The organism is Streptomyces sp. NPDC111606, from assembly GCF_055656945.1.
Genome location: NZ_JBVKBY010000001.1, coordinates 1,069,576 through 1,127,246, shown reverse-complemented (window position 1 = coordinate 1,127,246; position 57,671 = coordinate 1,069,576). Strand labels below are relative to the sequence as shown.

The 57,671-nt window shown below is 70.4% G+C and carries 43 protein-coding genes and 2 tRNA genes (2 of these 45 only partly in view); 36 read left to right on the top strand and 9 right to left on the bottom strand.

Features of this window, described 5'->3' with window-relative positions; translation table 11 throughout:
• The 11 genes from ACZ7M7_RS05160 to ACZ7M7_RS05110 all read left to right on the top strand — a co-directional run.
• On the top strand, positions 1–382 hold the end of the coding sequence (locus ACZ7M7_RS05160) for a TIGR03936 family radical SAM-associated protein (protein WP_383613100.1). 383 nt of this gene lie to the left of the window's left edge; the window shows 382 of its 765 coding nt (coding positions 384–765); its start codon lies off the left edge, out of view; the stop codon is at positions 380–382.
• Positions 383–644: 262 nt separating this feature from the next.
• Positions 645–4,754 (top strand): Rne/Rng family ribonuclease, encoded by a 4,110-nt coding sequence (locus tag ACZ7M7_RS05155; RefSeq protein ID WP_472112885.1) that lies wholly within the window; start codon positions 645–647, stop codon positions 4,752–4,754.
• A gap of 258 nt (positions 4,755–5,012) precedes the next feature.
• Positions 5,013–5,333 (top strand): 50S ribosomal protein L21, encoded by a 321-nt coding sequence (rplU, locus tag ACZ7M7_RS05150; RefSeq protein ID WP_007381993.1) that lies wholly within the window; start codon positions 5,013–5,015, stop codon positions 5,331–5,333.
• 14 nt (positions 5,334–5,347) lie between these two features.
• A complete protein-coding gene (gene rpmA / locus ACZ7M7_RS05145) occupies positions 5,348–5,602 on the top strand; it encodes a 50S ribosomal protein L27 (RefSeq protein ID WP_003990207.1) in 255 nt (84 codons plus the stop codon).
• Between the two features lie 108 nt (positions 5,603–5,710).
• Positions 5,711–7,156 carry a GTPase ObgE gene (gene obgE / locus ACZ7M7_RS05140; protein ID WP_383617409.1) on the top strand — a complete coding sequence of 482 codons (1,446 nt, stop codon included), beginning with the start codon at positions 5,711–5,713 and terminating at the stop codon, positions 7,154–7,156.
• Between the two features lie 376 nt (positions 7,157–7,532).
• Positions 7,533–9,050 carry a VCBS repeat-containing protein gene (locus ACZ7M7_RS05135; protein WP_472112881.1) on the top strand — a complete coding sequence of 506 codons (1,518 nt, stop codon included), beginning with the start codon at positions 7,533–7,535 and terminating at the stop codon, positions 9,048–9,050.
• A 189-nt stretch (positions 9,051–9,239) separates the two neighbouring features.
• Positions 9,240–10,799 carry an alkaline phosphatase D family protein gene (locus ACZ7M7_RS05130; protein ID WP_383611147.1) on the top strand — a complete coding sequence of 520 codons (1,560 nt, stop codon included), beginning with the start codon at positions 9,240–9,242 and terminating at the stop codon, positions 10,797–10,799.
• A gap of 111 nt (positions 10,800–10,910) precedes the next feature.
• Positions 10,911–12,119, top strand: coding sequence for a hypothetical protein (locus tag ACZ7M7_RS05125; RefSeq protein WP_472112879.1), 1,209 nt, complete (start codon positions 10,911–10,913; stop codon positions 12,117–12,119).
• Positions 12,120–12,300: 181 nt separating this feature from the next.
• On the top strand, positions 12,301–13,800 hold the full coding sequence (locus tag ACZ7M7_RS05120; RefSeq protein ID WP_383611141.1) for a D-ribitol-5-phosphate cytidylyltransferase: 1,500 nt from the start codon (positions 12,301–12,303) through the stop codon (positions 13,798–13,800).
• A gap of 147 nt (positions 13,801–13,947) precedes the next feature.
• Positions 13,948–16,047, top strand: coding sequence for a hypothetical protein (locus tag ACZ7M7_RS05115; protein WP_472113940.1), 2,100 nt, complete (start codon positions 13,948–13,950; stop codon positions 16,045–16,047).
• A gap of 225 nt (positions 16,048–16,272) precedes the next feature.
• On the top strand, positions 16,273–17,499 hold the full coding sequence (locus ACZ7M7_RS05110; RefSeq protein ID WP_383611138.1) for a glycosyltransferase family 2 protein: 1,227 nt from the start codon (positions 16,273–16,275) through the stop codon (positions 17,497–17,499).
• Here the strand turns inward: ACZ7M7_RS05110 and ACZ7M7_RS05105 are convergent.
• Positions 17,468–19,513: a hypothetical protein gene (locus tag ACZ7M7_RS05105; RefSeq protein WP_472112876.1), complete on the bottom strand. Its 2,046-nt coding sequence runs from the start codon at positions 19,511–19,513 to the stop codon at positions 17,468–17,470. The genes ACZ7M7_RS05110 and ACZ7M7_RS05105 overlap by 32 nt on opposite strands.
• 172 nt (positions 19,514–19,685) lie before the next feature.
• Positions 19,686–21,107, bottom strand: coding sequence for a polysaccharide pyruvyl transferase family protein (locus ACZ7M7_RS05100; protein ID WP_472112874.1), 1,422 nt, complete (start codon positions 21,105–21,107; stop codon positions 19,686–19,688).
• A gap of 179 nt (positions 21,108–21,286) precedes the next feature.
• Here ACZ7M7_RS05100 and proB point away from each other — a divergent pair, with 179 nt between their 5' ends.
• The 5 genes from proB (at position 21,287) to ACZ7M7_RS05075 (ending at position 26,514) form a co-directional block, all read left to right on the top strand.
• On the top strand, positions 21,287–22,414 hold the full coding sequence (gene proB / locus ACZ7M7_RS05095) for a glutamate 5-kinase (protein WP_472112872.1): 1,128 nt from the start codon (positions 21,287–21,289) through the stop codon (positions 22,412–22,414).
• A gap of 297 nt (positions 22,415–22,711) precedes the next feature.
• A complete protein-coding gene (locus tag ACZ7M7_RS05090) occupies positions 22,712–23,167 on the top strand; it encodes a hypothetical protein (protein ID WP_383611177.1) in 456 nt (151 codons plus the stop codon).
• Positions 23,168–23,280: 113 nt separating this feature from the next.
• Positions 23,281–24,567: a glutamate-5-semialdehyde dehydrogenase gene (locus ACZ7M7_RS05085; protein ID WP_383611128.1), complete on the top strand. Its 1,287-nt coding sequence runs from the start codon at positions 23,281–23,283 to the stop codon at positions 24,565–24,567.
• Between the two features lie 148 nt (positions 24,568–24,715).
• Positions 24,716–25,291, top strand: a complete 576-nt coding sequence (locus ACZ7M7_RS05080) for an SCO2584 family spore wall biosynthesis protein (RefSeq protein ID WP_451166767.1) — start codon at positions 24,716–24,718, stop codon at positions 25,289–25,291.
• A 134-nt stretch (positions 25,292–25,425) separates the two neighbouring features.
• On the top strand, positions 25,426–26,514 hold the full coding sequence (locus ACZ7M7_RS05075; RefSeq protein ID WP_383611123.1) for an SCO2583 family membrane protein: 1,089 nt from the start codon (positions 25,426–25,428) through the stop codon (positions 26,512–26,514).
• Between the two features lie 222 nt (positions 26,515–26,736).
• On the opposite strand, the gene ACZ7M7_RS05070 is transcribed toward ACZ7M7_RS05075, so the two are convergent.
• The gene (locus tag ACZ7M7_RS05070; protein ID WP_383611120.1) at positions 26,737–27,849 is read right to left on the bottom strand and encodes a M48 family metallopeptidase; all 1,113 of its coding nucleotides are present in this window, start codon (positions 27,847–27,849) and stop codon (positions 26,737–26,739) included.
• A 124-nt stretch (positions 27,850–27,973) separates the two neighbouring features.
• Between ACZ7M7_RS05070 and ACZ7M7_RS05065 the strand changes: the two genes are divergently transcribed.
• From ACZ7M7_RS05065 to ACZ7M7_RS05030, 8 genes are all read left to right on the top strand, one after another.
• A complete protein-coding gene (locus ACZ7M7_RS05065; protein WP_328427687.1) occupies positions 27,974–28,135 on the top strand; it encodes a hypothetical protein in 162 nt (53 codons plus the stop codon).
• A 131-nt stretch (positions 28,136–28,266) separates the two neighbouring features.
• On the top strand, positions 28,267–28,431 hold the full coding sequence (locus ACZ7M7_RS05060) for a hypothetical protein (protein WP_107119861.1): 165 nt from the start codon (positions 28,267–28,269) through the stop codon (positions 28,429–28,431).
• Between the two features lie 79 nt (positions 28,432–28,510).
• Positions 28,511–29,149, top strand: a complete 639-nt coding sequence (gene nadD, locus ACZ7M7_RS05055; protein WP_383611116.1) for a nicotinate-nucleotide adenylyltransferase — start codon at positions 28,511–28,513, stop codon at positions 29,147–29,149.
• Between the two features lie 25 nt (positions 29,150–29,174).
• Complete coding sequence (locus ACZ7M7_RS05050) at positions 29,175–30,884, top strand: LCP family protein (RefSeq protein WP_472112868.1); 1,710 nt, start codon at positions 29,175–29,177, stop codon at positions 30,882–30,884.
• 107 nt (positions 30,885–30,991) lie between these two features.
• On the top strand, positions 30,992–31,438 hold the full coding sequence (rsfS, locus tag ACZ7M7_RS05045; protein WP_383611110.1) for a ribosome silencing factor: 447 nt from the start codon (positions 30,992–30,994) through the stop codon (positions 31,436–31,438).
• Positions 31,435–32,106, top strand: a complete 672-nt coding sequence (locus ACZ7M7_RS05040; protein WP_383611107.1) for a histidine phosphatase family protein — start codon at positions 31,435–31,437, stop codon at positions 32,104–32,106. The genes rsfS and ACZ7M7_RS05040 overlap by 4 nt, the downstream gene beginning before the upstream one ends.
• A gap of 146 nt (positions 32,107–32,252) precedes the next feature.
• Positions 32,253–32,325, top strand: a tRNA-Ala gene (locus ACZ7M7_RS05035).
• Between the two features lie 439 nt (positions 32,326–32,764).
• Positions 32,765–32,998 (top strand): hypothetical protein, encoded by a 234-nt coding sequence (locus tag ACZ7M7_RS05030; protein WP_003976229.1) that lies wholly within the window; start codon positions 32,765–32,767, stop codon positions 32,996–32,998.
• Here ACZ7M7_RS05030 and ACZ7M7_RS05025 read toward each other — a convergent pair.
• Entirely contained in the window at positions 32,977–34,218 is a 1,242-nt protein-coding gene (locus ACZ7M7_RS05025; RefSeq protein ID WP_472112865.1) for a glycosyltransferase 87 family protein, read from the bottom strand. The two genes, ACZ7M7_RS05030 and ACZ7M7_RS05025, sit on opposite strands and share 22 nt — an antisense overlap.
• Before the next feature lie 124 nt (positions 34,219–34,342).
• Here ACZ7M7_RS05025 and ACZ7M7_RS05020 point away from each other — a divergent pair.
• Positions 34,343–34,415: transfer RNA gene (locus tag ACZ7M7_RS05020), tRNA-Ala, on the top strand.
• Positions 34,416–34,529: 114 nt separating this feature from the next.
• Here the strand turns inward: ACZ7M7_RS05020 and ACZ7M7_RS05015 are convergent.
• Together ACZ7M7_RS05015 and ACZ7M7_RS05010 are read right to left on the bottom strand one after the other, a co-directional pair.
• Positions 34,530–36,140 (bottom strand): NADH-ubiquinone oxidoreductase-F iron-sulfur binding region domain-containing protein, encoded by a 1,611-nt coding sequence (locus ACZ7M7_RS05015; protein ID WP_383611102.1) that lies wholly within the window; start codon positions 36,138–36,140, stop codon positions 34,530–34,532.
• Positions 36,137–37,369 carry a cytochrome b/b6 domain-containing protein gene (locus tag ACZ7M7_RS05010; protein ID WP_472113937.1) on the bottom strand — a complete coding sequence of 411 codons (1,233 nt, stop codon included), beginning with the start codon at positions 37,367–37,369 and terminating at the stop codon, positions 36,137–36,139. The genes ACZ7M7_RS05015 and ACZ7M7_RS05010 overlap by 4 nt, the downstream gene beginning before the upstream one ends.
• A 612-nt stretch (positions 37,370–37,981) precedes the next feature.
• Between ACZ7M7_RS05010 and leuS the strand changes: the two genes are divergently transcribed.
• From leuS to ACZ7M7_RS04965, 9 genes are all read left to right on the top strand, one after another.
• Complete coding sequence (gene leuS / locus ACZ7M7_RS05005) at positions 37,982–40,864, top strand: leucine--tRNA ligase (protein ID WP_472112862.1); 2,883 nt, start codon at positions 37,982–37,984, stop codon at positions 40,862–40,864.
• 186 nt (positions 40,865–41,050) lie between these two features.
• A complete protein-coding gene (locus ACZ7M7_RS05000) occupies positions 41,051–41,839 on the top strand; it encodes a hypothetical protein (protein WP_383624670.1) in 789 nt (262 codons plus the stop codon).
• Between the two features lie 92 nt (positions 41,840–41,931).
• Positions 41,932–42,777 carry a DegV family protein gene (locus tag ACZ7M7_RS04995; protein WP_383624667.1) on the top strand — a complete coding sequence of 282 codons (846 nt, stop codon included), beginning with the start codon at positions 41,932–41,934 and terminating at the stop codon, positions 42,775–42,777.
• A 737-nt stretch (positions 42,778–43,514) separates the two neighbouring features.
• Positions 43,515–44,306 carry a ComEA family DNA-binding protein gene (locus ACZ7M7_RS04990; RefSeq protein ID WP_472113934.1) on the top strand — a complete coding sequence of 264 codons (792 nt, stop codon included), beginning with the start codon at positions 43,515–43,517 and terminating at the stop codon, positions 44,304–44,306.
• Positions 44,303–47,143 carry a ComEC/Rec2 family competence protein gene (locus tag ACZ7M7_RS04985; protein WP_472112859.1) on the top strand — a complete coding sequence of 947 codons (2,841 nt, stop codon included), beginning with the start codon at positions 44,303–44,305 and terminating at the stop codon, positions 47,141–47,143. The genes ACZ7M7_RS04990 and ACZ7M7_RS04985 overlap by 4 nt, the downstream gene beginning before the upstream one ends.
• Positions 47,144–47,147: 4 nt before the next feature.
• Complete coding sequence (locus ACZ7M7_RS04980; protein ID WP_472112857.1) at positions 47,148–47,987, top strand: arylamine N-acetyltransferase family protein; 840 nt, start codon at positions 47,148–47,150, stop codon at positions 47,985–47,987.
• Between the two features lie 81 nt (positions 47,988–48,068).
• Positions 48,069–48,314 carry a hypothetical protein gene (locus ACZ7M7_RS04975; protein WP_383611079.1) on the top strand — a complete coding sequence of 82 codons (246 nt, stop codon included), beginning with the start codon at positions 48,069–48,071 and terminating at the stop codon, positions 48,312–48,314.
• Positions 48,315–48,843: 529 nt separating this feature from the next.
• Positions 48,844–49,833, top strand: coding sequence for a DNA polymerase III subunit delta (gene holA, locus ACZ7M7_RS04970; protein ID WP_383624658.1), 990 nt, complete (start codon positions 48,844–48,846; stop codon positions 49,831–49,833).
• A gap of 378 nt (positions 49,834–50,211) precedes the next feature.
• Positions 50,212–50,607 (top strand): nuclear transport factor 2 family protein, encoded by a 396-nt coding sequence (locus ACZ7M7_RS04965; protein ID WP_383624657.1) that lies wholly within the window; start codon positions 50,212–50,214, stop codon positions 50,605–50,607.
• A gap of 182 nt (positions 50,608–50,789) precedes the next feature.
• Here ACZ7M7_RS04965 and rpsT read toward each other — a convergent pair whose 3' ends face one another.
• Complete coding sequence (gene rpsT / locus ACZ7M7_RS04960) at positions 50,790–51,056, bottom strand: 30S ribosomal protein S20 (protein ID WP_383611074.1); 267 nt, start codon at positions 51,054–51,056, stop codon at positions 50,790–50,792.
• A 220-nt stretch (positions 51,057–51,276) separates the two neighbouring features.
• Here rpsT and lepA point away from each other — a divergent pair, with 220 nt between their 5' ends.
• Both lepA and ACZ7M7_RS04950 read left to right on the top strand, forming a co-directional pair.
• Positions 51,277–53,145: a translation elongation factor 4 gene (lepA, locus tag ACZ7M7_RS04955; protein WP_383611071.1), complete on the top strand. Its 1,869-nt coding sequence runs from the start codon at positions 51,277–51,279 to the stop codon at positions 53,143–53,145.
• A gap of 241 nt (positions 53,146–53,386) precedes the next feature.
• A complete protein-coding gene (locus ACZ7M7_RS04950; RefSeq protein WP_383611068.1) occupies positions 53,387–55,258 on the top strand; it encodes an AMP-dependent synthetase/ligase in 1,872 nt (623 codons plus the stop codon).
• A gap of 123 nt (positions 55,259–55,381) precedes the next feature.
• On the opposite strand, the gene ACZ7M7_RS04945 is transcribed toward ACZ7M7_RS04950, so the two are convergent.
• Positions 55,382–55,942 (bottom strand): response regulator, encoded by a 561-nt coding sequence (locus ACZ7M7_RS04945; protein ID WP_472112854.1) that lies wholly within the window; start codon positions 55,940–55,942, stop codon positions 55,382–55,384.
• 12 nt (positions 55,943–55,954) lie between these two features.
• Positions 55,955–57,671 carry the 3' end of a HAMP domain-containing protein gene (locus tag ACZ7M7_RS04940; protein WP_472112852.1) on the bottom strand. Its footprint extends 2,426 nt past the window's final position, so only the last 1,717 of its 4,143 coding nucleotides appear in the window; the start codon falls outside the window, past its right edge; it ends in the stop codon at positions 55,955–55,957.

Genomic DNA, 57,671 nt, shown 5'->3' with positions numbered 1-57,671 from the left:
CGTGGCGGCCTTCAACGCCGCCGAGGCGGTCGAGGTCCAGCGGATGACCAAGAACGGCGTCCGCACCTTCGACGCCCGCCCCGCGGTCGTACAACTTGAAACACAGAGTGAAACGGCTGATAGGCCGACCGACCAGCCCTGTGCGATACTGCGGCTGGTTGTTCGGCACGTGACGCCTGCCGTACGACCCGACGACGTCCTGTCCGGTCTCCGCGCCGTGGCCGACCTGGCGCCGCCGGTCCCCGCAGCGGTGACCAGGCTGGCGCAGGGGCTGTTCGATGAAGAGACCAGCACGGTGACCGACCCGCTCGCGCCCGACCGCGAGGCAGCGACGGCCCCAACCGAGGCCGAGACCGCTGCCGCCGCGACGGCGCCGGCGTAAGGAAGGTTCCGCGTAGGGACGGTCGTCGAAGCGTCGCCCTCGTACTCGGGAGCCACCTGGGTCGGGCAGCGCACCGACCAGAAGACTTTCGCCAGGCCGTACGCATTCGGCGTACGGAACCGGCGAGACAGGACACAGAGAGCTCCCGTGCGGCGCCCGCGCCCCGGACGGCGGTAGTCGCGCAATGCGCGAGCCGCGGACGTCACCGGCATACCGCCGGACCAGGCGCGGCGCCCGGGAGCCTGACGGGAGAAACGCCCGCATGCTCGAACCGACCGAACCCACTGAGGGTTCCGAACTGAACACTCCTAGCGACACCCTGCCGCCGCGCAGGCGGCGCCGTGCCGCGTCCCGCCCGGCGGGCCCGCCGACGGCTGCCGCCGAGGCGCAGCCCACAGAGGTGGTCGAGCCGGCCATACCGGTCGCCGATGCCTCCGATGTGGCGGCCCTGACCGAAGACGCCGAGACGGCCGAGAAGCGCCAGGAGAGCATCGACGCCGTTGTGGCCGCCGTTGCCGAGGCGACTTCCGAGGACGTGGACGCCGAAGAGACCCAGGACGCCGAAGAGGCGGAGGGGACGGCGGAGGCCGCCCCTGCCGGTCGTACGCGTCGGCGCGCGGTGCGTCGCGCGTCCGCGCCGGCCGGATCGCCGACGGCTGCCGAGGCATCCGAGACCGTGGTGCCGGTGGCTGCCGCCGCACCCGCCGCCGACCAGGCGAGCCCCGCCGAAGAACCTGCGGCCGGGAGCGCTGTGGCCGAGGAGTCGGCGCCGCCCCGTTCGCGTCGCCGTGCCGTGCGTCGGGCGTCCGCGCCCGCCGGTGCTCCCGTGCCGACGGAGGCCGCCGAGACCGTGGTCTCCGATGCGTCCGGTACGCCCGCTGAAGTGCCTGCCGCCGCCCCGGCCGAGGACGCCGAGGCTGCCGAGGACGCTGCCCCGCGTCGTACGCGCCGGCGTGCCACGCGTCGGGTGTCCGTTCCCGCTGGTGCTCCCGACGAGGCAGCTGCCTCCGCGGTGGCCGAGGAGAGCGCCGAGGCACCCGTGAGCGACGAGGCCTCCGCCGAGACCTCCACCGACGCCGAGGAGGCCGCCGAGGCCGCCCCGCGTCGTACCCGCCGGCGCGCCACGCGGCGTGCGGCCGCTGCTGCCGACGAGACCTCCGAGGCCGTTGTCGCCGAGACCCCCGCCGAGACGCCGGTGACGGCGGTGACGCCCGTGACCTCCGGCATCGACACCGTGACCGCCGCGGTGGCCGGTGTCGGCGAGCCCGCCGAGGAACCCGCCGCCGAAGCCGAGGAGAAGGGCGGCCCCCGCCGCCGTCGCCGTGTCGTCCAGCGGGCCGCCACCGGCTTCGCGGCGCCGGCTCAGTCCGCCGCCTCCGAGGGCGACGAGGCGCCGCGCCCCGCGCGGCCCAGCGTGGCCGTGTTCCAGGCGCCCGTGTTCACCGAGCCGCAGTTCCAGACGCCTCAGCGCGCCGCCGCAGAGGCCGCCGCGGAGGCGGAGACCGAGGACGTCGAGGACGTCGAGGAGTTCGCGGAGGAGCAGCCCGCCGCGTCGAGGCGTCGTCGCCGGCGCCGGGGCGCCGGGTACGGCGACGAGGCCGAGGCCACCCAGAGCGTCGAGGCCGCCGCCGAGGACGAGACCGAGGAAGCCGAGGACGCGGAGACCGAGGACGCCGCAGACGGTGACGACTCCGAGGAGACCGGGTCGCGTCGGCGCCGCAGGCGTGGTGGCCGGCGTCGTCGTCGGGGTGAGTCCGCCGACTCCGAGTCCGAGGGCGGGGACGCCGAGGGCGACGAGGTCGCCGCGGCGCAGGCCGCGCAGGATGCCGAGGACACCGCCGAGCAGGACGAAGAGGACGCCGAGGACGCCCGAGGCGAGGACGGCGGTTCCAGCTCCAGCAGCCGTCGTCGTCGGCGCCGTCGTCGTCGGGCCGGTGACTCCTCCTCGGACAGTGAGCCCGGCGAGGGTGACCCCGAGCGAACCGTCGTCAAGGTCCGTGAGCCCCGCCCGAAGGCCGAGCCGTCCGATGAGGTGCAGTCCATCAAGGGCTCCACGCGCCTGGAGGCCAAGAAGCAGCGCCGCCGGGAAGGCCGTGAGCAGGGCCGTCGCCGTGTGCCGATCATCACCGAGGCCGAGTTCCTGGCCCGCCGTGAGGCCGTCGAGCGCGTGATGGTCGTCCGCCAGCACGGCGACCGTACGCAGATCGGCGTTCTCGAGGACAACGTGCTCGTCGAGCACTACGTCAACAAGGAGCAGTCGACCTCGTACGTCGGCAACGTCTACCTGGGCAAGGTCCAGAACGTGCTGCCGTCGATGGAGGCCGCCTTCATCGACATCGGCAAGGGCCGCAACGCCGTCCTGTACGCCGGTGAGGTCAACTTCGAGGCGCTCGGCATGGCCAACGGGCCGCGCCGCATCGAGTCCGCCCTCAAGTCCGGCCAGTCCGTGCTCGTCCAGGTCACCAAGGACCCGATCGGGCACAAGGGCGCGCGTCTGACCAGCCAGGTCTCCCTGCCGGGCCGTTACCTCGTGTACGTGCCCGAGGGCTCCATGACCGGCATCAGCCGCAAGCTGCCCGACACCGAGCGGGCGCGGCTGAAGACCATCCTCAAGAAGATCGTCCCCGAGGACGCGGGCGTCATCGTGCGCACCGCCGCCGAGGGCGCGAGCGAGGACGAGCTGCGCCGCGATGTCGAGCGGCTCCAGGCGCAGTGGGAAGACATCCAGAAGAAGTCCAAGAACGGCAACGCGCCGACGCTGCTGTACGGCGAGCCGGACATGACCGTCCGGGTCGTCCGGGACATCTTCAACGAGGACTTCTCCAAGGTCGTCGTCAGCGGCGACGAGGCCTGGGAGACCATCCACGGATACGTCTCGCACGTCGCGCCCGATCTGGCCGACCGGCTGTCGAAGTGGACCTCCGAGGTCGACGTCTTCGCCACTTACCGGATCGACGAGCAGCTCGCCAAGGCACTGGACCGCAAGGTCTGGCTGCCGAGCGGCGGTTCGCTGGTGATCGACCGGACCGAGGCGATGGTCGTCGTCGACGTCAACACCGGCAAGTTCACCGGCCAGGGCGGCAACCTCGAGGAGACCGTCACCAGGAACAACCTGGAGGCGGCCGAGGAGATCGTCCGTCAGCTGCGGCTGCGCGACCTCGGCGGCATCATCGTCATCGACTTCATCGACATGGTGCTGGAGTCCAACCGGGACCTGGTGCTGCGGCGCCTGCTGGAGTGCCTGGGCCGGGACCGTACGAAGCACCAGGTCGCCGAGGTGACCTCGCTGGGGCTCGTGCAGATGACCCGCAAGCGGGTCGGCCAGGGTCTGCTGGAGTCCTTCTCCGAGACCTGCGTCCACTGCAACGGCCGCGGTGTCATCGTGCACATGGAGCAGCCGACCTCCGCCGGAGGCGGCGGCAAGCGCAAGAAGCGTGCGCGGGCCGGTGCCGGTCCGGACCATGTCCACGAGGCCGCTGTCGCCGTCGAGCCGGCCGAGACGGCCGAGGAAGAGGCGGAGTCCGAGGCCGAGGTCGCTGCCGAGGCCGCGCAGCCCGCCGCACTTCCGGAGCCTGCCTTCGCGCCCGACGAGGAGCTGTACAGCAGCGTCGCCGAGGCTGAGGCCGCGGCCGGGCGCGGCGGTCGTTCGCGGCGCCGCGGCGGTCGGCGGGCGTCCGCTCCGGCGGGTGCGCCGAGGAAGTCCGAGGCGGTTCCCACCGCTCAGGACGTGACCGTCGAGCAGGAGGTCGAGCGTCCGGTGCAGCCGGAGTCGGCCGCCGCGGCGAAGGCCGAGCCGATGGCCGTGGAGGACGCGGTCGTCGAGGCTCCGGCCACCGAGGAGGCCGCGCCCAAGGGACGTACGCGCCGTCGTGCGACCCGCAAGGTGTCCGCGCCCGCCGGGTCGCCGGCCGGGTCCGAGGCGACCGTCGTGACGGTCGGCGAGGCCGTGTCCACCGCGTCCGAGCAGGTCTCGGCCGAGGCTCCCTCGGAGCAGGCCGAGCCGGCTGCGGTCGAGGCGGCCGAGAGTGCCGCTCCGGCCCGGGCCCGGCGCCGTGCCGTGCGCAAGGCCACCGCGCCGACCGCGTCCGAGGAGACGGCCGTCGTGGTCGTCCCGGCCGCTGAGGCGGAGTCCGGCATCGCCGCGGAGGCCCCGGCCGCCGAGGAGGACGTCGAGGAGGCGGCTCCGGCCAAGAAGACGGCCCGTAAGACGGCCAAGAAGGCCACGGCGAAGAAGGCCGCCACCAAGAAGACCGCGGCCAAGAAGACGGCCGCGAAGAAGGTGACGGCCAAGAAGGCGGCGAAGACCACCAAGACGGCCGCGGCCAAGTCGACGGCGAAGAAGACCACGGTCTCGGCCGCCACCGACGAGTGATGCGCCACTGATGGGCAACAACTGATGCGTGGTGCGGCCGGTCCATGTGACCGGCCGCACTGCGTTGGAACCCGGCCCGGTTTGACCCCCTTGGCCGCGGCCCCGTAACCTTGACCGTCGGCGTGTCCGTGGATATAGGCACGCCACATCCCCGTAAACCTCATCCCTCCGGAGCGCAGCGTGTTCCGGAGAGGCTGCCCGCACGCCGGGCGGCTGGACTGCGGGGGTGCCGTTCCCGAGCGAGAGAGTGAGATCCGCGTGTACGCCATCGTGCGCAGCGGTGGTCGCCAGCACAAGGTTGCTGTCGGCGACATCGTTGAGGTTGACAAGATTTCCACTGCCAAGGTTGGCGACACGGTCGAGCTCTCGACCCTGCTCGTTGTCGACGGCGACGCTGTGACCAGTGACCCGTGGGTGCTGGCAGGCATCAAGGTTCAGGCCGAGGTCGTGGACCACCACAAGGGCGTCAAGATCGACATCCTTCGCTACAAGAACAAGACCGGCTACCGCCGTCGTCAGGGCCACCGCCAGCAGTACACGGCGATCAAGGTCACTGAGATCCCCGCGGCTGCGAAGTAAGGGACTGAGGAGAGATGGCACACAAGAAGGGCGCATCGTCCACCCGTAACGGTCGTGACTCCAACGCTCAGCGCCTCGGCGTGAAGCGCTTCGGTGGTCAGGTCGTCAACGCGGGCGAGATCCTGGTCCGTCAGCGCGGCACCCACTTCCACCCGGGCGCGGGCGTCGGCCGTGGCGGCGACGACACGCTGTTCGCCCTGGAGGCCGGTTCGGTGCAGTTCGGCACCCACCGTGGCCGCAAGGTCGTGAACATCGTTCCGGTCGCCTGATCGGAAACTTTCGCGAGGCGGACCTCACTTCCCTCACGGGAAGCGGGTCCGCCTTTCGCGTGTTAGTTCTCAGAGAACAACACCTGTACGTAACTGGAGGCACATCCCATGACCACCTTCGTGGACCGCGTCGAGCTGCATGTCGCCGCGGGTAGCGGAGGCCACGGCTGTGCCTCCGTCCACCGTGAGAAGTTCAAGCCGCTCGGCGGGCCCGACGGCGGCAACGGCGGGCGCGGCGGGGACGTGATCCTCACCGTCGACCAGTCGATCACCACGCTGCTCGACTACCACCACTCCCCGCACCGCAAGGCCACCAGCGGCAAGCCCGGTGAGGGCGGCAACCGCTCCGGCAAGGACGGGCAGGACCTGGTCCTCACCGTGCCGGACGGCACCGTCGTGCTCGACAAGGCGGGCAACGTTCTCGCCGACCTGGTCGGGCAGGGCACGTCGTACGTCGCCGCGCAGGGCGGCCGGGGCGGGCTCGGCAATGCCGCGCTGGCGTCGGCACGGCGCAAGGCGCCCGGGTTCGCGCTGCTCGGTGAGCCGGGGGACCTGCAGGACATCGTCCTGGAGCTGAAGACCGTCGCCGACGTGGCGCTGGTCGGGTATCCGAGTGCCGGCAAGTCCTCGCTGATCTCGGTGCTGAGCGCCGCGAAGCCGAAGATCGCGGACTACCCGTTCACGACGCTGGTGCCGAACCTGGGCGTGGTGACGGCGGGCTCGACCGTCTACACCATCGCCGACGTCCCGGGTCTGATCCCGGGCGCCAGTCAGGGCAAGGGCCTCGGTCTGGAGTTCCTGCGGCACGTCGAGCGGTGCAGTGTGCTCGTGCACGTCCTGGACACCGCGACGCTGGAGTCCGACCGGGACCCAGTCTCCGACCTGGACATCATCGAGGCGGAACTGCAGGAGTACGGCGGGCTCGACAACCGGCCGCGGATCGTCGTCCTGAACAAGATCGACGTACCGGACGGCAAGGACCTCGCCGAGATGGTGCGGCCGGATCTGGAAGCCCGTGGCTACCGGGTCTTCGAGGTGTCCGCGGTGGCACATCTCGGGCTCAAGGAGCTGTCGTTCGCGCTGGCCGATCTGGTGGGCAGGGCGCGGGCCGCGAAGCCGACGGAAGAGGCGACCCGGATCGTGATCCGGCCGAAGGCAGTCGATGACGCCGGCTTCACCGTGACGCGCGATGACTCCAGCGGCGAGCCGCTGTTCCGGGTGCGTGGTGAGAAGCCCGAGCGCTGGGTGCGGCAGACCGACTTCAACAACGACGAGGCCGTGGGCTATCTCGCCGACCGGCTCAACCGGCTCGGCGTCGAGGACGAGTTGATGAAGGCGGGCGCCCGGTCCGGTGACGGTGTGGCCATCGGGCCCGAGGAGAACGCCGTCGTCTTCGACTGGGAGCCGACGCTCATGTCCGGCGCGGAGATGCTCGGCCGGCGTGGCGAGGACCACCGCTTCGAGGCGCCGCGGCCCGCTGCGCAGCGGCGGCGCGACAAGGAGGCCGAACGGGACGACGCCCTCCGGGAGTTCGACGACTTCGAGCCGTTCTGAGGCTGAGGGTGCAGGCGGCGCTGTCGGTGCCGTCGCCTGGGGGCTGCCGCCCCCAGGCCCCCGCTTCGGCCTGAACAGCCTCGTGCTCAAGCGCCGGACGGGCTGAAATGCCTGGGCCGGCGTCTGGAGGCCCGCGGGTGCCGCGGATGGTTTGCTCCCGCGTCCTCAAACAGCCGAACGGGCTGAAATGCCCAGCCCGGCAGCCAGCGCACGTCGGCACGCGGCTGGCCAAATTGGTTAACTCCGGGGAAATTCACGGCGTATCCCAGGGCAACCCCCTCTCCCTCCGGTGAGTCCTACTGGGCGGCGTGGACGAGATCTTGAAGCTTGAAGGCCTCTCCACTCCTCAACTGCCCGCAAAATTCACGGAGATGACGTGCCTTCACCTTCCCAGCGCCGCACCTTCCTCTCCCGTCGGAGCCGCCTCGGTCTCGCCACCGGCGTTGCTCTCGCCGCCGGTCTGCTGACCGTCCCCGGCGCCGACGCGGCCACCGGGGCCGCTCCCGCCGCGCCCGGCGCGAACGGGCTGCACGACGACTTCAACGGTGACGGCTACTCCGACCTCGTGGTCGCGGCGCCCGAGGCGACCGTCGACGGGAAGGCGAAGGCCGGGTACGTCGCCGTGGTGTACGGGTCGGCGAGTGGGCTGAGGACCGCCTCCAAGCAGGTCGTCAGCCAGAACACGGCCGGCGTCACCGACTCCGCCGAGACGGAGGACCTGTTCGGCAGCGCGGTGAGCACCGCCGACCTCGACCGGGACGGGTACGCGGACCTGATCGTCGGCGTGAGCGGTGAGGACTCCGTCGAGGGCGGTGCCGAGACCGGGCTCGTCCAGGTCGTCTGGGGCGGGGCGAACGGGTTGTCCGGCGGGGTGGCGCTGGCGTACGGGCGCGAGACCTACGACCGGCTCAGCGCCAAGGGGAAGCTGACCGTCGGCGATGTGAACGGGGACGGTGCGGCCGACCTGGTCGTCGTCGCCAGGAGGGCCGAACTGCGCATCATCAAGGGGCCGTTCGGCCGCGACGGCGCCGCCGGGGGCGGCGAGGAGATCGTCCCGGACGACTTCGACCGCCGGGTCCTGGACCTCGCGGCGGGCGACGTGAACGGTGACGGCATCGGCGACGTCGTCGCCACCATGAACGACGGCGACGAGTACGACGCCCGCCGGATCACGTACTGGCAGGGCACGCGGGACGGGCTCGCCGAGGAGGTCGTGCTCGAAGACAGCAGGGACTGGTGGCTGCAGGGCGGCGAGTCCCTCGACCTCGGTGACGTGAACGGTGACGGGTACGAGGACATCGTGGTGGGCCGTTCCGTCGACGGCTACGACAGCGACCTCGACACCCCGATCCCCACGGGCGGCCGCGTCGCCTTCATACCGGGCTCGGCGAACGGGCCCGTCGGCACGAAGGCGATGTACGTCAACCAGGACAGCGCCGGAGTCCCCGGCGCCGCCGAGCGCGGCGACGGCTTCGGCTCCGACGTCTCGGTCGCCGACGTCAACGGCGACGGGTACGCCGACGTCTCCACGGGCGTACCCGGCGAGGACTTCGACGGGCTGAGCAACGCCGGCGGTGCCGTCGTGCTGCGCGGTGGCGCGAACGGTCTGACCGGCGCCGGTGCCACCGGGGTCAACCAGGCCACCGTGGATGTGCCGGGCGCGGCGGAGACCAACGACGCCTTCGGCGGTGCCACCCACCTGGTGGACGCCGACCACGACGGCCGCGCGGAACTCGTCGTCGGCGCACCGGGGGAGAACGCGAACGCCGGGTCGGTGTGGGTGTTCAGGTCCACCTCGTCCGGCATCACCCCGACCGGCTCGTTCACCTTCGGGGCGGGGACCCTCGGCACGGTCGCGACGAACGCGAGGCTGGGCTCCGGGTTCAACTACTGATCCAGCCGGATTCACTCACTGATCGACCGGCAGACCCGTTGTGGCAAGGGCACGTTGCCGTGCCGCAGCGGGTCTTCCGTTGTCTCCCTAGTTGTCATGCACGCGAAGCTCGCAGTTCAGCAGCCGGACCGCCCTCGGGCGTGAGCATCCGAAGTGTCCAAGAGGCCAGCGAGGCAGGGGAGTTCGCCGATGACCGGTGTTTCCGGATCCGTATCGCCCGACCGACGCCGCTTTCTGACGGCGGGTGCCGCGGTGCTCGGCGCCGCGGCCTCCGCCCAGCTGTGGCTGCCGACCGCCGCCCGGGCCGCCGAAACCCCGTTGCCCGACGGCGTGTTCAGCCTCGGCGTCGCCTCCGGTGACCCGCTGCCCGACGGCATCGTGCTGTGGACGCGCCTCGCCCCGGACCCGCTGAACGGCGGCGGCATGCCCGATCGCCTGGTGTCCGTCGAGTGGGAGATCGCCGAGGACGAGCGGTTCCGCAAACCGGTGCGCCGCGGGGTCGCCCAGGCCCGGCCTGAGCTGGGGCACAGCGTTCACGTCGACGTACGACGGCTGCGCCCGGGCCGTACGTACTGGTACCGCTTCCGCACCGGCGGCCAGCTCTCGCCCACCGGCCGCACCCGCACCGCGCCCCATCCGACGAGCTCGGGCGGCCGGCTGCGCATGGCGCTGGCCTCCTGCCAGAACTGGCAGCACGGCTACTTCACGCCGTACGCCGACATGCTCGACCAGGACCCCGACTTCGTCCTGTTCGTCGGGGACTACATCTACGAGTCCACGCCTTCGGCGACGGGAGTGCGCCGCCACGAGGGCACGGGTGAGCCGTACAGCCTGGTCCAGTACCGCAACCGGTACGCCCAGTACCGCACCGACCCGGGCCTCGCCGCGATGCACGCGAACGCGCCCTGGGTGGTCACCTTCGACGACCACGAGATCGACAACGACTTCGCCGGTGAGATCCCGCAGGACCCGGACAAGCAGCCGCACGACGCGTTCGTGGCGCGGCTGACCGCGGGCTACCAGGCGTTCTACGAGCACATGCCGGTCCGTGCGAGCGCCATCCCGAACGGCCCGCACATCCAGATGTACCGCCGCCTCGAGTTCGGCCGTCTGGCCCGGCTCAGCGTGCTGGACACCCGGCAGTACCGCAGCGACCAGGCCAAGAGCCAGGAAGGCGCCCAGGACCCCACGCTCACCATGCTCGGCGCCGAGCAGAAGCAGTGGCTGGTCGACGGGCTGCGCCACTCGCCGGCCCGCTGGAACATGATCGGCTCGCAGATCATGATGGCCGAGACCGACCTCAAGGTCGGCGAGGGCAAGCTCTGGTACTACGACGCCTGGGACGGCTACCAGGTCGAACGCAACGCCCTGATGCAGGAGTTGAAGCAGGTCCGCAACCCGGTCGTGTTCACCGGCGACCGCCATCTGACGATGATCAGCGACCTCAAGGAGGACTACGCCGACCCGGGTTCGGACGTCGTGGGCGCGGAGTTCGTCGGTACGTCCATCTCCAGCAACGGCGACCAGGACCAGGACGCCTTCCACAGGGAGTGGGACCCGCGCGTGCCGGACAACCCGCACTGGAAGCTCCTCGACGCCCATCGCGGCTACCACCTCTTCGACATCCGCCGCGACGGCATCGACGCGCAGGTGCGGATCGTGGACACGGTGCGTGCGCAGACGGCCACGCCGAGCACGCTGGCCCGGCTGCGGGTCGACGCGGGCCGGCCGGGCGTCGAGGTCGTGTAACTCCCGCAACCTCTGTCACTTCCGTAGCGGCTGCTGAAGGGCCTGGGACTCATCCGTGTCCCAGGTCACTCTCAGCGCTCTCTCAGCAAGCCCTCTTACCGTCCTCTGACCATGGAGACGGACTGTACGAGAGATGAACTCCCGGCCGACGGCGACGTGATCACCCCGCTCGCGACCGGGACCCGCCTGCTGCACATCGGCCCGCACAAGACGGGCACCACCTCGATCCAGGGCGCCCTGTTCGAGGCGAGGGCCGAGATGGCCCGGCACGGCGTCGAGTGGCCGGCCGCCACCCGGCACCCCATGGAGGCGGTCCTGGCCGCCTGCGCCCGCACCGGCATGATGGGCGACCCCGCGCCCACCGAGCGGCACTGGGAGCGGCTGCTGGAGCAGGTGCGCGGCACCGGGCGGCGTACGTCGGTGATCAGCAGCGAGTTCTTCGCCGACGCCCCCGACGACGACACCGTCGCGCGGATCGTCGAGCAGCTCGGCGGCGAGCGCGTGCACGTCCTGGTCACGCTGCGCCCGCTCGCACGGATCATGCCCTCGCAGTGGCAGCAGTACGTGCAGAACGGCCTGCGCATGGGCTACGAGGACTGGCTGGAGCACCTGCTCAGGAAGCCGCCGTACGACGGGCCCACCCCCAGTTTCTGGCGCCGGCACCGGCATGACCGGCTCGTCGAGCGCTGGGCGCGGGTGGTCGGCGCGGACCGGGTCACCGTCGTCGTGGTCGACGACCGGGACCGAGAGGGCCTGATGCGCACCTTCGAGGCGCTGCTCGGGCTGCGCGCGCACCTTCTGCGGCCGATTCCGGACGCGGCCAATCGCTCGCTCACCCTCGCCGAGACCGAAATGCTGCGGAATCTTAATAAGGAATTCCGCGCCAATGAACTGCCCGCGGAGCTCTATTCACAGCTCGTCCGGAACGGCGCCGTGATGCATATGAAGAACACGTGCGCTCCCGGTCCCGGTGACGTGAAGATCTGCACCCCGCAGTGGGCCGTCGAGGCCGCCGCCGGGATCGGTGCCGAAATGGCGGACCGGATCGAGTCGGCAGGAGTGCGGATTATCGGCGACATGAGCCTTTTGTCCGCCGTGCAGCCGGCCGCCGTACAGCAGCCGGCGGCCAGGGCCGATGCCGCGGCGCGCATCGCTCCCGAGGCGGCGGCGCATGCGCTGTACGGGGCTCTTGCCGCGGCGGCGGGCGCTCCCGTGCGGCATGCCGCGCCCGCCAAGTCGCGCACCGTTCACCAGACGTCGTCCCGGCAGCTGGTGCGGGTACTCGGTCACCGTTGCCTCAAGCGGCTGAGGCTTCGGTGAACCTGTGTCGTTACTCACGGCAACTGCCGGGAACTTCCGGCGGGCTTCATCGCAATGACCATGCGTACAAGGTGAATGACAGGTTGCGCGCACATATGCAGACGGGGACGGTCACCTTGCACTGCGGTAACCCCAAGTGGGACCATTTCCAAGTTCCCAGTCGCCACAAGGTAGGTCACCTGTGTCCCAGCACATAGCCAAGCCCCGTACCACCGCAGTGATCCTTGCGGGTGGTACCGGCCAGCGCGTGGGTCTGTCGATCCCCAAGCAGCTGCTGAAGATCGCCGGCAAGGCAGTCATCGAGCACACGTTGACCACCTTCGAGAAGGCCGACTCGATCGACGACATCATCGTTCTGATGGCGCCCGGTTATGTGCCGGACATCGAGAAGATCGTCGCCAAGGCCGGGTTCAAGAAGGTCAAGAAGATCATCGAGGGTGGTTCCACCCGGAATGAGACGACCGAGCGCGCCATCGACGCCCTCGGCGAGGGCCTGGCCGAGGGCGAGGACCTGAACGTCCTCTTCCACGACGCCGTGCGCCCCCTGCTGTCGCAGCGTGTCATCGACGACTGTGTCGTGGCGTTGGAGCGTTTCCAGGCCGTCGACGTCGCCATCCCGTCCGCGGACACCATCATCGTGACCCGCACGCACGGCGAGGACGGCGAGTTCATCACCGAGATCCCGGACCGCTCCCGGCTGCGCCGCGGCCAGACGCCGCAGGCGTTCAAGCTGTCCACGATCAAGCGGGCCTACGAGGTCGCCGCCGGTGACCCCAACTTCCAGGCCACGGACGACTGCTCCGTCGTGCTCAAGTACCTGCCGGACGTGCCGATCCACGTCGTCGCGGGTGACGAGTACAACATGAAGGTCACCCAGCCCGTCGACGTCTTCATCGCCGACAAGCTCTTCCAGCTGGCCTCCACCGCCACGCCCGAGCAGGTCAGCGAAGAGGCCTACCGCGAGCTGCTGACGGGCAAGACCGTCGTCGTCTTCGGTGGTTCCTACGGCATCGGCAAGGACATCGCCGAACTCGCCGAGTCCTACGGAGCCCAGGTGTACGCGCTGGGCCGCTCCACCACCGGCACCCACGTGGAGAACCCGGAGGAGGTCGACGACGCGCTGTCCAAGGCGTACGCCGAGACCGGGCGCATCGACTACGTCGTCAACACCGCCGGCGTCCTGCGCATCGGCAAGCTCGCCGAGACCGACAACGCCACCATCGAAGAGGCGCTGAAGGTCAACTACCTCGCCCCGGTGCAGATCGCGCGGTCCTCGTACAAGTACCTGGCCGAGACCAAGGGCCAGCTGCTGCTGTACACCTCCAGCAGCTACACCCGCGGTCGCGCCGAGTACAGCCTGTACTCCTCGACCAAGGCCGCCATGGTGAACCTCACCCAGGCGCTGTCCGACGAGTGGGCCGGCGACGGCATCCGCGTCAACTGCATCAACCCGGAGCGCACCGCCACCCCGATGCGCACCAAGGCCTTCGGCCAGGAGCCCTCGGGCAGCCTGCTCTCCTCCGAGGCCGTCGCCCGCACGTCCCTCGACGTGCTGCTCTCCGAGCTGACCGGCCATGTGATCGACGTCCGCCAGCAGGACCCGACGGCGGCCGCCGGCAAGGCGTCCGGCTTCGAGCAGGCGCTGGCCAGTGTCCTGGACCGCCAGGACGGCATGGCATAATCATCAGTTAATAGCCTTATGGAATTCAGGCCTCTGCGATTCTTCGTTCGCGAAGAATTCACAGGGGCCTGAGTCCTTCCCCCGTCAGACCGGCCCCTCTCCCTGAGCAGGTTCTCCGTGATATCCACCGCTATTCGCGTCGCCCGGGTGGGCAGCGCGGCCGAGCTGGCCGCGGCGGCCCTCATGATGCTGGGCTTCCCGGCACTCATGCTGGCCGCGCTCGTACCGAGCGTTCCCGCCTTCGCGGCCGCGGCCGCCGTGACGTACCTGGCGGACCACTATCTGCACCGCAAGGGCAGCTATCTGGTCAACCGCCTGAGCAAGGTGCGGGCAGGTCTGTCGATCCGCTTCCTGATCAGGCAGCTGCTGCTGATCCTGCTGCTGGCCCGGCTCGGCCTCGCGGACGACCTGATCTACTACGGTGCGATCGCCTGCTTCATCGCCTTCTACGGCCTTCAGGCCCCGCACGGCGCGCTGGTCACCCTGATCCGCAACCGCCGCCGTATGCCGGTCGCCACCCGCAACGTCGATCTCGCCTCGCGCATCCGCATCCCGGACGCCCCGCCGCGCAGGCTGCTGCACCGCTCCGCCGAGAAGATGCTGCACCTCGACCTCGCGGCCGTCGCCGGCATCCTCGTCTCCGCGTCCCTGGAGTCGGCCGTCGTCGGCTTCATCGGCATCGGCGTCACGGTGGGCGTGGGCTGCCTTTACGTGCTGGCGCTCGTGCCGTACGTCCGCGGCGCCAAGATCCCGCCGAACGCCGACACCGTGCTGGCCGCCGTCGACGACTGGCTGGGCGAGTACCGGCCCGAGACGGTGCTGTACTTCTCCGGCTCCAAGGACTCCGCGTACCAGGTCAACATGTGGCTGGAGACCATGGAGCAGCTGGACTCCCAGCCGCTGATCATCCTGCGTGAGCGCGTCATCCTGAACAACCTCGCGCCCACCACGGTCCCCGTCATCTGCGTGCCCGGCGGCGTGCACCTGATGAACCTGGACCTGTCGAACGTGCGCGTCGCGTTGTACGCGGCGAACGTCGGCAAGAACATCCACCTGCTGCGTGTGCCGACCATGAAGCACGTCTTCATCGGCCACGGCGACAGCGACAAGCTGGCCAGCGTCAACCCGTACAGCAAGGTCTACGACGAGGTGTGGACCGCCGGGCGCGCGGGCCGCGACCGCTATGCCATCGCCGACGTCGGTGTCCGCGACGCCGACATCGTCGAGGTCGGCCGCCCGCAGCTGGCGCCGATCCAGGGCTGGAGCGGTGTCCCCGCGGGGCGGATCCCGACGGTTCTCTACGCCCCGACCTGGGAGGGCTGGGACGGCAACCCCGGCAACACCTCGATCGTGCTGGCCGGCGAGAGCATCGTGAAGAAGCTGGTGTCGGCCGACCCGCCGGTCCGCGTCCTGTACAAGCCGCACCCCTTCACCGGCACCGTCAGCAAGGAGGCCGGCGCCGCGCACCGGCGGATCATCGCCCTGGTCGAGCAGGCCGCCGCCGAGCGGGTCACCGACGCGCGCTTCACGGCCGACACCGCCACGCTGACCGCCGCCAAGGCCGAGCTGGCCCGCATCGAGGCCCGCCTCGCCGAGCTGTCCGGCAAGGGCAACGGAAAGGGCAACGGCAAGGGCGACGAGGCCGAGGCCACCCGCGACGGGCTCGTCGACATCGCCAAGCACGAGGAGGTCGCCCGGCTGCGCGCCGAATGGAACGCCGCGTACTGGCGCTCCTTCCCCGGCCACGAGCACCGTGTCATCACGGGCGCCGAACCGCGCCTGTACGACTGCTTCAACGTCTCCGACGCGATGGTCTCCGACATCTCCAGCGTGGTCTCCGACTTCATCGCCAGCGGCAAGCCGTACGCCGTCACGGACTCCGCCGAGCTGGGCGTGGAGGAGTTCAAGCGGGCGAACACCGCGGTGCGTGCCGCGACGATCCTGTCCACCAGCGCGGCCGAGCTGGGCGAACTGCTGGACGCCGTACGGGATCCGGCCGCCGATGCGCTGGCCGAGGACCGCGGGGAGCTCAAGCGGTACCTGCTCGGCCCGGACGAGCCCACGTCCATCGACCAGTTCAACACCGCGGTGGCGAACCTCGCGATCAAGGCAGAGACGCGCAACGTCGGCCAGGACTCGAGGTCGGCGACCGGAGCCGACATGGACCCCGAGCCCGAGCCCGACCCTGTGCCGGCGACCGTGCCGGTGCCGCGGGTGTCGGCGGCCGAGGACGACTTGACCGCCTGACCCACGGACCCGACGAAGCGGCCCCCGAGGAGCGATCCTCGGGGGCCGCTTCGTCGTTTCTGAGGGATCCCTTCCACTTCCCGAATCATGTGAGCCCATGTCAGTTCGCGATGTGATCTGGACCACCAAATCGTCGGCCTGAGGCAACCGCTTGCAACACCCAGCCGTCTATCAAGTAGCGAATGAGGCGATACGGGGGAAATATCCCGTTGACAAGGGGGAAACGTGACCGTCACGCAGCCTGATGTGACTGTGATCATCGGGGCGTACGAAGCGATGCCGTACCTGGTCGAGTGCCTGGCTTCCGTCGAGGCGCAGACCATCGGCCCGGGGCGCATCGAGGTCATCGCCGTCGACGACGGTTCGACGGACGGCACGGGGGAGTGCCTGGAGGAGTTCGCCGCCCGCGCGGCGATGCCGGTCACCGTGATCCGGCAGGAGAACTCGGGTGGCCCCAGCGGCCCGCGCAACGTCGGTCTGGGGAAGGCCGCCGGGCGTTTCGTCTTCTTCCTGGACGCCGACGACCGGCTGGGCCCCGAGGCCCTGGAGCGCATGGTCGCGATGGCCGACAGGAACGGCACGGACGTGGTGCTCGGCCGCATCGAGGGGGTCAACCGCACCGCGCCCAAGTCGATGTGGGGCAAGACGCTGGACCGTACCGACGTCTTCTCCTCGAACATCAAGTTCACGCTGAGCGCGCAGAAGCTGTTCCGCCGCGACCTGCTGACCCGGCACAACATGCGGTTCGACGAGTCCCTGTGGACCGGCGAGGACGCGCTGTTCACGATGGAGGCCTACCTGCGGGCGGACGGCGTCTCCGTGGTCGCCGACCACACCTGCTACTACCTGGTCGGCCGCGACGACGGCAAGCACGTGACCAAGAGCGGCGGCTACGCCCTGCGCTTCGACTCCGCGCGCGCCCTGATGAACCTGATCGCCGAGCACGTCCCGGCGGGCCCGCGGCGCGACCAGCTGATGCTCCGTCCCTTCCTCATCACGCTGCTGCCGCAGTTCGGACCCCAGTACGCCAAGGACAGCGAGAAGGTCCGGAAGCGCAAGCTCGAACTCGCGGGGCCCCTCATGGACGCCTACTGGACCCCCGGCATCGCCGGCCGGCTCAAGGTCCACGAGCGGCTGCGGCTGCACCTGGTCGCCGAGCGGCGCCCCGAACTCCTGCTGGACGTGGTGGAGTTCGTGAAGGCCAAGAAGCAGGCGGCGGCCCTCCTGGAGAAGAAGGGCCGCCGGGTCTACCTCGCCTACCCGCACTTCCGGGACGCCGCGGCCGGGATACCGGAGTCCGTGTACCTCGCCGAACCGCGCGAGGCCCGTGCCTTCCCCGGATACCGGGAGGGCGGCGTGGACTCGTTCCTGCGGCGGGCGGTGCGCAAGGCGCGCCGGACGCTGAGGTCCTCGGGCGGGGCTACGCCGGGTGGGCGGGCCGCTGCGGCGTGAAGGACCGTCGCTGATCGGGGATCTCGGGGGTCTCCGCCGCCAGCCGCTCCGCCATCCGGGCGCGGTGCTCCCCGGCCTGTGAACACAGCGACTGCACGGCCTCGTTGAAGCGCACCTGTGACGACGGCTCGTCCGGCCCCAGCAGGTGCCGCTTCAACTCCAGGCGTGCCTCGCCCAGTTGATCCTTCTCGGGGTGCCGCACCGCGTCCAGCAGCTCCGGCACCCCGGCCGCGTCCGGCGTCAGCACCGTCCCCGCGCGCACGGTCGGGAACGCCTTGCGGAACACGTCCTCCGCGAGGCCGCTGGTGTTCGCCACGGCGTACGGCTTCCCGCTCGCCAGGAAGTCGCTGATCACGCTGGACACATCGCTGATGAGCAGGTCCGCCTCGTTGAAGCAGGCGTACAGCGTCGGCCGGGCGGCCGTGACGACCTGGTGCTCCCACGCCGGCAGCGAGGCCCAGTACGCCTCCTCCCAGGCCGCTGTCGCCCGTGTCACCGCCTCCGCCCGCCCCGGTTCCGGCGCCGACTGCAGCAGCATCCGCTCGAGCTGATCGGCGGACGCCCGCACGTCGGTCGTGGTGAGCCGGTCCAACTCCTCGGTACGAAGGGCGAGCTCACCGGTGTCACGCGGGCGCTCGCCGGTCCGTTCCCGGTTCGCCGCCGTGATCAGCTCGCGGATGCGCAGATCGGCAGCCCCCGCCCGCGGATCCACCGACCCCGTCAGCGGATGCGGCTTGTACAGCAGTCGTACGCCCGCATCCGCGAGCAGCGCCCGTACGAGGTTCTCGCCGGCCTCGATCACCGAGGTGTTGCCGGGGTTGCCGTCCCAGCCCTCCCAGGTCGGCGCGTACAGCACCGTCGTGAACGCCCCGCCGGGCGGGCCCGCGTACGGCCGGACGTCGTCCAGCTGCGGGCGGCCGATCTCCACGACGTCCTTGTCCTCGACGCCGACCTCGGCGTACGCGTACCGCTCGCGCGCCGCCGGACCGGCCACCCACACCTCGTCGTAGGCCTTCGCGTACGGGTTGCAGGACGACAGCTTGTCGCTCTCCCCGTGGTTGACGAAGGTGTGCTTGAGGGTGGGGATGCGCAGGACCTGGGAGGTCTTGCCGGAGTTCGAGGGGTGGATGAGGACCTGGAGCGAGGACTCCTCCAGGCGCATCAGCGTGGAGACCTTCGGCAGGCAGAGGACCGGCACGTCGGTCGGCCCGATCTTCTGCACCATGAACCGCTCGCGCAGCACGATCAGCGGCCGTCCCTCCAGCTTCGCGAGCGGCTCCAGCCACATGTTCGCCTGGTACGCCGAGGACGCGCCGCCGGAGAAGTAGAGCCCGACGGTCGGCCGGTACTCCGCCAGCCAGGCGTCGAGCCACTCCAGAGTCTCCCGCTCACCCGCCGGGCGACGGCTCGGCAGCAGCCGTACGAGAAGGTCGCACAGACCCACCAGGGACAGGCCCAGGGAGAGTGCGATGCCCACAGCCGCGCAGCGGGGGTCGTCGGTGGCCGCCGTGGCCAGCAGGCCGGCCGTGGCCGGGAGGCCGAAGATCAGCAGGCGGGGCCCCGGGCGGCGCGACAGGATCGGCGGGGCGGGGGACAGGCGCAGGGCGGCGGCGTCGATGTTGCGGGTGACCACCGGCAGCGTGCGGGTGCGGCGGACCAGCACCGACACCGCCTGGATCGCGCAGTGCAGGACGTAGAAGGCGAGCAGACCCGCGATCAGCGGGGTGTACACCGGCTCCTGGTGCTGCTCGCCCAGCCGCAGCAGGCCCACCACGAGCAGCAGGTCCCGCAGCACGTGCCGCACGGTGATGTCCGCGTGCGACTTGGCGAACACCGACAGCATGCCGCGCTGCCAGCGCAGCAGCACGCCCTCGACGGCCAGGGACAGGGCCGTCGCGGCGAGCAGCAGCGGGACGTCGGGGCGCAGCGCCCCCACGGCCTGGGCGCAGAAGGCGGCGGCCAGGAGAGCAGTGACGAGCGCTCTCACCGGGATGCGGGACAGGGGTGCGGGCAACTGCGGTCACTCCAAGATCGGCGCGGGACGCGGGCGTAGGGTTACGGGTCGTGGTACGCCCGGGTTAACGCGCGGCGGCCTGCGGACGACACGCATGTGTCCTGGGGGCCTGGAGTGACCGGGGCTGCCGGGCGCCCCGGCCCTCGCCGTGGCGGCCGGGGACCCCGGCGCCCTACCGTCCCGATTGCAGTGCCCTGCGGATGGGGCCGCCGACCACGCGGCGGGCCCGGCGGTAGACGGACGGCGTCGCCACCGCCGCGCCGCCCTTGGCGGAGCGGGCCAGGTCGCGCCGCAACCGGTCGTTGTCCGTGGCGAGTTCGGTGATACGGCTCTGCAGCCAGCCGAACCTGCTGGTGAGCGAGGTCAGATCGGCGTCGTTCCAGGGGCGGATGCCCGCCGGGAAGGACAGCGACCTCATGCGTGCGTCGAAGGCGGCGCCGCCGTCGCCGTGCGTGAACGTGTTCTCCAGGCCGTTTCTGTCCAGGAACGCCGTGAACCGCTCGAACCGCTCCTGGTGGCCGCTCATCAGGGAGCCGAAGTCCGCCTCCTCGTACAGCGCCGCTGGGTCCACGTCCTCGGTCAGCTTGTCGATCCGGCGGTGCGGGATGTCGAAGTAGCGGCACAGTTCGAGCGTGCGCGAGTCGCCGCACAGCACGGTCGCCGGGGTGCCCGCCAGCAGCGCGGCGATGTTGCCGTGGATGCGGGAGCCGAAGGAGAAGTCGAACGCGCGCAGATCGTCGATCCAGGTGACCGGGTCGACGTAGACGCGGACCTTGTCCTCCCGGTACATCGGGTGGTCGGGGTGCGTCGGCATCGCGGTCACCGTGCCGTTCGGGTCGGACAGGTCCCGCCAGTGCAGCTGCCGAGCGTCACTGAGGTTCTGGCCGATGAAGCGCAGGTACGGGTAGCGGGCGTGGGCGCGGGTGATGACCCGGTCCAGGCCCTGCGACTTCACCGCGCTGTGCGAGCCGTTGACCGCGATCCGGGAGCCGGCGCCGAGGACGGGCTCCCGCTTGGTGACGGTGAGCTCCTTGCCGTACAGGAACAGCGACGGGCAGCCGATGACCTCGACGTCCCGGAACCCCAGGTCCTTGAGGTACTTCTCGGTGAACTCGCCGCGCACCCCGATCGAGGCGCTGCGGTCGAGCACGGCGGAGACGAACTCGCGCACCGCGGGCTCGATGCCCTTCAGCCGTGCCGCGTTGTAGCCGAGCCCGGCCTGCGCGCCGACCCCCACCACGACCACCGGAATCCGCAGCTTGGTGATCAGCCGCGTCAGCCGCTTCAGCTGCCCCTCGAACGAAGGCCGGAACGCGTTCGCGAGCGGGACGACGAAGGCGTCGTACTCCTCGTTGATCCGGCCCGCCGCCGAGACATCGGTGCGGATGCCGTTCGAGACGACCTCGGTGTGCGGGGTCTCAAGGATCTTGTGGGTGGCGTCGCTGAAGATCAGGTTGCCGGCGTTGGTGGCAATGACGTCCCGATGGAGCGCCTCCTCGACGGAGACGACGTCGTAGGGGCTCTTGCCCGAACGGAGGAGAAGCCGCTTCGCGCGGTGAACGTGGAGAGCATCGTGTGGCACAGCGTTCAACATAAGTTTGCGCCGCCTTTTACTTCTATAGGCAACCAGTGCAACCTTTTTGCCGTATGCAAAGCGTGAGCAGGCCGTTACCACCCGGCTGTCCGGGGGCTGGAATCGCCGAGCGCCGCACGATCCTCTTCGCGTAGATTGCCGGTCAGGGAACCGGACGTACGCGAGGGGAAAGAACACAGGTGGCAGGGGCAAGGCAGGGTGTTCGCGAGGCCCGCAGGATCGTCGTCAAGGTGGGGTCCTCGTCGCTGACCACCGCGTCCGGCGGCCTGGACGCCGACCGCGTCGACGCGCTCGTCGACGTCCTCGCGAAGAGCCGCAGCGGTGGGGAGAGAGAGGTCGTCCTCGTCTCCTCCGGTGCCATCGCCGCCGGTCTCGCCCCACTGGGCCTGCGTCGCCGCCCCAAGGACCTGGCCCGCCAGCAGGCCGCCGCCAGCGTCGGCCAGGGCCTTCTCGTCGCCCGCTACACCGCCTCCTTCGCCCGCCACGGCGTCCGCGTCGGCCAGGTCCTGCTGACCAGCGACGACATGAGCCGCCGCGCTCACCACCGCAACGCCTCCCGCACCCTCGACAAGCTCCTCGCGATGGGCGCGTTCCCGATCGTCAACGAGAACGACACCGTTGCCACGGACGAGATCCGCTTCGGCGACAACGACCGGCTCGCGGCGCTCGTGGCCCATCTGGTGCGGGCCGACCTGCTGGTGCTGCTGTCCGACGTGGACGGCGTGTACGACGGCGACCCCAGCAAGCCGGGCACCTCGCGGATAGCGGAGGTGCACGGTCCGGAGGATCTGGCGGAGGTGGAGATCGGCCACACGGGCCGGGCCGGGGTCGGCACCGGTGGCATGGTCACCAAGGTCGAGGCCGCCCGGATCGCGGCCGCCGCGGGCATCCCGGTCGTCCTCACCAGCGCGGTCCACGCCGCCGAGGCGCTGCACGGCGGCGACACCGGCACCTACTTCCACGCCACCGGCAAGCGCTCCGCCGACCGCCTGCTGTGGCTCCAGCACGCCTCCACCCCGCAGGGCTCGCTGACCCTGGACGACGGCGCGGTACGGGCGGTCGTCGAACGCCGGATGTCCCTGCTGCCGGCCGGGATCGCCGCCGTCGAGGGCGAGTTCAGCGCGGGCGACCCGGTCGAGCTGCGCGACAGCGCGGGGCACGCGGTCGCACGCGGGCTCGTCAACTTCGATGCCAAGGAGATGCCGCAACTGCTCGGGCGCTCGACGCGGGAGCTGGCACGGGAGCTGGGGGCGGAGTACGAGCGGGAGGTCGTGCATCGGGACGACCTGGTGATCCTGGCGCCGTAGAGGCGGGTGATCCCGGAGTTCTGAACGCGCTCCGTTGCTGAGGTGTGGCGAAAACAGGGGGACGCCCCGCTGTCGACGTCGCCCTGAAGTGGACGTTCCGCGCTGTATCGCCCCGGGGGCCAACCCCGGACCCCCGGCCGAAAACAGGGGGAACGCCCCGTTGCCCACGTCGCCCTGAGGTGGACGTTCCGCAAAACCGCCCCGCGAGCCCTTGCGGCCTGCTCAACTTTGTCTACGGGACACATTCCGCACGACCACCGAGTCGGTCACTGCGTAAAGGAGGCCGTCGTGAGACGAGTGCGCCCTGGAACGGCGTCCCGCAGTGCCGGTGGGGCCTCGTCCCGTGCGGCCGGTGAGGAGCGCGCCTTGACGAGCGTCGCGGCCGGCGACCGCTATGAGGAGCCCAAGGACCTGCCCCGCCTGTGGCACGTCACCCTCAGCGTTTCCGGTCAGGAGGCCCCGCTGAAGGAGGTCCGGCGCGCCCTCGAACAGCTCGCCCACGACCACCCCTTTCTGCTGACCAGCCGGTACGCGGGCGACCACGCCGAGATCCGCTACTGGGAAGAGGCCCGCGACCTGCACGACGCCGCCGCGGTCGCCCTGCGTCTGTGGGGCGAGCACCGGCAGAGCGCGGGGCTGCCGCCCTGGGAGATCGTCGGCCTGGAGGTGATCGACCGCGAGACCTACCACCTGAGGCTCGCGGAAGGCTTCGGACCACCGCCGGCGACTCCGGTGGGTGTCCACCCGTTCTAGGGCGTGGCAGCGGGGGAGGGCGGGCAAAAGAGGGCGAGGGCCCGCGTTTCGGTTCCGTCTCGCGGTTCGGAACATACGATGGACCGCCCTCGCGGGCGCACTACCCTTCTTTCATGACCACGCTTTCGCCGTACGACTCCATGTCCCCGGTCAACAGGGCCGCCTACCGCGCCAAGGCCGCCGCCGCCGACCTCGCTCCGCTACCGCGGGCCGAGAAGGACGACGCGCTGCTCGCCATCGCGGACGCCCTGGAGGTCCGGACGAGCGAAATCGTCGAGGCCAACGCCAAGGACATCGCCAAGGCCCGCGAGGCCGGCACCAGCGAGGCGATCATCGACCGGCTGACGCTGACGCCGGAGCGCGTGCGGGCCATCGCCTCCGACGTGCGGGACGTCGTCGCGCTGCCCGACCCGGTCGGTGAGGTCGTGCGCGGCTCGACCCTCCCCAACGGCATCGACCTGCGCCAGGTCCGCGTCCCGCTGGGTGTCGTCGGGATCATCTACGAGGCCCGCCCGAACGTCACCGTCGACGCCGCCGCCCTCTGCCTGAAGTCCGGCAACGCCGTGCTGCTGCGCGGCTCGGCCTCGGCGTACGAGTCGAACAGCGCACTCGTCCGGGTGATCCGCGACGCCGTGGGCGGGGCCGGGCTGCCCGCCGACGCCGTGCAGCTGGTGCCCGGGGAGAGCCGCGAGAGCGTACGCGAGCTGATGCGGGCCCGCGGGCTAGTCGACGTGCTGATCCCGCGCGGCGGCGCCTCGCTGATCCAGACGGTGGTCACCGAGTCCATCGTCCCGGTGATCGAGACCGGCACGGGCAACTGCCACGTCTACGTCGACGCCCACGCCGACCTCGACATGGCGATCGAGATCCTGATCAACTCCAAGGCCCAGCGCGTCAGCGTCTGCAACTCCGCCGAGACCCTCCTGGTCCACCAGGACATCGCCCCCGAGTTCCTGCCGCGTGCCCTGGACGCCCTCGCGGAGGCCGGGGTGACCGTGCACGCCGACGAGAGGATCATGGCGTACGGCAAGGACTCCAAGGCGACCGTCGTCGAGGCGACCGCCGAGGACTGGGAGACCGAGTACCTGTCGTACGACATCGCCGCCGCGGTCGTCGACTCGCTGGACAAGGCCGTCGAGCACATCCGCCTGTGGACCTCCGGCCACACCGAGGCCATCGTCACCACCTCGCAGCAGGCCGCCCGCCGCTTCACCCAGCTGGTCGATTCCACGACGGTCGCGGTGAACGCGTCCACCCGCTTCACGGACGGCGGCCAGTTCGGCTTCGGCGCCGAGATCGGCATCTCCACGCAGAAGCTGCACGCCCGCGGGCCGATGGGGCTGCCCGAGCTGACCAGCACGAAGTACATCGTCACCGGCGACGGGCACGTACGGCGCTGACCCGTACGGCGTAGGGGCGCGCGGCCAGGGCATATGCGTCAGACACGCGCCCCCGGACAGCCTCCGTGCCGCACGACAGGTGTCTCACCAGGCAGATGAATTTCCATACCGTCTGCCCAAATTGACCCCCCAGGTCTACTCTGGAGCCGTGCCGGAGGACGTGGGGGGCACGCCGTTCCCTGACGGCTGGGAGCCCGACGACGACCACGACCGCGGGGTGTCGGACGAAGAGTTCGCCTCCGTGGTCTTCGACGAGGCCTTCGTACGGGCGGCCGCGGTGCACGAGCCGACCGCCGTCGAGCGCCTCCTGGCCGCCGCCCAGGCGAGAGCGGAGGCCTCCGAGGCGGAGGCCCGCCGGGCACACGGCCGGGGCGAGCGGTACGACGACGGGTACGGCCCCGACGACCGCCCCTCTTTCGGCCATGATCCCGAGCTGGACGATCTGGACGACACGGACATCCTGGAAGGCCGCTACGGCGCCCCCGGGACGTACGGCAAACAGGTCCGCTGGCACCGTCCCGTGGCCTGGATGCTCGCCCTGGTGATGGGCATCGGCATGGTCGCGCTGGCCTTCACGGCGGTCTACCGCGGCGCCTCCTCCAGCGGCCGGGAGCAGGTCCCGGCGCCCGCGTCGACCGGACTGGAGCAGGGCACCGGAGCGGCTCCCTCCGCCTCCGCCGACCACTCCCAACCGGCCATATCGGCGACCCCGCGCACACCCTGATCGGACCCGATCGAGGGACCCGATCGATGGCCTGAACGCCACTGAGAGCCGTCTGACGATCCTGGTGAGAACCTGTCAGAACTTGTCGTGCGGCAGGGCGTTTACCTGAGCTCCCGGCGACCTACCCTGAAGATATGGGAGGGCCAGCAGACCCACCCGAGGGGGCACCCGAGGGCGGCCCCGGAGGTGGCGAGGACGAGTACCGATCCGTCGTCTTCGACGAGTCGTTCGTCCGTGCTGCCCGCCTCCAGGAATTCTCCGCGCAGGAGCGCATCACCGACCACGCCCCCGCCGTGCGCCGCCGTGCCCCACTGCGGCGCGGCCTGTCCCGGCAGGCGCTGATCCTGGTTCTGCTGATCGCCGTGGCCTTCGGTACGGCGATCTACATGGGTGTACGGCACCCCTACCAGACCCCGGCTAACTCCGGGCCGCCCGCCGAGCCGCTGCGCATGACCGTCATCCCGCTCGCTCCGGAGGGCAAGGTGCCCGGGGCGAGCGACACGGAGAACCTGTACGCGCGCAGTCCCGCCGCTCAGTTCCGGCTCGGTGCGGAGGGCATACCGCTGCCGGCCGCCCGCCGCACCGCGCACTTCTCGGACAGCCAGGTGACGAATGCGCTGAGCATCGCCAAGGACTACATCGTGCGCTCCTCGCTGTATCCCGAGGTGCTCACCGGTGAGCAGGTCCGTCCGGTGCGGGTGCTGCTCGATCCCGACCAGCTGGACCAATTCGACCAGAGCTTCCGCCGGCCTGCCGCGGACGGGCGGCATGCGCCGACCGGGTGGCTGGTGCGCTTCGACCCCTCCCAGGCGGAGCTGGCGGACCGCAAGATCCGGGTGCAGGGGACGCTGCAGGCGGCGGAGACGGACTCGTCCACGCTCGAGGTCACGGCCGATCACACGTTTGTGTACGCGCTGCGGGCGGTGCGGGCGGGGGCCGGGGCCGGGGAGAAGGCGGCCGAGGCCTCGCTGTTCACCGTGCGGCGGGAGCTGCACTTCCGGTTCGACCGGGAGGACCTGCGGCTGCATCAGGCCCAGCTGGTCGTGTCCTATGTGCAGGCGGGGCCGCTGTCGTGCGCCGAGGACTCCACGAACCGGCTGCATCCGCTGCTGGCCGGGCAGACGGCGAAGGAGGGGGGTCCTGCGGGGACCGACCCCTACGCCACGGGTGGGGCGACGGCGCTGTGCGGGTCGCTGGCTACGGGGTCCCAGCCGAAGGTTTGAGCGCCGGGGGTTTTCTCGCCCCCGCCGCCCCTACCCTTCCCGTCCTCCAGGGGCTCTGCCCCTTCGACCCCGGTCCCTGGGGGCTGCCGCCCCCAGACCCCCGCTGTCGGCCTGAACGGCCTCGTCCTCAAAACGCCGGACGGGCTGGATTGCCCGGGCCTGCCCTCTGACGCCGAACCGGATGGAATGCCTGGACCGGCGTCGAGAAGCGGACGCAGGCCGTCAGCTCGTGGGCGTGCCGTCCCCGCCCGTGTCGTCGCGCCTCGGCTCGTCGCTCGGGGGTGCGCTTGTGAAGCCGCCGAAGCCTCGGCGTACGCGGCCGCCGAGGTCGCCGGCGCCACCCGCTATGTCCGTGACCAGCTTCATCAGGGGGTCCTTGGAGGACTTCACGTGGGTGGCGTAGTGGGAGGCGGACTCGCGGAAGGAGTCGGTGACCGAGGCGTCCTTGTCCTCGTCGCGGCGCGGGTAGTGGCCGTCCATGATGCGCTGGTAGTCGCGGGACTCGGCCCACTTCTTCAGCTCGGCCGCGCGGACCGTGGTGAAGGGGTGGGAGCGGGGCAGGACGTTCAGGATCTTGAGGACCGAGTCGCGCAGGTCGCCGCCCGCCTCGTACTCCTCGGCCTGCTTCAGGAACGCGTCCACGTTCATCTCGTGCAGATGGTGGCCGCCCGCGAGCTTCATCAGGCCGCGCATGGAGGACTGGAGGTCCTGGCCGACCAGCAGGCCGGCGCGGTCGGCGGAGAGCTCCGACTTGCGGAACCACTCGCGCAGCGCCGTCACGATGGCCATGATCGCGATGTTGCCCAGCGGGATCCAGGCGACCCGGACCGCCAGGCTGGTGAGGAACAGGAGGATCGTGCGGTAGACCGAGTGGCCCGAGAGGGCGTGGCCCACCTCGTGGCCGACGACCGCCCGCATCTCCTCTTCGTCGAGCAGCTCGACCAGGCCTGTCGTGACCACGATGATCGGCTCGTCCAGGCCGATGCACATCGCGTTCGGTACCGGGTCCTGGTTGACGTACATCGGCGGGACCTTCTCCAGGTCCAGGATGTAACAGGCGTCGCGCAGCATGTCGTTGAGGTGCGCGAACTGCTGGTCCGACACCCGCACCGAGTCGGACAGGAAGAGCAGCCGCAGACTGCGCTCCGGGAGCAGGCCGCTCAGGGCCTTGAAGACCGTGTCGAAGCCGCTGAGCTTGCGCAGCGCCACCAGGGCCGAGCGGTCCGCCGGGTGTTCGTACGCACGCGAGGAGATCCCCGGGAAACGCCTGCGCTGCCTGCTCGGTACGTTCTCGTGCCCGGTGTGCTCGTGGCCTTCGGACATGTCTTCCCCCATGTGCGTCTGGATGGCTCTGTGCGGCTCTTTGCGGAGCCTTGTTCCGCCCTTTGCGCCCCCGAAGCAGAGCCCAGCCTAGGCGGAGTTACCGTGGACGGGCACTACAGCGAAGGAGTTCCGCGTCATGGAGCACAATCCTCCGGCCACCTGGCTCACCGAGGCCGCGAGCGCGGCCGAGCAGCAGGGGGCGGGAAATCTGCTCCGGGTCGTACTGATCGTGATGGTCGTGGGCTGTGTGCTGACCGCGTGGTTCCTGTTGCGGGGCTACAGGCGGAATGACGACTGAGCCGCCGGGAAGGTTCCCCGCGGACCGTCGAAGGCGCCCCAACGGTGGAGTCGGCGTGATCGCCGTCATGGCGCCCGCTTACGATGGGCCGACATCTTTATCCCGCCCACACGCGATAGGTCACGCCGAAGATGAGCTTCCACAGCGCCGCTGCCCAGTTGGTCACCCTCGCCGCCGAGGGCGAGGAGCACGGTGGCAACCACAACAGCATCAGCCCGTGGCTCACCGGGGGTGGCGCCTTCGTCATCCTGCTGCTCCTGCTGTGGATCACCACCCGCTTCAACCGCGACCGCTGAGTCCCGGCCAGGTCCTTCCCGGTCCGGTCGACAGCTGCCCGGCCGGAGCCCTCAGGCGGGGCCGGTAGGGTCTGCACGCATGGGAGAGCAGGACATGCCTACCGGCCCCGGAAACGGCCCGTCGAACCGCGCCAAGCGCCGCCTCGGCGTCATGGGTGGAACGTTTGACCCGATCCACCACGGCCACCTCGTCGCGGCCAGTGAGGTCGCCGCGCAGTTCCACCTCGACGAGGTCGTGTTCGTGCCCACCGGCCAGCCGTGGCAGAAGAGCCACCGGCACGTCTCCCCGGCCGAGGACCGCTATCTGATGACGGTCATCGCCACGGCCGAGAACCCGCAGTTCTCCGTCAGCCGCATCGACATCGACCGCGGCGGCCCGACGTACACCGTGGACACCCTGCGCGACCTGCGTGCGCTCAACCCCGACACGGACCTGTTCTTCATCACCGGCGCCGACGCCCTCGACCGGATTCTGACGTGGCGGGACTCGGAGGAGCTGTTCTCCCTCTCGCACTTCATCGGGGTCACCCGGCCCGGCCATCACCTCAACGATCCGGGGCTCCCGGAAGGCGGTGTCTCGTTGGTCGAGGTTCCCGCGCTGGCCATCTCGTCCACCGATTGCCGCGCGAGAGTCGCAAAGGGAGACCCCATCTGGTATCTGGTGCCGGACGGAGTTGTGCGCTACATCGACAAGCGCGAGCTGTACCGCGGCGAGTGAGGCAGTGAGCCGAGAGGGGCTACCGGTGAACGACCGATACGACGCGGGGGCCGCGGGATACGAGGCCGACCAGTACGAACTGGTCGGCTACGACGAGTACGGGCAGCCGGTGTACCGACAGCTCCCGCCGCAGCAACAGCAGCCGCAGCAGTACGACCCTTACGCACAGCAGGGATACGGCTACGACCCGTACGCGACCGGCCGGCAGCAGCCGGCGCCGCCGTACGACCCCTACGGGTCCGGCGACACCGGTCAGCAGCCGCCCACGGCCGGCTACGACCCGTACGGCACCGGCACGCACCAGCAGCAGCACCACGGCGGCGCGCAGTCGGCGCCGTACGACCCGTACGGCCGTACCGCGACCAGCGGTCAGCAGCAGCGGGTCGCCGAGCAGACCGCCTACATCCCGCAGCAGGCCGGGCCGGTCGAGGAACCGGTGGCCCAGGGCCGCGGTGACGCGGACTACCACACCGAACAGTTCGCTTTCGTCGAGGAGCCCGACCAGGACTCCGAGGACGTCATCGACTGGCTGAAGTTCACCGAGAACCGCACCGAGCGCCGCGAGGAGGCCCGGCGACGGGCACGCGCGCGTGTCATCGCCCTCGTGGTCGTGCTCGCCATCGCCGCGGCCGGCGGCGTCGGCTACCTCTGGTACGCCGGGAAGCTGCCCGGCCTCACGGCGTCGGACGACAAGACGGACACCGCGACGCCCGTGGGCGCCCAGAAGCGTGACGTGATCGTCGTCCATCTGCACAACACCAAGAGCGGCGGCACCTCCACGGCGCTGCTCGTCGACAACGCCACCACCCAGCAGGGCACCACCGTCCTGATGCCCAACTCGCTCGCCCTGACCGGCGACGACGGCAGCACGACCACCCTGGCGAAGTCGGTTGACGACGACGGCTCCTCCGGGACGCGCGACGCCATCGACACCGTCCTCGGCACCGAGATCCAGGGCACCTGGCGGCTGGACACCCCGTATCTGCAGAACCTCGTCGACCTGGTCGGCAACATCGAGGTCGACACCAACGCCGACGTGCCCGACCCGGACGCCAAGTCCAAGGGCGCCGCACCCCTCGTCCGCAAGGGCAAGGGGCAGACCCTCAGCGGCAAGACGGCCGTCGCCTACGCCACCTACCAGGGCTCCGGCGAGGCGCAGAACGCCCAGCTGGAGCGGTTCGGGCAGGTCATGCAGGCCGTGCTGCGCAAGCTGACCTCGGACACGCAGGGCGCGACCACCACCGTGCAGACGCTCGGGATGATCATCGAGCCGCCGCTGACCGACAAGGACCTCGGCGCCTTCCTCGCCAAGCTCGCCGACCTCGCCAAGGGCGGCGACTACAAGACGGCCATGCTGCCCGTCCAGACCAACGGCACGCTGAGCGCACAGGCGAGCGCGAGCGTCGTCAAGGACGTCCTCGGCGGCACCGCCAAGAGCCCCGGCAAGGACGCCGCGGTCCGCGTGTCCGTCCGCAACGCCAGCGGCGTCAAGGACAACACCAACGCGGCCCGCGTGGTGCTGCTGAACGGCGGCTTCACCTTCCTGGAGGGCGGCACCGAATCCGCCGCCGCCACCTCCGAGGTGGTCTACGCCGACGCCGCCGACAAGGACGACGCCACCGAGGTCGCCAAGACCCTGGGGCTGTCCTCCGGAGCGGTCAGCAAGGGTGAGGTGTCCGGGAACGCGGACGTCTCCGTGGTCCTCGGCCAGGACTACAAGCCGTCGTCCTCGTAGCGGGCACGACACCCGGGGCACCCCACGTGAGCCGATAATCACGTGGGGTGCTGTCCGCGGTCCGTGAGACCCTTGATGTCAAGTGTCCGCCGATCGAAAGCCTTGTAGTGACCGCTACCGACCGTTCCCTCGAGCTCGTCAACACCGCCGCCCAGGCAGCCGCCGACAAGCTCGCGCACGACATCATCGCCTACGACGTCAGCGACGTCCTGTCGATCACGGACGCCTTCCTGCTGGCCTCCGCGCCCAACGACCGCCAGGTCAAGTCGATCGTCGACGAGATCGAGGAGCGGCTCCAGAAGGAGCTCGGCGTCAAGCCGGTGCGCCGCGAGGGCGACCGTGAGGCCCGCTGGGTGCTGCTCGACTACGTCGACATCGTCGTCCACGTCCAACACAGCGAGGAGCGCGTCTTCTACGCTCTGGAGCGGCTGTGGAAGGACTGCCCCGAGCTGGAGCTGCCCGAGGACGCCAAGGCCACCCGCGGCAAGGCCGCGGAGCACGCGAAGCACCAGGCCGCCGAGGAGGCGGCCGAGCTGGGCGGTGATTGGCGATGAGTGCCACCGGTGAGGTGGCCGCGGGCAGGCCCGGCAAGGGCCGCCGCGTCATCCTGTGGCGGCACGGCCAGACCTCCTGGAACGTGGAGCGCCGCTTCCAGGGCTCCACGGACGTCCCCCTCACCGAGGCCGGCATCTCCCAGGCCCGCCGCGCCGCCCGGCTGCTCGCGGGCCTCAAGCCCGACGCGATCATCGCCTCCGACCTCCAGCGCGCCGCGCACACCGCCGCCGAGCTGGCCACGCTCACCGGCCTCGAGGTGATGCACGACGAGGCCCTGCGGGAGACCTACGCGGGCGTCTGGCAGGGACTGACGCACGACGAGATCATCGCCCGGTACGGCGAGGAGTACGCGGCGTGGAAGCGCGGTGAGCCGGTGCGCCGCGGCGGCGGCGAGCTGGAGACCGAGGTCGCCGACCGCGCCGCGCCCGTGGTGCTCCGGCACGCCGAGAAGCTCCCGGAGGACGGCACGCTCGTCGTGGTCAGCCACGGCGGCACGATCCGTACGACCATCGGCCGCCTCCTCGGCCTGGAGCCCAGGCACTGGGAGAGCCTCGGCGGCCTCACCAACTGCTGCTGGTCCGTCCTGGGTGAGGGCGCCCGCGGCTGGCGTCTGCTGGAGCACAACGCCGGCACCCTGCCGGAGCCGGTGCTCGGCGACGACGACTGACGCCGAGGGCGACTGACGCGGGTGGTCCCGGCCGCGACGGGCCCGGGAGCCGGATTTCACTTTCCGGCAGGTCGCAGGCTAAAGTTCTTCTTGTTCGCCCCGCCGAGCGGGGCGAAAGACCACTGCGGTTCGTCCGCGTGGCACAAGGGGCTATAGCTCAGTTGGTAGAGCGCCTGCATGGCATGCAGGAGGTCAGGAGTTCAATTCTCCTTAGCTCCACAGTGAGACAACAAGATCCCGCCGATCGCTTCGATCGGCGGGATCTTCTGGTATCCGAACTGTTCGGGTCCGGCTTGAGTCACTTGGGCCTCGCAGGCGTATACCTCTCAAGAGGCGCTTTGGGGTGCGTGTTCGCACGCTTCGTCGGGCCACGGGGGCTGCCGTGTCCGGACTGGTACTGAGGCGTCGCTGACCGTATTGGTCCGGCCGTGGCAGAATCAAACGGCCGGAAGGGGGCGCGGCCCGACGGGAGGGAGTTGCGATGCCTGCGAGCATCTTCGGAGAGGCCGGTGGCTTCTCCGGAGCAGCGTTGGCACGGGATACGATCACCCGCCTCAGCTGCCCTTCCTGCGGCTCCGTCCACGTCGCCCAGCTCCTTGGGGACAACGGCGGAATTTCCTACGTGTGCACGGCCTGCGGCCACAGCTGGAGCTGATCGATGGGTGCACACAGGCGAAAGTGCGACTGGTGCGGCAGCGGAACGCCGATCGTCCGTGACATGGAACCGGTGAACCCCGACTACCAGTACTGGTGCGAGGAATGCGCGCGGGCGCTGATCATAAAAGGCGACCCGATCGAGACCTACCGTGAACTCGAGGGCGAACCGATCTACGGCCGCCTCCTCGAAGAGCACTGCACGCTCAAGCGCTTCTATTCCTTCGTCACGGCTTGACCGGCCGTCACGGCCGGACCGCGGCCGGGGCCCCTGAGCGTCCTGAGGGCGACCCCGGCGATCGCGAGGAAGAGACACCCGAACGTCCCGTATTGGGAAGACATCATCAACTCGATGCCGTTTTGGCGCAGTTCGTGCCGCCCCGGGCCGTGTGGCACCCACCACAACGCATACGACGAGAAGACCAGCAGCGTGCCGAGGGTGGCGAGCCGGTACGCGTGCGTGCCCAGGAGCAGCACCACCGGCACGCACCACACCCAGTGGTGCGACCAGGACACCGGACTGACGAGCAGTGCCGTCACCCCGCACGCGGTCACCGCCCAGGCCCGCCCACCGCGCAACTCCGCCGCCACCGCCACGCCGAGCCCTGTCGCGCCCACCACGGCCGCCGTGAGCACCCAGGCGGCCCCAGGGTCCGGAGTGTGCAGCAGACGCGCGAGATCGCCGCGCAGGGCCTGATTCGCCGTGTCCTCGGCGTGCCCCACGCGCCCGGTCGCGAAGACGACGCGGGTCCAGAAACGCCAGGAGTCGTACGGCAGTACAGCCGCGGCCAGCAGGGTCGCCCCGGCGAACGAGGCGGCCGCCACACGCGCGTGCCGCAGCCAGGGGCCGCCGCAGCCGTGCCGGCGCCGGGCCACGACACCGGTGGCGAGCAGGAACACCGCGAACAGAGCCGGTGTCAGCTTCACGGCCGCCGCGAGCCCGAGCCCGACGCCGGTCCAGCGGCTCTCCGGCCGGCGTGACAGATCCCACAGGACCAGGACGGCGAGCAGCAGGTTGATCTGCCCGTACCGCAGCGTCGTCCACACCGGCTCGCACCACACGGCCACCGCCGCGACCCACCAGACACTCTCCACGCGCGCGTGCCCGACCAGACGCAGGGACAGCCGTACGAACACCACGAGCAGTGCGAGGTTCCCGGCCGTGGCCAGGGTGCGCAGCGTCCCCGTGTCGAGGAGTGTCAGCGGGGTGAACAGCAGGGCCGCGAACGGCGGGTAGGTGGCGGGCAGTCGGGCGGCCGTCGCCCGCAGCGCATACAGGTCGCCTCCCGCGTGTACGGTCGCCCCCTGGGCCCGGTACACCAGCAGGTCGATCATCGAGACGTGCGCGGCCCGCTGGGCCACCCAGAACGCGGCGAAGGAGACCAGGCAGACGCCCACGGCGACCGGCGTTCGGCGGCGGAATGCCCAGGGTGTGATCGCGGTCACGAAGTACGACATTAGTGGCCGTACTGGGCTGGGTCGGAAACGATTTGGTGCTGCGCGAGGTCGACCGGTAATGTTGGCGTCGCCGCCGGGGAAACGGGCGCCGCAGTCAAGATGCGGCTCTGCCGGGTGGCCGCAAGGGGCTATAGCTCAGTTGGTAGAGCGCCTGCATGGCATGCAGGAGGTCAGGAGTTCAATTCTCCTTAGCTCCACAGCAGATCCCGCCGGATCGGTTCGATCCGGCGGGATCTTTTTTGTGTGCTCCGGGCTGTGCGAACGAGGGGCCGTCCGGTGTGGACGGCCCCTCTACGCGTGCGTGCCCTGCGTCAGCGGCCCAGCGCCCGCCTCCCGCGGCCCTGGGAGAGGACCGGCAGGTTGCGGGACGACTCCTGCGCGCGGGTGTCCTCCTCCAGGCGCAGGGCGAGGGCCGGGCAACGGCGCACCGCGCGCAGGGCCTTGGCCTCGGCGTAGCGAGGCACCCTCGCCTGGGCAACGGTGGGGAAGCCGTCGGCGCCCAGTTGGAAGACCTCGGGGAGGATGTCCGCGCACAGGCCGTGGCCGCGGCACAGCGTCCAGTCGACGTAGATCTTCTGGCGGCTGGGGCCGTTCTCCTCGGACTCGGCTCCGCCCGGAATGCCCGACGGAGCCCGGCCGCCCTCGAAGAGCGGCAGAACGCCCTCCACGGGTCGTCCGCAGCCGTTGCCGAGGACATGCGCCGCGAGGTCGTCGGTGAACGCCTTGATGGTCGACTCCAGGAACATTGCGGAGCCGTCGGGGTGCGAGCACGCGCCGCGCCGCTTCACGTTCTTGGCGACCTGCTTGAGCGCCTCCAGGGCGGCCGGACCACCGCCGTTGAGGATGTCCTCCAGGCCGCGTGCGGCGGCCGGCAGACCGAGGTAGCAGGGGCCGCACTGGCCCGCGCTCTCCTCGGCCAGCCATTGCGCCACGCGCAGCGACTCGCCCAGCGGGCAGGTCTCCTGAGTGATCGGCAGGATCGCGCCGGCGCCGAGTGCGCCGCCCACCGCGTCCAGGGAGTTGCGCGAGACGATCGTCTCGTTGACCGTCGCCGCGTCGATCCATTTGCCGTGGTAGCCGCCGGTCAGCACGCCCTGCGGGACGGGCGGGGCGCCGGCGAGCTGGAGGACGTAGCGCAGCGGCACGCCTGTGGGGACCTCGATGACCATCGGGCGGGCGACCGCGCCGGAGACCGTGAGCATGACGGTGCCCGGCTCGTCGTACAGGCCGGTGTTGCCGTAGCGCTCCGGGCCGATGCGGGCGGCGATGGCCAGCTGCGCGAACGTCTCGGCGTTGGACAGCAGGGTGGGGGCGCCGCCGACACCGTTCTGTGAGGCGCTGACTTTGCGGCCGGCCGGGATCGCCGGGCCGCCGTCGATGGAGCGGATCACGGAGGCGGCGGCGCCGGTGACCATGCGCACGGGGTTGCGCTGGACGAACGCGCGTAGCGCGGACCGACGGCTGTTGCTCAGTCCGCGTTCGGCGAGCGCCGCCTCCATGGAGCGCTGGGTGGACTCCCGGGTGACCGCGATCACGAGCGTGCGGGCACCCAGGGCCTCGGCGCACAGCAGCGCCCCGTCCAGGATGAGATGGGGGGCACGGTTGATCATCACCGTGTCCTTGCGGCAGGCCGGTTCGTCCTCACTGCCGTTGACCACGACGACCGGCCGTACCCCGCGCTTGATCGCGGACTCGGCGACCGCGCGCAGCTTCTTGTGGAAGGGGAAGCCCGCGCCGCCGCGGCCCTTCAGGTTGATGTTCTCGGCGAGCTTCGCTAGTTGCTCGCCGCCCATCGGTTCGAGCGGCCCGTGCACCTTCAGGTGCATGGGCAGATCAAGTCTTTCGACAAGGTCGAAGCCCGACGTGAGCTGCGGAAGACCGACTACGCGGACTTCTGGTACGTCGGGCAGGGCCTCGTTCACTTAAAGCCTCCGGAAGGCGTGTTCCAAGGTTCGCCCGAACCCGGTGCGTCGAAGTCGTAGGAGGCACCGGGGAAAGTTTCAGTGGCGGGACCGCTGTTGTTGTACGTGTCGTTCTGGTTGTACGTACCGAAGGCGGCGTTTGTCTCAGCGGTGTCGTACACATCACTCGAACCGTAGCCCGACGCCCCGGAGTCGTAGCCGGGGGTGCCCGAATTGCCGTAGACGGGGATGTTGTATCCGGTGTCGTTGAGCGGGTCGTAGGCCGACGGGGGCGCCTCGCCGACCGGCGGTGGGGACGGGATCGGCCAGCTGCCCGAGGTGCTGCCGCCGCCGTCGACGAGCGGGATCGCCTCCGTCGGCTGCATGTCCAGGGGCAGGTCCATGCGTGAGGTCTGGTCGGGCGCATAGGGCTGCTGTTGCCCCCGGGAGCGGGGCGAGACGGCGCGGTAGGCGGCGGCGAAACCGCCCGTGGTCTCCGCGGCCGAGGGGGGCTGGGAGGGCATGCCGGGCAGGGAGCCGGAGCGTTCGTCGCGCGCCCGTCGCGACGGGCGCTGGTTGTCGTAGCCCGGCCGCGAGGAGCCGGACGCGGCCCTGGCGCGGCTCTCCTCCAGGTTCTCGCGGCCCGCGGGGTCGTTGCCGATGATCTGGGCGAGCCGGTCGGCGACCTTGCGCTTGAAGGGACGCGGTGCAGCGCGCAGGGCCAGTGCCCCGGCGACGGCGACCACGCACAGCTCGTAACACACCATGAAGAACGTCGCCGCCGGGCGGCCGGCGAACAGTCCGTGGATCAGGGACGCGCACCACGCCGGGTAGGCCAGCATGTGCATCATCCGCCAGCGCGCCGCGACGGGCGCCGGGGACGCGAAGCGGTTGCGCAGCGCGCCGGTGACGGCCACGAAGATCATGAGGAGGGCGGCCAGGGAACCCAGGCCGACCAGGAAGGCGCTGCCCGGGATCTCGGTGCCGCCGGCGAACGTGAGGCTGAAGGGGATCAGCGCGGCGAGCAGGGTGGCGTGGCCGAGGGCCAGCTTGACGCCGATGTGCACCAGGAGGAACGCGATCGAGGCCACGGCGGTCACCCGGTGGATGCCCTGAGCGATGATCCGCTGCCGGGTGTTGAGGATCATCCGGTCCTGAGCGATGAGTCCCCAGATCACCGAGCAGGTGAGGCAGACGAGCGACAGGACGCCGGCTCCGAAGTTGAGGAATTCCAGGAACGCGTCGTCCATCACGCTGTCGTTCGGATCCGTCGTCACGACATACCTCCCGATATCGCGATGAGGGGTATGGACGACCGAGAGGCACCGACCGACGCCCCCCGAGCCGGGAGAGCCGGCCTGGGGGGCGAGGTGCTGTGAGGGCGAGGGTTCATGGGGGCGACTCCGAACGGTTCGGGAAAGCGGTCCCGCTGCCGCACTCTAAGCGGCTCCATACCGGGGGGTACGGGGTTTGAGTTATTGCGCTGTTATCTACGGGCTGAGAGAGGCTTGTGTTGTCCCTTAGCGACTGTTACGCCAGGTAACAGTTGAGCATTGTTCAACTTCTCGAGGTCTTCACAACTCTCAGGTACGGAACCCGGGGCGCCGATGTTCATGCGCGCGCCCTATGAGAAGCCCTTCGCGCCCCCGCCGGAAGTCCGTCGCGACCCGCTCGGGCGCTGCGGTACCCTGACGCCATGCGTGCCGTACGCCTTCTGCTTAGCGGGCCGCGCTGATCAGTCCCGACCACCGGGCGAATCGGATGGTCGGAATCGGCGCGGCGTCCCCTCCTGTGCGAGGGGATTTTTCGTTTCCGGAGAACCGCAGCCGCTTGCAGAGACGATCGATGGAGCTTTGAGGATCATGAGCGAGACGAACCCCGCTGCCACCGCCGAGGTGGCCGCGCCGCACCGCTACACGGCCGCCATGGCGGCCGAGATCGAGGCACGCTGGCAGGACTTCTGGGACGTCGAGGGCACGTACGCGGCGCCGAACCCCAAGGGTGACCTGGCGGGCGACCCCGAGCTGGTCGCCAAGCCCAAGAAGTTCATCATGGACATGTTCCCCTACCCCTCCGGAGCGGGCCTGCACGTCGGTCACCCGCTGGGCTACATCGCCACCGACGTCTTCGCACGCTTCCAGCGCATGACCGGCCACAACGTCCTGCACACCCTGGGCTTCGACGCCTTCGGCCTGCCCGCCGAGCAGTACGCCGTGCAGACCGGCACGCACCCGCGTGTGTCCACCGAGGCCAACATCAAGAACATGCAGAGCCAGCTGCGCCGGCTGGGTCTGGGCCACGACAAGCGCCGGTCGTTCGCCACGATCGACCCGGACTACTACAAGTGGACCCAGTGGATCTTCCTGCAGATCTTCAACTCCTGGTACGACGACGAGGCGAAGAAGGCCCGTCCGATCTCCGAGCTGATCGCCCTGTTCGAGTCGGGCGAGCGTGCCGTACCGGGCGCTGACGGCGGCACGCGCGTGTGGAGCGAGCTGAGCGTCGCCGAGCGCGCGGACGTCCTGGGCGAGTACCGCCTGGCCTACGCCTCCGACGCGCCGGTCAACTGGTGCCCCGGCCTGGGCACCGTGCTGGCCAACGAGGAGGTCACCGCCGACGGTCGCTCCGAGCGCGGCAACTTCCCAGTCTTCAAGGCCAAGCTGCGCCAGTGGAACATGCGGATCACCGCCTACGCCGACCGGCTGCTGGACGACCTGGACGAGCTGGACTGGCCCGAGGCCATCAAGCTGCAGCAGCGCAACTGGATCGGCCGCTCCGAAGGCGCCCGCGTCGACTTCCCCGTGGACGGCGAGCGCATCACGGTCTTCACCACGCGCCCCGACACCCTGTTCGGCGCGAGCTACATGGTGCTGGCGCCCGAGCACCCGCTGGTCGAGAAGTTCACCCCGGACGCCTGGCCCGAGGGCACCCACGACGTCTGGACCGGCGGCCACGCGACCCCGGCCGAGGCCGTCGCCGCCTACCGCGCGCAGGCCGCCTCCAAGTCCGACGTCGAGCGCCAGGCCGAGGCCAAGGACAAGACCGGCGTCTTCATCGGCTCGTACGCGACCAACCCGGTCAACGGCGAGCAGGTCCCCGTCTTCATCGCCGACTACGTCCTGATGGGCTACGGCACCGGCGCGATCATGGCCGTTCCGGCGGGTGACCAGCGCGACTTCGAGTTCGCGCGCGCCTTCGAGCTGCCGATCGTCTGCATCGTCGAGCCGACCGACGGGCGGGGCACGGACACCTCGACCTGGGAGGACGCCTTCGGGTCGTACGACGCGAAGATCATCAACTCCTCCAACGACGACGTCTCCCTGGAGGGCCTGGACGTCGCCGAGGCCAAGGCGCGCATCACCGAGTGGCTGGAGCGGTCCGGCGTCGGCGAGGGCACCGTCAACTTCCGGCTGCGTGACTGGCTGTTCAGCCGCCAGCGCTACTGGGGCGAGCCCTTCCCGATCGTCTACGACGAGGACGGCATCGCCCACGCGCTGCCCGAGTCGATGCTGCCGCTGGAGCTGCCCGAGGTCGAGGACTACTCGCCGCGCACCTTCGACCCGGACGACGCCGACACCCAGCCCGAGACGCCGCTGTCGCGCAACGAGGACTGGGTCAACGTCACGCTGGACCTGGGCGACGGTCCGAAGCGCTACCGGCGTGAGACCAACACCATGCCCAACTGGGCCGGTTCCTGCTGGTACGAGCTGCGCTACCTGGACCCGCACAACAGCGAGAAGCTGGTCGACCCCGAGATCGAGCAGTACTGGATGGGTCCGCGCGAGGGTCAGCCGCACGGCGGCGTCGACCTGTACGTCGGCGGCGCCGAGCACGCCGTGCTGCACCTGCTGTACGCGCGATTCTGGTCCAAGGTCCTGTTCGACCTGGGACACGTCTCCTCCGTGGAGCCGTTCCACAAGCTGTTCAACCAGGGCATGATCCAGGCCTACGTGTACCGCGACAGCCGCGGCATCGCGGTGCCGGCCGCCGAGGTGGAGGAGCGCGACGGCGCCTACTACTACCAGGGCGAGAAGGTCTCCCGGCTGCTGGGCAAGATGGGCAAGTCCCTGAAGAACGCGGTCACTCCGGACGAGATCTGTGCCGAGTACGGCGCCGACACGCTGCGTCTGTACGAGATGGCGATGGGCCCGCTGGACGTGTCCCGGCCTTGGGACACGCGCGCGGTGGTCGGCCAGTTCCGGCTGCTGCAGCGGCTGTGGCGCAACGTCGTCGACGAGACGACCGGTGCCGTGACGGTGGCGGACGCCGAGCCCGACGAGGACACGCTGCGTGCGCTGCACAAGGCGATCGACGGGGTGCGCGGGGACCTGGAGGGCATGCGGTTCAACACCGCCATTGCCAAGGTCACGGAGCTGAACAACCACCTGACGAAGACGGGCGGCGCGGTACCGCGCCCGGTGGCCGAGTCGCTGGTGCTGATGGCCGCGCCGCTGGCCCCGCACATCGCCGAGGAGCTGTGGCGCAAGCTGGGGCACACCGACTCGGTGGTGCACCGGGACTTCCCGGTCGCCGACCCGGCGTACGTCGTCGACGAGACCGTGACCTGCGTCGTGCAGATCAAGGGCAAGGTCAAGGCCCGCCTGGAGGTCTCGCCGGCGATCTCCGACGAGGAGCTGGAGAAGGTCGCGCTGTCCGACGGGAAGGTCGTGGCGGCGCTGGACGGGTCCGGGATCCGCAAGGTGATCGTGCGGGCGCCGAAGCTGGTGAATATCGTTCCGGCGTAGGCGTAGGCGTAGGCGTAGGCGCCCCGGCATTGGCGCGGTGATTCGGCGGTTCGGCCGGGTCTGATGTGGGCTCGGGGTGATCCCCTACGGGCAGGTTCGGGGTTCTTCTGGAACTCCGGGCCTGCCTGTTGCGTTTACCGTTGAAGAGTGACGCGGCGTGTGCCGCGACCGGTCGAGGAGGAGCTCGTGGAAGCAGTGATCGCAGTCGTCGCCCTGCTTTTCGTGCTCTTCGTCGTGCTCGGCGCGTACGCCACGGTGAAGGTGGTCGGGGCCGCCAAGCGCCGCGTGGACGAGACCATCACCCATGCCCGGCGTACGGTCGAGGACGGCACCCTGCGGGCCAAGTCCTTCGCCCAGCCGGGCGCGGTCGGCGAGCTCGCCCAGCTGCGGCTGAAGCTGCGCACCTCGATGCGGGCCACCCAGGACGCGCTGCACGCGGGCGTGACCGAGGACGAGTCTCTCCAGGAGTCCCTCGGCCTCTTCCAACGTCTCAGCGCACACGGGCACGAACTGGACGCCGAGATGCGGCGTCTGGAGTCCGAGCCGGACCGCGCGACCCTCGCCCAGCGGCTCCCTGACCTGCGCGAGCGCACTGAGCGCGTCGTCAAGTCGGCGGACGCGCTGCGCTGGGCCGCCCGCGACCGGGCCCGCCGCTTCGCCGCCGACGACCTGGACACCCTCAGCGCGCAGATCGACCTGGAGGCCGGCGCCCTGCGGCACTGGCAGACGACGGAGTCCTCTTCCTCGTCCTCTTCTCCTTCCTCCTCGTCGACGCCGCCGGAGCGTCCGTCGTCCACGCCGCCCCCGTGGCCGGAGGCCCCGGCCGCCGAGGCCGCCGCGACAGCCGAGCAGACCTGGCCGGACACACCTCAGTCGCAGCGGGCCGAGGAGCCGACCCGGCCCGCCATCAGCCCGGCAGCCCCGCGCCCGACGTACCCGTGGCAGAAGAAACCCCGTCCCGAGAGCACGACTTGAGCCCCGTTTCGCACGCGCTGATCGGTCAAGGCATTCCCAGGTGAGCGGGGTCGGACTGCCGCCCGGGCGCTACGCCAGGTAACCTCCAGCTCATGTCCCGCCATGTCGCGATCGTCACCGATTCAACGGCCTACCTGCCGCAGCGGACGATGGAGCGCCACGGCATCACAGCGGTGCCCCTGACCGTGGTCGTCGGCGGTCAGGCGTTGGACGAGGGCACCGAGATCTCGACCCGATCCCTCGCCCAGGCGTTGCAGAAGCGACGCCCGGTCACCACCTCGCGCCCGAGCCCCGAGGTGTTCGCGGAGCACTACCGCAAGGTCGCCGAGTCCGGCGCCACCGGCATCGTCTCCCTGCACCTGTCCGCCGAGCTCTCCGGCACCCACGACGCGGCGGTCCTCGCGGCGCGCGAGGCGCCGGTACCGGTGCGGGTGGTGGACACCGGGATGGTCGCCATGGCGCTGGGCTTCTGCGCCCTTGCGGCGGCCGAGGCGGCGGAGACGGGCGGCACGGTGGACGAGGCCGTCACTGCCGCGGAAAAGCGGGCCGGGGCCACGGCCGCCTACTTCTACGTCGACACCCTCGACTATCTGCGCCGTGGCGGCCGCATCGGTGCCGCACAGGCGCTGTTGGGCTCCGCGCTCGCAGTGAAGCCGCTGCTGCAGTTGGAGGGCGGCAGGATTGGCCCGCTGGAGAAGGTGCGGACGGCCTCCAAGGCGATTGCCCGCCTCGAGGAGATCGCGGCCGACCGGGCAGGCAGCGCGCAGGTCGACATCGCGGTCCACCATCTCGCCGCCCCCGACCGGGCGTCGGCGCTGGCGGATCGTTTGCGGGCGCGGGTGCCGGGGCTGGCCGATCTGCATGTGAGTGAGGTCGGGGCGGTAATCGGTGCGCACACGGGGCCTGGATTGTTGGGGGTTGTCGTTTCGCCGCGGTGACGGCCCTTCTGGTGAGTGAGCCACTCGTGTGGGTGGCGGAGTTATCCACAACTTGCTGGTAATCCCCTGGAATTGAGCAAGATCATCGCGAGTGTGCCGAGGTGTCCGATCCTCGTCGCATGGCACTTCGATCACGTACACGCACCACGACAGCAACCAGCGGCCCGGGTCGCGGCCCTGACTCCGACGTCCGTGCCCGCCGGCGGCGACAGTTGCATGCCCCGGGCCGGTCACGGCCGCGCCATGCGTCCGCGCGAGCGGCGGAGGAGCTGCGGCGCAGGGCGGAGGTGATTTTCGCTGAACGGGCCGGGGAGTGGGGGGAGTCGGGGGCGGGGCCGCCGGTCAGTGGGGAGGCGTGTGAGGGGGCTGCTCGGCGTGCGGGGCGTGGGCCTGGGCCTGGGGAGTCGGGGGCGGAGCTGGGGGGTGCGCTGCGGGGTGGAGGGGTGACGGGTGCGGATGTCCCGGGGGCTGGTGGGCTGCTGGGATCCGATGGCCGGCGCGCTGATGGGCTGCGGGGCACTGTTGCGCCGGGCGCTGATGGGGCGCGGCGTTTTGATGTCCCGTGTGCCGAGGGCCTGCTGGGCCGTGTTGTCCCGGCCGCTGATGGGCCGCGCGGCTCGGATTTCCGGCATGCCGAGCGGCTGGTGGGCTCCGATGTTCTGCGCGGTGATGGGGCGCTGAGCGCGGAAGTGCCGGATGCCGGTGCCGGTGAGGGGGCTGGTGGCGCCGGTGCCGTCGTGGGTGACGGGGCTGGTGGCGCGGGCGGTGCCGGTGGCGGGGAGTGGCGGGCGCGGGCCGGGCTGGCTTTGCGGGAGCGGATGCCGGTGTGGTTGCAGGCGAGGTGTGGGCTGGAGCGGCGGAGCGTCGTCGCGCTCACGGTGGTGCTCGTCCTCGCTGCCGGGTTCGCGGTACAGCACTTCTGGGCAGGGCGGGCGCAGTCCGTGCGGGCGCCGGAGGTGGTGCGGGCGGCGGCCTCGTACGGCGGAGAACCGCAGGGAGGGCAGCAGGGAGGGGCGAGCGGGTCGAGTACGTCGGCGGCAGTCGGTGCGTCCGGTGCTGGGGCCACGGCCGCGGCGGAGATCGTCGTGGACGTCAGCGGCAAGGTGCGCGAACCGGGCATCCACCGGCTGCCCGCGGGCTCACGGGTGGCCGACGCCCTGCGCGCTGCCGGTGGGGTGCGCCCGGGCACGAAGACCGACAGCCTCAACCGGGCTCGCTTCCTCGTGGACGGCGAGCAGGTGATCGTCGGGGGTCCGGCCGTCGTGTCCGGGGCCGCTGCGGGCACGGGTGCGGGTACCGGCACGGGCGGTGCGGCGGTCGCGGGGGCGGCACCCAGCGCGCCGGTCGCCCTCAACACGGCCACCGTGGAGCAGCTCGACACCCTTCCGGGCGTCGGCCCGGTCCTGGCCCAGCACATCATCGACTACCGCACCCAGCACGGCGGCTTCCGCTCGGTGGACGAGCTGCGCGAGGTCAACGGCATCGGCGACCGCCGGTTCGCCGATCTACGGAATCTCGTGCGGCCATGACTCACGACGTCCGTACAGCCGACCTCGCGCCCTCCCGCGCTGCCGTCCACGCCGCGTCCGGCAGCCGGCTCGGTGCCTCCCACCCTCGTCAGGAAGGACCGACGGACCTTCGACTCGTCCCGCCCGCGCTCGCCGCCTGGGCGACGGCGGCCCTGATGCTGGGCGCTCCTGAGGGGTGGGCGGTCGGGGCGGCGGTTGTCTGTCTGCTTGCGGCAGGCGTACTGCTGGTGGTGCGGCGGGGCGGGGGCGTTGAAGGCGGGCTCACCAGTGGCAGGGTCGTTGAGAGCGAGCTTTCCGATGGCGGGGGCGGCGATGGCCATGCGGCCAGGTCAGGGCGTCTGACCGAGCCGGACCATCGGACCGAGCCCGAGCCCGAGCTCGAGCATCGGACCGAGCCGGACCATCAAACCGAGCCCGAACATCCGCCCACGCGTCCGGGGCGCCGGACAGGCCCCCAGCGCCTCACCGGACCTGGCCCAGATTCCCACCCCAGGCACCCCACCCGACCGCGCATGCCGAGCACCGCGCTCAAGCGCATCAGCTGGCCGCGGACCTCGGTCGCCGCCGTGCTCCTCTGTGTCGCCGCGGCCGCCGTCTCCGCCGGGCTGCACGGGGCCGACCTGCGGCGCGGGCCGGTGCCCGAGCTGGCGAGGGAGTACGCCACCGTGACCGTCGAGGTCGAGGTCACCTCTGATCCCCGGCTCACCCGGCCCCGGGTCAGAGGGAATCACATGGCGCCGACCTCCGTGCTGATCAACGCTGATGTACGACGCGTCGAGGACGCGGACGGCACGGCGGTGGTGACGCGGGCACCGGTGCTGATGATCGTCGACGCGGGGTGGGGGGCGTCCGGTGAGGACGAAGGGGCGTCGCAGTCCTCCGGCGCCCGGCGTTCTCCCTGGCTGGAGCTGCTCCCCTCCACCCGGCTGAGGGCGACCGCACGGTTTGCGCCCGCCCTCGCGGACGGGGACCGGGTCGCGGCCGTGCTGCGGGTGCGGGACCCGGTGGTGCCGGAGGTCGTGGGGGAGCCGTCGGGGGCGCAGCGGCTGGCGGGGCGGTTGAGGGCCGGGCTGCGGGAGGCGACCGACGGGTTGCCGGCTGATGCGCGGGCGCTGCTGCCGGGGCTGGTCGTGGGGGACACCTCGCGGATCACGCCGGAGCTGGACGAGGCGTTCAAGGAGACCGACCTCGCGCACACGCTCGCCGTCTCCGGCAGCAATCTCACGATCATCCTCGCCCTGCTCATCGGCCCGCCCGGCCTGGCCCAGCTCGCCGAGCGCCGTGGGCTCGCGCCCCGCCTCGGCATCTCCCTGCGGACGACCGCGCTGCTCGGTGGGGCGCTCACCCTGGCGTTCGTCGTCGTGTGCCGGCCGGACCCGAGCGTGCTGCGGGCCGCGGCCTGCGGAGCCGTCGCGCTGCTAGCCCTGGCGACCGGACGCCGTAGGACTCTGATCCCGGCGCTGGCGACGGCCGTACTGCTGCTGGTGCTGTACGACCCGTGGCTGGCCCGCAGCTACGGCTTCCTGCTCTCCGTGCTGGCCACGGGTGCCCTGCTCACCCTCGCGCCCCGCTGGAGCGCGGCGTTGCGACGGCGCGGGGTGCCGCCGCGGTTGGCCGAGGCACTGGCGGCCGCGGCTGCCGCGCAGGCGCTGTGCGCTCCGGTCGTGGCGGTGCTGTCGGCTCGGGTGAGCCTGGTGGCGGTGCCATGCAATCTGCTCGCGGAGTTCGCGATCGCACCGGCCACTGTGCTGGGCTTTGCGGCACTGGCGACGGCGTCGTTGGCGATGCCGGTGGCCAAGGTGCTGGCCTGGTGCGCGGGTTGGCCGACCGGCTGGATCGCGGACGTCGCCCGGACGGGCGCCGCGCTGCCCGGCGCGGGAGTGGACTGGCCCGGCAGCTGGACCGGGGCGGCGCTGCTCGCCCTCGCGACGGTGGTCGCCCTGCTTGCCGGTCGGCGGCTGCTGCGGCACCCCTGGTGGTGCGGTGTCTGCGGGGCGCTGCTCCTGCTGGTGGTGGTGCAGCCGCCGCCGCTGACCAGGGTGGTCACCGGGTGGCCGCCGCCCGGGTGGCGGTTCGCGATGTGCGATGTGGGGCAGGGCGACGCGGCAGTGCTCGCGGCGGGCGAGGGGACCGGCGTGGTCGTGGACGCCGGCCCTGATCCGACGCTCGTCGACCGGTGCCTGCGCACGCTCGGGATCACCAGGATTCCGCTCGTCGTGCTCACCCACTTCCACGCCGACCACGTGGCGGGCCTGCCCGGCGTCCTGCGCGGTCGCGCGGTGGGCGCGATCGAGACGACAGGGCACGAAGAGCCGGTGGGCCAGGTGGAGTTCGTGCGCAGGGAGGCGGCCGCCCGGCGCGTTCCCGTGACGCGGGCCGCCGCAGGGGAGGAGCGGCGTACCGGAGACTTGAGTTGGCAGGTGGTCTGGCCGCCGCCCTCCCACCCGTCACTCCCGGCCATGGCCCCGGAGGGCCCGAACGACGCCAGTGTCACTCTGCTCGTCCGTTCGGCCGGGCTGCGGCTCCTGCTGCTCGGGGATCTCGAACCCCCGGCTCAGCGGGCTCTGTTGAGATCGCCGGCGGGGGCGCTGCTGGGCGGCGTGGACGTGCTCAAGGTGGCCCATCACGGCTCGGCGTACCAGGACCAGGAGCTCATACGCCGGGCGGCGCCCCGGCTGGCGTTGATCAGCTGCGGTGAGGACAACCCGTATGGGCATCCGGCTCCCAGCACCCTCGCGGCACTGCGGGCACAGGGCGCCGTGGTGCTGCGGACGGACAAGGACGGGGCGCTGGCGGTCGCGGGTACGGGCGCGGAGCTGCGGGTGGCGGGAGACTGAGGGCATGGATTCCGTTGAGGTTGATGCCTATCTCCACCGCCTGGGGGTCGAGCACCCCGCCTGGCCCACCGTGGACGTGCTGCGCGAGCTGCATCTGCGCCATCTGCAGACCGTGCCCTTCGAGAACCTCTCGATCCACCTCGGCGAGGAGATCGTCCTGGAGGAGAAGCGACTGCTGGACAAGGTGGTGGGAGCGCGACGGGGTGGGTTCTGCTACGAACTGAACGGTGCGTTCGGGGCGTTGCTCGCCGCGCTGGGTTTCGATGTGACGCTGCTCGCGGGGCGGGTCCATGTGAAGGAGGAGGAGGTCGGGATTCCCTACGACCACATGGCGCTGAAGGTGCGGACCGTGGACGGGGGCGCATGGCTGGCGGACGTCGGCTTCGGGGCGCACAGCCACTATCCGCTGGCGTTCGAGGCGCGGGGTGAGCAGGTGGATCCTGCGGGCGTGTTCCGGATCGTCGAGGCAGGGCCGGACGCGGCGGGGGTGCGCGGCGGGGCCGACGCGGAGGAGGCGGCGGACCTGGAGGTCGTCATGGACGGCAGGGCGGAGTACCGGCTGGAGCAGCGGCCGCGGGCGCTCGGCGACTTCGTGGTCGGGGCGTGGTGGCACAGCACCTCGCCGGGTTCGCACTTCACGAAGTCGCTGGTGTGTTCGCGGGTGACGAAGGAAGGCGGGCGGATCACCCTGAGCGGCCGCACCTTCAAGACGACGGCGGCCGACGGGACACGTGAGGAGCAGAAGTTGGGGACGGACGAGGAGGTGCTGGAGGTGTACCGGGAACGGTTCGGGATCGAGCTGGACCGGGTGCCGACGGTACGAAAGCCCAACCGGGACGGCTGATCCCCCAGGAGGTGCGTGGGTCTGGGCGAGCGCGCGGACCCGGCGCACGGTCGTCTCCCGGCGGTGCCCGAGAATTGCTCCGTGAGCGATGTGAGACATGTGCTGGTGCTGCCCGATCGTGACGCGGCGGAGGAGGTCGCGGGGGCGCTCGGGGAGCGGTTCGGGACCGACGAGGAGCCGCGGCTGGTGCGGGATGCCCTGGCCGGGGAGGACGACGCCGAGGACGCGCAGTGGCTGGTGGTGCTGCGGGACGAGGCGGGGCGGCTGGATCCGGATGAGCTGGATGAGTTCGCGGGGGAGTGGGACGGGTGGCGGGAGGAGCCGTAGCCGGACCGGAGCGACCGACCTGACCGACACCCTGTCCCCGCCCTGACCGGCGTCCAGCCTCCGGCCCGATCGGCCCCCTTTCCTCGACCGGTTCCGCTCCCTGCCCGCAGCCTGACCGGTGACCGACACCTTGGCCCGGGCCTCACCGGCACCCTGGCCCGGGCCTCACCGGCACCCTGTCTCCGGCCTGACCGACGCCCTGTCCCCTCTGACCGGCGTCCAGCCTCCGGCCCGATCGGCCCCCTTTCCTCGACCGGTTCCGCTCCCTGCCCGCAGCCTGATCGGTGACCGACACCCTGGCCCGGGCCTCACCGGCACCCTGTCTCCGGCCTGACCGACACCCTGTCCCCGTGCTGACCGACACCCTGCCCCCGGCCCGACCGGCCGCCTTTCCCGACACCCTGTCCCCGCCCTGACCGGCGTCCAGCCCCCGCCCTGACCGACACCCTGCCCCCAGCCTGACCGGCCCCCCTTCCCCGACAGCCCCGGTCGGCGCCCACTGTCAGTGGCCCGTGCCATCCTTGTCGCGATGGCCAGGAAATCTGCGAATGACGACCTCCTCTCCCCTGTGACCCTCGCCGTGGGGCAGGAGGAGCTGCTGCTCGACCGTGCCGTGCGGGAGGTGGTGGTTGCCGCCCGGGCCGCTGATGCCGATACGGATGTGCGGGATCTGACTCCGGAGCAGTTGCAGCCGGGCACGTTGGCAGAGCTGACCAGTCCGTCGCTGTTCGCGGAGCGCAAGGTCGTGGTCGTGCGCAATGCGCAGGACCTGTCGGCCGACACGATCAAGGACGTGACGGCGTATCTGGGCGCGCCGGCCGAGGAGATCACCCTGGTGCTGTTGCACGCCGGGCAGGCGAAGGGCAAGAAGCTGCTCGACGCCGCGCGCAAGGCGGGGGCGCGGGAGGTGGCGTGCCCGAAGATGACCAAGCCGGCGGACCGGCTGGCGTTCGTCCGGCAGGAGTTCCGGGCGACCGGGCGGTCCGCGACGCCCGAGGCCTGCCAGGCGCTCGTCGATGCCATCGGCAGTGATCTGCGGGAGTTGGCGTCCGCGGTGAGTCAGCTGGTAGCCGATGTCGAGGGGACCATCGACGAGGCGGTGGTCGGGCGGTACTACACCGGCCGCGCCGAGGCGTCGAGCTTCACCGTTGCCGACCGGGCGGTCGAGGGGCGGGCCGCGGAGGCACTGGAGGCGCTGCGCTGGTCGCTGGCGACAGGCGTGGCACCCGTCCTGATCACCAGCGCGCTCGCCCAGGGCGTCAGGGCCATCGGAAAGCTGTCCTCGGCCCGGGGCGGCCGTCCCGCCGACCTGGCGCGGGAGCTCGGCATGCCGCCCTGGAAGATCGATCGCGTGCGCCAGCAGATGCGGGGGTGGACGCCCGACGGAGTCGCGCTGGCATTGCGCGCCGTGGCCGAGGCGGACGCCGGTGTGAAGGGCGGCGGGGACGACCCCGGGTACGCCTTGGAGAAGGCGGTCGTGACCATCGCGCGCGCGGCCCGGTCCAGAGGGCGGGGCTAGGCCGTGTCCGCAAAGTCCGGCCTGCCCCGCGACGCCTGGCACGCGCCCGCCCTCCGGGCGGACGACGGGACTTTGCGGACACGACCTAGCTAGGTCCTGTCGTTTGGATCATGCCGGCGTCGCGGGCCCCGGCACGCACATCTGCCGCGTTGTCGTCGGTTGCCGACTCCCCCACTCTCGACGTCGCTCGAGCGGGGGGACCCCCATCGCGTCGTCGCCCTCGTCCGCCTTGCAACTGCACGCACCGGACCCCGCTCGGGTCGGCTGAGAGGCGCAGCATTTCCCAGCCGACCTGATCCAAACGACAGACCCGGGGCAGAGCGAGGAGAATCGGGCGTATCAGCCGTATGTCGCCGGACTGGAAAGGTGGCGATCGCGATGGCTGAACACCCGCACGCACAGCTCGTCCGCAAGGGGTACGCGGCATTTGAACGTGGAGACATGGACACCCTGCGCGGGCTGATGGCATCGGACTGCACGCAGCACGTGCCCGGCAGCCACCCGCTCTCCGGTGACTACAAGGGCATGGACGCGATCATCGAGATGTACGGTCGGCTCGCCGCGGAGACCAACGGCACCATGCGGGCGGAGCTGCGTTCACTGCTCGTCGACGGCCGGGGCCATGTCGTCGCCCTGCACCGTTTCAGTGCCGACCGCAACGGCAAGCACATCGACGAGAACGGCGCCATCATCTTCCGTATCGTCGGAGACAAGGCCACCGATCTCGACGAGTGTGTCGAGGACATCGACAAGGCCAACGACTTCTGGAGCTGACACCGCACGCACACCGAAGGCCCCGGCCGCCGTCCTGGGGAAGGACGGTGGCCGGGGCCTTCGGTTCAAGATGCTGAGCCCGTACCCGCGTGGCGAACGCAGGCCGCGTACAGGCTCGGGGTGCCGGACGGGAGCGGATGAGAGAGGGCCCGCTCGATTCCCTCCGGCGATCAAATCAAGTGTCAGCCCTTGAGAGCGCCGACCTTCGAAGCAAGCGCCGACTTCTTGTTGGCGGCCTGGTTCTTGTGGATGACGCCCTTGGAGACGGCCTTGTCGAGCTGACGCGCGGCAGCGCGCTGGTACTCGGTGGCCTTCTCGGTGTCACCCGCGGCAGCGGCCTCACGGGCCTTGCGGATCGCGGTCTTCAGGGAGGACTTGACGGCCTTGTTGCGCAGCCGAGCCTTCTCGTTGGTCTTGATCCGCTTGATCTGGGACTTGATGTTCGCCACTGATGAGCCTTTTCAGGTTCTGGCACGGGGCCGCGCGGGACCCGTACCGGTGATTTTCTGGAGTGTGCCTCGTGCTGAGAGGGCATGAGACACAGCCACCCAGGCTACCAGTGGCCCGGCCGACGGCCCAAAACGGTCGTAGGTCGCCGCCCATGGGACCATGGAACCTACGTATAGATCCGACCCGAGGCATAAGGCGCCTCAAGAGACAGGACCCTGCGTGCCCGCGACCCCTAACAATGTGCCCGAGCCGAGCCGTACCGACCCGGCACTGATCCGCAACTTCTGCATCATCGCGCACATCGACCACGGCAAGTCCACGCTCGCCGACCGGATGCTCCAGCTGACCGGAGTGGTCGAGCAGCGGCAGATGCGTGCTCAGTACCTCGACCGGATGGACATCGAGCGTGAGCGCGGCATCACGATCAAGTCCCAGGCGGTGCGGCTGCCGTGGGCTCCCACCCACGATTCCGGCAACACGCACATCCTCAACATGATCGACACCCCGGGGCACGTCGACTTCACGTACGAGGTCTCGCGGTCGCTGGCCGCCTGTGAGGGCACCGTCCTCCTCGTCGACGCCGCCCAGGGCATCGAGGCCCAGACTCTCGCCAACCTCTACCTGGCGATGGAGAACGACCTCACGATCATCCCCGTGCTGAACAAGATCGACCTGCCCGCCGCGCAGCCCGAGAAGTTCGCCGAGGAGCTCGCCAACCTGGTCGGCTGTGAGCCGAGCGACGTGCTCAGGGTGTCCGCCAAGACGGGCCTGGGCGTCGATGCCCTGCTCGACAAGGTCGTCGCCGAGGTCCCCGCCCCGGTCGGCGTCAAGGATGCTCCGGCCCGCGCGATGATCTTCGACTCCGTCTACGACTCCTACCGCGGTGTCGTGACGTACGTCCGTGTCATCGACGGTCAGCTCAACAAGCGCGAGCGGATCCGGATGATGTCCACCGGCGCCACGCACGAGCTGCTGGAGATCGGGACGAACTCACCGGAGATGCTGGCGGCCGACGGCCTCGGCGTCGGCGAGGTGGGCTATCTCATCACCGGTGTGAAGGACGTCCGCCAGTCCAAGGTCGGTGACACCGTCACCAGCCAGCACAAGGGCGCCGAGGAGGCGCTCGGCGGTTACAAGGACCCGAAGCCGATGGTCTTCTCCGGTCTGTATCCGCTCGACGGCTCCGACTACCCGGAGCTGCGCGAGGCCCTCGACAAGCTCCAGCTCAACGACGCCGCGCTCGTCTACGAGCCGGAGACCTCCGCGGCCCTCGGCTTCGGCTTCCGCGTCGGCTTCCTGGGGCTTCTGCACCTGGATGTGATCCGGGAGCGGCTGGAGCGCGAGTTCGGGCTGGATCTCATCGCCACCGCGCCCAACGTGGTCTACCGGGTGGTCATGGAGGACGGCACCGAGCACACCGTCACCAACCCGAGCGAGTTCCCCGAGGGCAAGATCAACGAGGTGTACGAGCCGGTCGTACGCGCCACGATCCTCGCGCCGACCGAGTTCATCGGCTCGATCATGGAGCTGTGCCAGACCCGGCGCGGCACCCTCCTCGGCATGGACTACCTGTCCGAGGACCGGGTCGAGATCCGCTACACGCTTCCCCTCGCCGAGATCGTCTTCGACTTCTTCGACCAGCTGAAGTCGAAGACGCGCGGATACGCCTCGCTGGACTACGAGCCCACCGGCGAGCAGACCTCCAGCCTGGTCAAGGTCGACATCCTGCTGCACGGCGACAAGGTCGACGCCTTCTCCGCGATCACGCACAAGGACGCCGCGTACGCGTACGGCGTGCGGCTTGTCGCCAAGCTGCGCGAGCTCATTCCGCGGCAGGCCTTCGAGGTACCCATCCAGGCCGCCATCGGCTCCCGGGTGATCGCCCGCGAGACCATCCGCGCCATCCGCAAGGACGTCCTCGCCAAGTGCTACGGCGGCGACATCTCCCGTAAGCGCAAGCTGCTGGAGAAGCAGAAGGAAGGCAAGAAGCGGATGAAGATGGTGGGTTCCGTGGAGGTTCCGCAGGAGGCCTTCATCGCCGTACTGAGCAGTGATGACAGCGCGGGTTCGGGCAAGGCCAAGAAGTAACCGCAGGTAGCACCAGGTGACCCGGCAAATCGCCGCATCAGGGGTCCGTCGTACGAAAGAGCGACGGACCCTTTTGTGCGCGCCGTGTGACCGTCTGGAGGAAGTGACAGGGCGTAGGCCCTTACGCAGTGGGCCGTCGGCCTTTACCCTGATGCCTGCTCGATAGTTACTCGCGAGTTAAACAACGCGAGTGGAACCAGCCGCACGTCAGCCGCACAGTCGCGGGCCCCCGGAGGATGTCGTGAGCACACAGACACTGATCGAGAACCGTCCGCCGAGCGTGGCGGCCCTCTTTCTGGAGCGCGTGACAGCAACGCCGGACGCTGAGGCGTACCGCTATCCCGTGCCGTCGGCTGCGGGACAGGGCGCGGACGACTGGAAGTCGCTGAGCTGGTCGCAGGCCGCCGAGCGGGTCTACGCGATCGCGGCCGGGCTCATCGAGCTGGGCGTCCAGCCCGAGCAGCGCGTGGCCCTCGCCTCCTCGACCCGGATCGAGTGGATCCTCGCCGACCTGGGCATCATGTGCGCCGGCGCGGCCACCACCACGGTCTATCCGCAGACCAACGCCGAGGAGTCGGCGTTCATCCTCGCCGACTCCGAGAGCCGGGTCCTCATCGCCGAGGACGCGGCCCAGGTGGCCAAGGCGCTGGAGAAGCGCGCCGAGCTGCCGAACCTCACGCATGTCATCGTCGTGGACGCGGACGGCGTCGAGACCGGTGACTGGGTGCTCAGCCTCGCCGAGCTGGAGGCCCGTGGCGCGGCCCGGCTGGAGAAGGACCCCGAGCTGATCAAGCAGCGGGTCGGCGCGATCACCAAGGACCAGCTGGCCACCCTGATCTACACCTCCGGCACCACCGGCCGCCCCAAGGGCGTGCGGCTGCCGCACGACAACTGGTCGTACATGGCGAAGGCGATCGCCGCGACCGGCCTGGTCGGCGCGGAGGACGTGCAGTACCTGTGGCTGCCGCTCGCGCACGTCTTCGGCAAGGTGCTCACCTCCGGTCAGATCGAGGTCGGCCACGTCACCGCCGTCGACGGCCGCGTCGACAAGATCATCGAGAACCTGCCGGTCGTGCAGCCGACGTACATGGCGGCCGTGCCGCGCATCTTCGAGAAGGTCTACAACGGGGTCGCCGCCAAGGCCCGCGCGGCCGGCGGCGCCAAGTACAAGATCTTCCAGTGGGCCGCCGAGGTCGCCCGCGAGTACGCCAAGGTCACCCAGGACAACTTCCGGCGCACCGGCACCCACTCCGCGCCCTTCGGGCTCGCCGCCAAGCACAAGGTCGCCGACAAGCTCGTCTACACCAAGATCCGCGAGGCCTTCGGCGGCAACCTGCGCGCGTGTGTGTCCGGCAGCGCCGCCCTCGCCCCGGAGATCGGCTTCTTCTTCGCCGGCGCCGGCATCCACATCCTGGAGGGCTACGGCCTCACGGAGTCCTCGGCCGCGTCCTTCGTGAACCCGGGCGAGGCCTACCGCACCGGCACGGTCGGCAAGCCGCTGCCCGGCACGGAGGTCCGTATCGCCGACGACGGCGAGATCCTGCTGCGCGGCCCGGGCATCATGGAGGGCTACCACGGGCTGCCGGAGAAGACCGCCGAGGTGCTGGAGTCCGACGGCTGGTTCCACACCGGTGACATCGGGGAGCTGTCCCCGGACGGGTACCTGCGCATCACCGACCGCAAGAAGGACCTGATCAAGACCTCGGGCGGCAAGTACATCGCGCCCGCCGAGGTCGAGGGGCAGTTCAAGGCGGTGTGCCCGTACGTCTCCAACATCCTGGTGCACGGCGCCGACCGGAACTTCTGCACGGCGCTGATCGCGCTGGACGAGGTCGCCATCGTGGCGTGGGCCGAGGAGAACGGGCTCGGCGGGAAGTCGTACGCGGAGATCGTCGCCTCACCGGCCGCCATCGAGATGGTCGACGGGTATGTGCAGCAGCTCAACGCCGGGCTGCAGAAGTGGCAGACGATCAAGAAGTTCCGGCTGCTGCCGCGGGATCTCGATGTGGAGCACGGGGAGATCACGCCGAGCCTGAAGCTGAAGCGGCCGGTTGTCGAGCGGGAGTACAAGGGTCTGATCGAGGAGATGTACGCGGGGACGCGGGAGGCGTAGCGCCGTCGGAGAGGGGCGGCGGGGAAGCGTTGGCGGCTGCGGGTTCGTCGTGGGTGGTCGCGCCCACGCGGCGGAGCCGCAAATCGACACAGCCCCGCGCCCCTTCGGTCGGGACGCGCATCCCTAACCGACGAGCCGGCGTATCTCATGGACCCTCGCGCGCAGTTCCGTGAGATCCGCGGGGGTGTCGCCGGAAAGCTGTTCCTCCAGGGATGCCAGCTTGGCGCTCAACTGCTTGCTGTGGCCGTGTTCGCGGCTCAGCAGGCGTTCCAGTTGCCTGGTCTTGCGGTACAGGTCCAGGAAGACCGTCACCTTCGCGCGTAGCACCCAAGGGTCGAACGGCTTGGTCAGGTAGTCCGCCGCGCCCGTCGCGTAGCCGCGGAAGGCGTAGCCCGGGTCGTCCTCCGCGCCGGTCAGGAAGATGATCGGGACGTCCTTGGTCTGGTCGAGTCGTTTGATGTTGGTGGCGGTCTCGAAGCCGTCCATGCCCGGCATCCGGACATCGAGCAGCACCAGGGCGAAGCGTTGCCGCAGCAGCGCCTTCATCGCCTCCTCGCCCGAACGCGCGCGGACGAGCGGCTCGTTGAGGGACCCCAGTACGGCCTCCAGCGCGATCAGGTTGTCCTCCATGTCATCGACGAGGAGGATGCCGGCACGCTCGTCGGTCGTTGCCTCAGCGCTCATGATGAAGTGGCCTCACTCGGTGATGGTCGGCGGAACCTCTTCCTCCTCGGAAGCGCTCGGTTCCGGTACTACGGTCTTGTCCGCGACCTCGGGGTCCAGGAGGTCGCAGACGACGGTCAGCAGCTGATCCACGTCCACCGGCTTCGGTACGTAGTCGTTGGCGCCCCGCGCTATGGACTTCTCCCGGTCTCCGGGCATGGCCTTCGCGGTGAGGGCGACGATGGGCAGGTCCGTCCAGCGCGGGGTGCGACGGATGGCGGAGATCGTCTCGTAGCCGTCCATCTCCGGCATCATGATGTCCATCAGGACGAGTTCGACGTCCGGGGTGCGCTCCAGTGTCTCGATGCCCTCGCGGCCGTTCTCCGCGTACAGGACCGGCATGCCGACCCGGCCCAGGACATGGGTGAGCGCGAAGACATTGCGGATGTCGTCGTCCACTATGAGCACCCGCCGGCCCGGCAGGACCTGCCCCGCCCGGCCCGTCTGCCAGGCCTCCAGCTTGGTCGGTGTCGGCCAGGAGTCGTCCGCGTCGTGGGCGGTCGAGAACGTCTCGGTGGACAGCTGCTCCGGCACCGGCAGCGCACGGTCCTCGGGCACCGGCCCGGTGGCGGAGTGACCGGGGCTGACGACCGGGACGTACAACGTGAACGTGGAGCCCATGCCGGGCTCGCTCGCGGCGACGATACGGCCGCCCAGCAGGCCGGCGATCTCGCGGCTGATGGACAGGCCCAGGCCTGTGCCGCCGTACTTGCGGTTGGTCGTGCCGTCGGCCTGCTGGAACGCCTCGAAGATCACCGGGAGCTTCTCCGCCGCGATGCCGATGCCGGTGTCGGACACCGAGAACGCGATCACGTCGTCGCCCTCGAGGACGTAGTGGTGGTCGGGGTCCTTCACCCGGTTCACGCGCAGCTCGACCTTGCCCGACGCGGTGAACTTGATGGCGTTGGAGAGGAGGTTGCGCAGGATCTGCTGGAGGCGCTGTTCGTCCGAGTACATCTCGCGCGGTACGTCCTCGCCGACCGTCACCTCGAAGGCGAGCCCGCGGTCCAGGGTGAGCGGGCGGAAGGTGGCGTGGACATAGTCCAGCAGCTTGATGAGCGGCAGCTTCTTCGGGCGTACGTCCATCCGGCCGGCCTCGATCTTCGACAGGTCCAGGATGTCGTTGATCAGCTGGAGCAGGTCCGAGCCGGAACGGTGGATCGTCGTCGCGAACTGGACCTCCTGGTCGGAGAGATGGCCGTCCGGGTTGTCGGAGAGCAGCCTCGCCAGGATCAGCAGTGAGTTCAAAGGCGTCCGCAGCTCGTGCGACATGTTGGCCAGGAACTCGGACTTGTACTGCGACGAGGTCGCCAGGAGCGCCGCCTTCTCCTCCAGTTCGGCGTTCGAGCGCTGCAGCTCCGCCTGCTGCATCTGGAGTTCGTCCGAGCGTTCCTGTAGCTGCATGGCCAGCCGCTGGGACTCGCCGAGCAGGGACTCCGTACGCGAGTTGGCGATGATCGTGTTGATCGCGACGGCGATGGTGTTCACGAACTGGTCGAAGAACGCCAGGTGCACGTCGGAGAAGCGGGAGAAGGACGCCAGCTCGATCACGCCGAGGAGCTTGTCCTCGAAGAGGATCGGGATGATGACGACGCTGCTGGGAGCCGCCTCGCCGAGCCCACTGTTGATCTTGATGTAGTCCGGTGGGGCCTCCTCGACCAGGATCCGCTTCTTCTCCCCGGCCGCCTGC

Bases quoted from the DNA above. Each gene is read 5' to 3' on its own strand.
- ACZ7M7_RS05155 (WP_472112885.1), top strand. From the start codon at position 645: ATGCTCGAACCGACCGAACCCACTGAGGGTTCCGAACTGAACACTCCT.
- leuS (WP_472112862.1), top strand. From the start codon at position 37,982: ATGAGCGAGACGAACCCCGCTGCCACCGCCGAGGTGGCCGCGCCGCAC.
- ACZ7M7_RS05125 (WP_472112879.1), top strand. From the start codon at position 10,911: ATGGAGACGGACTGTACGAGAGATGAACTCCCGGCCGACGGCGACGTG.
- ACZ7M7_RS05060 (WP_107119861.1), top strand. From the start codon at position 28,267: ATGAGCTTCCACAGCGCCGCTGCCCAGTTGGTCACCCTCGCCGCCGAG.
- ACZ7M7_RS04980 (WP_472112857.1), top strand. From the start codon at position 47,148: ATGGATTCCGTTGAGGTTGATGCCTATCTCCACCGCCTGGGGGTCGAG.
- ACZ7M7_RS05030 (WP_003976229.1), top strand. From the start codon at position 32,765: ATGGGTGCACACAGGCGAAAGTGCGACTGGTGCGGCAGCGGAACGCCG.
- ACZ7M7_RS04945 (WP_472112854.1), bottom strand. From the start codon at position 55,942: ATGAGCGCTGAGGCAACGACCGACGAGCGTGCCGGCATCCTCCTCGTC.
- ACZ7M7_RS04965 (WP_383624657.1), top strand. From the start codon at position 50,212: ATGGCTGAACACCCGCACGCACAGCTCGTCCGCAAGGGGTACGCGGCA.
- ACZ7M7_RS05070 (WP_383611120.1), bottom strand. From the start codon at position 27,849: ATGGGGGAAGACATGTCCGAAGGCCACGAGCACACCGGGCACGAGAAC.
- ACZ7M7_RS04985 (WP_472112859.1), top strand. From the start codon at position 44,303: ATGACTCACGACGTCCGTACAGCCGACCTCGCGCCCTCCCGCGCTGCC.
- rpmA (WP_003990207.1), top strand. From the start codon at position 5,348: ATGGCACACAAGAAGGGCGCATCGTCCACCCGTAACGGTCGTGACTCC.
- obgE (WP_383617409.1), top strand. From the start codon at position 5,711: ATGACCACCTTCGTGGACCGCGTCGAGCTGCATGTCGCCGCGGGTAGC.
- ACZ7M7_RS05100 (WP_472112874.1), bottom strand. From the start codon at position 21,107: ATGTTGAACGCTGTGCCACACGATGCTCTCCACGTTCACCGCGCGAAG.
- nadD (WP_383611116.1), top strand. From the start codon at position 28,511: ATGGGAGAGCAGGACATGCCTACCGGCCCCGGAAACGGCCCGTCGAAC.
- ACZ7M7_RS05025 (WP_472112865.1), bottom strand. From the start codon at position 34,218: ATGTCGTACTTCGTGACCGCGATCACACCCTGGGCATTCCGCCGCCGA.
- ACZ7M7_RS04995 (WP_383624667.1), top strand. From the start codon at position 41,932: ATGTCCCGCCATGTCGCGATCGTCACCGATTCAACGGCCTACCTGCCG.
- ACZ7M7_RS05065 (WP_328427687.1), top strand. From the start codon at position 27,974: ATGGAGCACAATCCTCCGGCCACCTGGCTCACCGAGGCCGCGAGCGCG.
- holA (WP_383624658.1), top strand. From the start codon at position 48,844: ATGGCCAGGAAATCTGCGAATGACGACCTCCTCTCCCCTGTGACCCTC.
- ACZ7M7_RS05085 (WP_383611128.1), top strand. From the start codon at position 23,281: ATGACCACGCTTTCGCCGTACGACTCCATGTCCCCGGTCAACAGGGCC.
- ACZ7M7_RS05040 (WP_383611107.1), top strand. From the start codon at position 31,435: ATGAGTGCCACCGGTGAGGTGGCCGCGGGCAGGCCCGGCAAGGGCCGC.
- ACZ7M7_RS05010 (WP_472113937.1), bottom strand. From the start codon at position 37,369: ATGGACGACGCGTTCCTGGAATTCCTCAACTTCGGAGCCGGCGTCCTG.
- ACZ7M7_RS05130 (WP_383611147.1), top strand. From the start codon at position 9,240: ATGACCGGTGTTTCCGGATCCGTATCGCCCGACCGACGCCGCTTTCTG.
- ACZ7M7_RS05075 (WP_383611123.1), top strand. From the start codon at position 25,426: ATGGGAGGGCCAGCAGACCCACCCGAGGGGGCACCCGAGGGCGGCCCC.